The sequence below is a fragment of the Acinetobacter sp. CAU_H_78 genome, assembly GCF_058599365.1.
In genome coordinates, this window is sequence record NZ_CM178652.1 from 1034114 (window position 1) to 1091090 (window position 56977).

At 42.0% G+C, this 56977-nt stretch carries 57 protein-coding genes and 1 pseudogene (2 of these 58 cut by a window edge); 28 read left to right on the plus strand and 30 right to left on the minus strand.

Features of this window, described 5'->3' with window-relative positions; all coding sequences use genetic code 11:
* The 3 genes from AC4MCD_RS05100 to AC4MCD_RS05110 all read left to right on the plus strand — a co-directional run.
* Positions 1–920, plus strand: partial view of a bifunctional prephenate dehydrogenase/3-phosphoshikimate 1-carboxyvinyltransferase gene (locus AC4MCD_RS05100; protein WP_491876692.1) — the final stretch only. It extends 1327 nt beyond the left edge of the window; only the last 920 of its 2247 coding nucleotides appear in the window; the start codon falls outside the window, past its left edge; the stop codon is at positions 918–920.
* Positions 921–1020: 100 nt separating this feature from the next.
* Complete coding sequence (locus AC4MCD_RS05105) at positions 1021–1386, plus strand: hypothetical protein (RefSeq protein ID WP_419374651.1); 366 nt, start codon at positions 1021–1023, stop codon at positions 1384–1386.
* On the plus strand, positions 1374–1919 hold the full coding sequence (locus AC4MCD_RS05110) for a GNAT family N-acetyltransferase (RefSeq protein WP_491876693.1): 546 nt from the start codon (positions 1374–1376) through the stop codon (positions 1917–1919). The genes AC4MCD_RS05105 and AC4MCD_RS05110 overlap by 13 nt, the downstream gene beginning before the upstream one ends.
* Positions 1920–1951: 32 nt before the next feature.
* Here AC4MCD_RS05110 and AC4MCD_RS05115 read toward each other — a convergent pair whose 3' ends face one another.
* Complete coding sequence (locus AC4MCD_RS05115; protein WP_419374649.1) at positions 1952–2584, minus strand: alpha/beta hydrolase; 633 nt, start codon at positions 2582–2584, stop codon at positions 1952–1954.
* A gap of 122 nt (positions 2585–2706) precedes the next feature.
* Here AC4MCD_RS05115 and yaaA point away from each other — a divergent pair, with 122 nt between their 5' ends.
* From yaaA to rnhB, 6 genes are all read left to right on the plus strand, one after another.
* On the plus strand, positions 2707–3489 hold the full coding sequence (gene yaaA / locus AC4MCD_RS05120) for a peroxide stress protein YaaA (protein ID WP_313399559.1): 783 nt from the start codon (positions 2707–2709) through the stop codon (positions 3487–3489).
* Positions 3490–4590: 1101 nt separating this feature from the next.
* On the plus strand, positions 4591–5913 hold the full coding sequence (locus tag AC4MCD_RS05125; RefSeq protein WP_004815389.1) for an NCS2 family permease: 1323 nt from the start codon (positions 4591–4593) through the stop codon (positions 5911–5913).
* Positions 5914–5990: 77 nt separating this feature from the next.
* A complete protein-coding gene (locus AC4MCD_RS05130) occupies positions 5991–6992 on the plus strand; it encodes an adenosine deaminase (protein WP_491876694.1) in 1002 nt (333 codons plus the stop codon).
* A gap of 82 nt (positions 6993–7074) precedes the next feature.
* Positions 7075–7419, plus strand: coding sequence for a hypothetical protein (locus AC4MCD_RS05135; RefSeq protein ID WP_180011669.1), 345 nt, complete (start codon positions 7075–7077; stop codon positions 7417–7419).
* Positions 7420–7603: 184 nt separating this feature from the next.
* Positions 7604–7984, plus strand: coding sequence for a hypothetical protein (locus AC4MCD_RS05140; RefSeq protein ID WP_208462779.1), 381 nt, complete (start codon positions 7604–7606; stop codon positions 7982–7984).
* A gap of 57 nt (positions 7985–8041) precedes the next feature.
* Positions 8042–8632 carry a ribonuclease HII gene (rnhB, locus tag AC4MCD_RS05145; RefSeq protein WP_004784204.1) on the plus strand — a complete coding sequence of 197 codons (591 nt, stop codon included), beginning with the start codon at positions 8042–8044 and terminating at the stop codon, positions 8630–8632.
* A gap of 79 nt (positions 8633–8711) precedes the next feature.
* Here rnhB and csrA read toward each other — a convergent pair whose 3' ends face one another.
* The 3 genes from csrA to alaS form a co-directional block, all read right to left on the minus strand.
* Positions 8712–8969, minus strand: coding sequence for a carbon storage regulator CsrA (gene csrA / locus AC4MCD_RS05150; RefSeq protein ID WP_004784202.1), 258 nt, complete (start codon positions 8967–8969; stop codon positions 8712–8714).
* A 248-nt stretch (positions 8970–9217) separates the two neighbouring features.
* Positions 9218–10498 carry an aspartate kinase gene (locus tag AC4MCD_RS05155; protein ID WP_419365509.1) on the minus strand — a complete coding sequence of 427 codons (1281 nt, stop codon included), beginning with the start codon at positions 10496–10498 and terminating at the stop codon, positions 9218–9220.
* A gap of 64 nt (positions 10499–10562) precedes the next feature.
* Positions 10563–13256 (minus strand): alanine--tRNA ligase, encoded by a 2694-nt coding sequence (gene alaS, locus AC4MCD_RS05160; protein WP_419365510.1) that lies wholly within the window; start codon positions 13254–13256, stop codon positions 10563–10565.
* A gap of 409 nt (positions 13257–13665) precedes the next feature.
* On the opposite strand from alaS, the gene AC4MCD_RS05165 reads away from it, so the two are divergent.
* Together AC4MCD_RS05165 and AC4MCD_RS05170 are read left to right on the plus strand one after the other, a co-directional pair.
* Positions 13666–14694 carry a type I glyceraldehyde-3-phosphate dehydrogenase gene (locus AC4MCD_RS05165; protein WP_491876695.1) on the plus strand — a complete coding sequence of 343 codons (1029 nt, stop codon included), beginning with the start codon at positions 13666–13668 and terminating at the stop codon, positions 14692–14694.
* Positions 14695–14873: 179 nt separating this feature from the next.
* A complete protein-coding gene (locus tag AC4MCD_RS05170; protein WP_005236433.1) occupies positions 14874–15170 on the plus strand; it encodes a hypothetical protein in 297 nt (98 codons plus the stop codon).
* Between the two features lie 36 nt (positions 15171–15206).
* Here AC4MCD_RS05170 and AC4MCD_RS05175 read toward each other — a convergent pair whose 3' ends face one another.
* The 3 genes and pseudogenes from AC4MCD_RS05175 to AC4MCD_RS05185 form a co-directional block, all read right to left on the minus strand.
* Positions 15207–15506 carry an AzlD family protein gene (locus tag AC4MCD_RS05175; RefSeq protein WP_491876696.1) on the minus strand — a complete coding sequence of 100 codons (300 nt, stop codon included), beginning with the start codon at positions 15504–15506 and terminating at the stop codon, positions 15207–15209.
* A pseudogene (locus AC4MCD_RS05180) lies at positions 15503–16247 on the minus strand (AzlC family ABC transporter permease). Before AC4MCD_RS05180 ends, AC4MCD_RS05175 begins: the two are co-directional and overlap by 4 nt.
* Positions 16248–16504: 257 nt before the next feature.
* Complete coding sequence (locus AC4MCD_RS05185; RefSeq protein ID WP_491876697.1) at positions 16505–17173, minus strand: hypothetical protein; 669 nt, start codon at positions 17171–17173, stop codon at positions 16505–16507.
* Positions 17174–17427: 254 nt separating this feature from the next.
* On the opposite strand from AC4MCD_RS05185, the gene AC4MCD_RS05190 reads away from it, so the two are divergent.
* From AC4MCD_RS05190 to AC4MCD_RS05210, 5 genes are all read left to right on the plus strand, one after another.
* Complete coding sequence (locus AC4MCD_RS05190) at positions 17428–18594, plus strand: ATP phosphoribosyltransferase regulatory subunit (RefSeq protein WP_180034206.1); 1167 nt, start codon at positions 17428–17430, stop codon at positions 18592–18594.
* Positions 18595–18673: 79 nt separating this feature from the next.
* A complete protein-coding gene (locus tag AC4MCD_RS05195) occupies positions 18674–19993 on the plus strand; it encodes an adenylosuccinate synthase (protein ID WP_004784184.1) in 1320 nt (439 codons plus the stop codon).
* A gap of 129 nt (positions 19994–20122) precedes the next feature.
* Complete coding sequence (locus tag AC4MCD_RS05200; RefSeq protein WP_419374641.1) at positions 20123–20908, plus strand: M48 family metallopeptidase; 786 nt, start codon at positions 20123–20125, stop codon at positions 20906–20908.
* Between the two features lie 93 nt (positions 20909–21001).
* Positions 21002–21310, plus strand: a complete 309-nt coding sequence (locus AC4MCD_RS05205; protein WP_004784177.1) for a hypothetical protein — start codon at positions 21002–21004, stop codon at positions 21308–21310.
* Positions 21311–21422: 112 nt separating this feature from the next.
* Positions 21423–22196: a M48 family metallopeptidase gene (locus AC4MCD_RS05210; protein ID WP_419365514.1), complete on the plus strand. Its 774-nt coding sequence runs from the start codon at positions 21423–21425 to the stop codon at positions 22194–22196.
* 139 nt (positions 22197–22335) lie between these two features.
* Here AC4MCD_RS05210 and slyD read toward each other — a convergent pair whose 3' ends face one another.
* The 3 genes from slyD to AC4MCD_RS05225 all read right to left on the minus strand — a co-directional run bounded on the left by slyD (position 22336) and on the right by AC4MCD_RS05225 (position 25769).
* A complete protein-coding gene (gene slyD / locus AC4MCD_RS05215; RefSeq protein WP_004784172.1) occupies positions 22336–22818 on the minus strand; it encodes a peptidylprolyl isomerase in 483 nt (160 codons plus the stop codon).
* Between the two features lie 136 nt (positions 22819–22954).
* Positions 22955–24241, minus strand: a complete 1287-nt coding sequence (locus AC4MCD_RS05220; RefSeq protein ID WP_491876698.1) for an NAD(P)/FAD-dependent oxidoreductase — start codon at positions 24239–24241, stop codon at positions 22955–22957.
* 214 nt (positions 24242–24455) lie between these two features.
* Entirely contained in the window at positions 24456–25769 is a 1314-nt protein-coding gene (locus tag AC4MCD_RS05225) for a D-alanyl-D-alanine carboxypeptidase PBP6B (protein ID WP_491876699.1), read from the minus strand.
* A 175-nt stretch (positions 25770–25944) separates the two neighbouring features.
* Between AC4MCD_RS05225 and AC4MCD_RS05230 the strand changes: the two genes are divergently transcribed.
* On the plus strand, positions 25945–27648 hold the full coding sequence (locus AC4MCD_RS05230; protein WP_491876700.1) for a M61 family metallopeptidase: 1704 nt from the start codon (positions 25945–25947) through the stop codon (positions 27646–27648).
* Between the two features lie 69 nt (positions 27649–27717).
* Here the strand turns inward: AC4MCD_RS05230 and paaI are convergent, their stop codons facing one another.
* From paaI to AC4MCD_RS05245, 3 genes are all read right to left on the minus strand, one after another.
* Positions 27718–28110, minus strand: coding sequence for a hydroxyphenylacetyl-CoA thioesterase PaaI (gene paaI / locus AC4MCD_RS05235; protein WP_491876701.1), 393 nt, complete (start codon positions 28108–28110; stop codon positions 27718–27720).
* A 168-nt stretch (positions 28111–28278) separates the two neighbouring features.
* Positions 28279–28677, minus strand: a complete 399-nt coding sequence (uraH, locus tag AC4MCD_RS05240; RefSeq protein ID WP_419374637.1) for a hydroxyisourate hydrolase — start codon at positions 28675–28677, stop codon at positions 28279–28281.
* Positions 28678–28708: 31 nt separating this feature from the next.
* On the minus strand, positions 28709–29152 hold the full coding sequence (locus AC4MCD_RS05245) for a GlcG/HbpS family heme-binding protein (protein WP_491876702.1): 444 nt from the start codon (positions 29150–29152) through the stop codon (positions 28709–28711).
* A gap of 174 nt (positions 29153–29326) precedes the next feature.
* Here AC4MCD_RS05245 and AC4MCD_RS05250 point away from each other — a divergent pair, with 174 nt between their 5' ends.
* Positions 29327–29998, plus strand: a complete 672-nt coding sequence (locus AC4MCD_RS05250; protein ID WP_491876703.1) for a heavy metal response regulator transcription factor — start codon at positions 29327–29329, stop codon at positions 29996–29998.
* On the plus strand, positions 29995–31353 hold the full coding sequence (locus tag AC4MCD_RS05255) for a heavy metal sensor histidine kinase (RefSeq protein ID WP_491876704.1): 1359 nt from the start codon (positions 29995–29997) through the stop codon (positions 31351–31353). The genes AC4MCD_RS05250 and AC4MCD_RS05255 overlap by 4 nt, the downstream gene beginning before the upstream one ends.
* Before the next feature lie 8 nt (positions 31354–31361).
* On the opposite strand, the gene AC4MCD_RS05260 is transcribed toward AC4MCD_RS05255, so the two are convergent.
* Positions 31362–32144, minus strand: a complete 783-nt coding sequence (locus tag AC4MCD_RS05260) for an rRNA large subunit pseudouridine synthase E (protein ID WP_005236402.1) — start codon at positions 32142–32144, stop codon at positions 31362–31364.
* A 469-nt stretch (positions 32145–32613) separates the two neighbouring features.
* On the opposite strand from AC4MCD_RS05260, the gene AC4MCD_RS05265 reads away from it, so the two are divergent.
* Both AC4MCD_RS05265 and AC4MCD_RS05270 read left to right on the plus strand, forming a co-directional pair.
* On the plus strand, positions 32614–32754 hold the full coding sequence (locus tag AC4MCD_RS05265) for a hypothetical protein (RefSeq protein WP_373686382.1): 141 nt from the start codon (positions 32614–32616) through the stop codon (positions 32752–32754).
* Between the two features lie 247 nt (positions 32755–33001).
* The gene (locus tag AC4MCD_RS05270; protein WP_419365520.1) at positions 33002–33187 is read left to right on the plus strand and encodes a hypothetical protein; all 186 of its coding nucleotides are present in this window, start codon (positions 33002–33004) and stop codon (positions 33185–33187) included.
* 682 nt (positions 33188–33869) lie between these two features.
* Here AC4MCD_RS05270 and AC4MCD_RS05275 read toward each other — a convergent pair.
* A complete protein-coding gene (locus AC4MCD_RS05275; protein ID WP_491876705.1) occupies positions 33870–34034 on the minus strand; it encodes a hypothetical protein in 165 nt (54 codons plus the stop codon).
* Positions 34035–34914: 880 nt separating this feature from the next.
* On the opposite strand from AC4MCD_RS05275, the gene AC4MCD_RS05280 reads away from it, so the two are divergent.
* From AC4MCD_RS05280 to AC4MCD_RS05290, 3 genes are all read left to right on the plus strand, one after another.
* Positions 34915–35043: a hypothetical protein gene (locus tag AC4MCD_RS05280; protein WP_004784138.1), complete on the plus strand. Its 129-nt coding sequence runs from the start codon at positions 34915–34917 to the stop codon at positions 35041–35043.
* A gap of 173 nt (positions 35044–35216) precedes the next feature.
* Positions 35217–35768 carry a M23 family metallopeptidase gene (locus AC4MCD_RS05285; protein ID WP_419365523.1) on the plus strand — a complete coding sequence of 184 codons (552 nt, stop codon included), beginning with the start codon at positions 35217–35219 and terminating at the stop codon, positions 35766–35768.
* An 88-nt stretch (positions 35769–35856) separates the two neighbouring features.
* Complete coding sequence (locus tag AC4MCD_RS05290) at positions 35857–37845, plus strand: acyltransferase family protein (protein WP_491876706.1); 1989 nt, start codon at positions 35857–35859, stop codon at positions 37843–37845.
* A 74-nt stretch (positions 37846–37919) separates the two neighbouring features.
* Here the strand turns inward: AC4MCD_RS05290 and AC4MCD_RS05295 are convergent, their stop codons facing one another.
* Both AC4MCD_RS05295 and AC4MCD_RS05300 read right to left on the minus strand, forming a co-directional pair.
* Positions 37920–39128 (minus strand): YbfB/YjiJ family MFS transporter, encoded by a 1209-nt coding sequence (locus AC4MCD_RS05295; RefSeq protein WP_419374631.1) that lies wholly within the window; start codon positions 39126–39128, stop codon positions 37920–37922.
* Positions 39129–39337: 209 nt separating this feature from the next.
* Positions 39338–40573 carry a pyridoxal phosphate-dependent aminotransferase gene (locus tag AC4MCD_RS05300; protein WP_004784132.1) on the minus strand — a complete coding sequence of 412 codons (1236 nt, stop codon included), beginning with the start codon at positions 40571–40573 and terminating at the stop codon, positions 39338–39340.
* 152 nt (positions 40574–40725) lie between these two features.
* Here AC4MCD_RS05300 and msrB point away from each other — a divergent pair, with 152 nt between their 5' ends.
* Both msrB and AC4MCD_RS05310 read left to right on the plus strand, forming a co-directional pair.
* Complete coding sequence (gene msrB, locus AC4MCD_RS05305; protein WP_004784131.1) at positions 40726–41145, plus strand: peptide-methionine (R)-S-oxide reductase MsrB; 420 nt, start codon at positions 40726–40728, stop codon at positions 41143–41145.
* Positions 41142–41618: a glutathione peroxidase gene (locus tag AC4MCD_RS05310; RefSeq protein WP_491876707.1), complete on the plus strand. Its 477-nt coding sequence runs from the start codon at positions 41142–41144 to the stop codon at positions 41616–41618. Before msrB ends, AC4MCD_RS05310 begins: the two co-directional genes overlap by 4 nt.
* 129 nt (positions 41619–41747) lie before the next feature.
* On the opposite strand, the gene dapC is transcribed toward AC4MCD_RS05310, so the two are convergent.
* The 6 genes from dapC to AC4MCD_RS05340 all read right to left on the minus strand — a co-directional run bounded on the left by dapC (position 41748) and on the right by AC4MCD_RS05340 (position 48772).
* Positions 41748–42917, minus strand: a complete 1170-nt coding sequence (dapC, locus tag AC4MCD_RS05315) for a succinyldiaminopimelate transaminase (protein WP_419374629.1) — start codon at positions 42915–42917, stop codon at positions 41748–41750.
* A gap of 22 nt (positions 42918–42939) precedes the next feature.
* Complete coding sequence (gene glnD / locus AC4MCD_RS05320) at positions 42940–45606, minus strand: [protein-PII] uridylyltransferase (RefSeq protein ID WP_491876708.1); 2667 nt, start codon at positions 45604–45606, stop codon at positions 42940–42942.
* Between the two features lie 23 nt (positions 45607–45629).
* On the minus strand, positions 45630–46844 hold the full coding sequence (purT, locus tag AC4MCD_RS05325) for a formate-dependent phosphoribosylglycinamide formyltransferase (RefSeq protein WP_419365561.1): 1215 nt from the start codon (positions 46842–46844) through the stop codon (positions 45630–45632).
* Positions 46845–46971: 127 nt separating this feature from the next.
* A complete protein-coding gene (locus tag AC4MCD_RS05330; RefSeq protein WP_419365529.1) occupies positions 46972–47604 on the minus strand; it encodes a hypothetical protein in 633 nt (210 codons plus the stop codon).
* A gap of 95 nt (positions 47605–47699) precedes the next feature.
* Positions 47700–48047, minus strand: coding sequence for an L-valine transporter subunit YgaH (gene ygaH / locus AC4MCD_RS05335; RefSeq protein WP_419365530.1), 348 nt, complete (start codon positions 48045–48047; stop codon positions 47700–47702).
* The gene (locus AC4MCD_RS05340; protein WP_179993099.1) at positions 48044–48772 is read right to left on the minus strand and encodes an AzlC family ABC transporter permease; all 729 of its coding nucleotides are present in this window, start codon (positions 48770–48772) and stop codon (positions 48044–48046) included. Before AC4MCD_RS05340 ends, ygaH begins: the two co-directional genes overlap by 4 nt.
* A 128-nt stretch (positions 48773–48900) precedes the next feature.
* On the opposite strand from AC4MCD_RS05340, the gene AC4MCD_RS05345 reads away from it, so the two are divergent.
* On the plus strand, positions 48901–49395 hold the full coding sequence (locus AC4MCD_RS05345; protein WP_419365531.1) for a hypothetical protein: 495 nt from the start codon (positions 48901–48903) through the stop codon (positions 49393–49395).
* 184 nt (positions 49396–49579) lie between these two features.
* The gene (locus tag AC4MCD_RS05350; protein ID WP_340810753.1) at positions 49580–49714 is read left to right on the plus strand and encodes a hypothetical protein; all 135 of its coding nucleotides are present in this window, start codon (positions 49580–49582) and stop codon (positions 49712–49714) included.
* Between the two features lie 209 nt (positions 49715–49923).
* On the opposite strand, the gene AC4MCD_RS05355 is transcribed toward AC4MCD_RS05350, so the two are convergent.
* The 7 genes from AC4MCD_RS05355 to AC4MCD_RS05385 all read right to left on the minus strand — a co-directional run.
* A complete protein-coding gene (locus AC4MCD_RS05355) occupies positions 49924–50538 on the minus strand; it encodes a superoxide dismutase (RefSeq protein ID WP_491876709.1) in 615 nt (204 codons plus the stop codon).
* A 216-nt stretch (positions 50539–50754) separates the two neighbouring features.
* Positions 50755–51846 carry a redox-regulated ATPase YchF gene (gene ychF / locus AC4MCD_RS05360; RefSeq protein ID WP_005236355.1) on the minus strand — a complete coding sequence of 364 codons (1092 nt, stop codon included), beginning with the start codon at positions 51844–51846 and terminating at the stop codon, positions 50755–50757.
* A gap of 111 nt (positions 51847–51957) precedes the next feature.
* Positions 51958–52617, minus strand: a complete 660-nt coding sequence (locus AC4MCD_RS05365; RefSeq protein ID WP_419365532.1) for a methionine ABC transporter permease — start codon at positions 52615–52617, stop codon at positions 51958–51960.
* On the minus strand, positions 52598–53668 hold the full coding sequence (locus AC4MCD_RS05370; RefSeq protein ID WP_491876710.1) for a methionine ABC transporter ATP-binding protein: 1071 nt from the start codon (positions 53666–53668) through the stop codon (positions 52598–52600). Before AC4MCD_RS05370 ends, AC4MCD_RS05365 begins: the two co-directional genes overlap by 20 nt.
* 10 nt (positions 53669–53678) lie before the next feature.
* A complete protein-coding gene (locus AC4MCD_RS05375) occupies positions 53679–54509 on the minus strand; it encodes a MetQ/NlpA family ABC transporter substrate-binding protein (RefSeq protein ID WP_491876711.1) in 831 nt (276 codons plus the stop codon).
* 19 nt (positions 54510–54528) lie between these two features.
* Positions 54529–55953, minus strand: a complete 1425-nt coding sequence (locus tag AC4MCD_RS05380; protein WP_491876712.1) for an LLM class flavin-dependent oxidoreductase — start codon at positions 55951–55953, stop codon at positions 54529–54531.
* Positions 55953–56977, minus strand: partial view of an SfnB family sulfur acquisition oxidoreductase gene (locus AC4MCD_RS05385; RefSeq protein ID WP_491876846.1) — the 3' portion only. Its footprint extends 157 nt past the window's final position; only the last 1025 of its 1182 coding nucleotides appear in the window; its start codon lies off the right edge, out of view; its stop codon occupies positions 55953–55955. Before AC4MCD_RS05385 ends, AC4MCD_RS05380 begins: the two co-directional genes overlap by 1 nt.

Here is a 56977-nt window from a genome sequence, read left to right on the forward strand (position 1 = left end):
TTCAAACTACGGGTGAACGTGGTACACCACCAGTATCGATTACCGGTAATCAAAACCTGAAAGGTATTCAATACGACTTGCCAATGGCATCTGCTCAGGTGAAATCAGGCATTCTACTGGCGGGTCTTTGGGCAGAAGGTGAAACTTCAGTGACTGAACCTGAACCAACCCGTGACCATACTGAACGTATGTTGCGTGCTTTTGGTTATGACGTAAAAACTGAAGCTAACCGTATTTCCCTGCAAGGTGGTGGCAAACTGGTAGGTACTAACATTCAGGTGCCTTCTGATATTTCATCTGCAGCCTTCTTTATGGTCGGTGCGGCGATCACTGAAAATTCAGATGTGACTTTGGAAGCTGTGGGGATTAACCCGACTCGTACTGGTGTCATCGAAATCCTGAAACAGATGGGCGCTGACATTACAGTTGAAAATGAACGTATTGCGGGCGGTGAACCGATTGCGGATATCCGGATCCGTGGTACACGTACCTTAAAAGGCATTCATATACCGGAAGACCAAGTGCCACTAGCAATTGATGAATTCCCAGCATTGTTTATAGCGGCAGCTTGTGCTGAAGGTCAAACCATCCTGACAGGTGCTGCTGAACTGCGTGTCAAAGAATCGGATCGTATTCAAGTGATGGCAGATGGTCTGAAAACCATGGGCATTGACTGTACGCCAACTGATGATGGCATCATTATCGAAGGTAAGGGTAAGGCAGGTGACTGGTCACCAATCTTCACAGGTGGTGAAATTGAATCGCATCATGACCATCGTATCGCAATGAGCTTCTCGATTGCAGGTCTGCGTAACTCAAGTGAAATCAAGATTGTTGGGACTGAAACCGTCGCAACCAGCTTCCCAACCTTCACTGAATTGAGTGCTCAAGCGGGTCTGGCGATTGAAGTGACAGAATAATTCTAAAATTTACATGAAACAGCCAAGCTTTTGCTTGGCTGTTTTGTTTATATTGGCTTATGCTAAAACCATACAACAAAAAAGCCATTTGGATGTAGCAATGCGAAAATTAAAATTTATGGCCAACCCTCAGAGCCAGGAACAATTACAGGGCAGTCAGCAGACTCAGGAATATGTGGCGCATCTGCTGACGGAAGAGCTCGGTAAATATGGCTTTAAAACCTTGGCGCAAAGTGGCGCACAAGTGGCCATAAGTGTCGATGAACACGAGTTACCATTATCAGTGAGCTGTGAGACACGAGACCAGGAAGGGCACCTGATTTGTGAAATCGCCTCTTACCCGGATGAAGAACAGGACTGGCTGGATCGGATTACAGAACAAAGTTTATTAAATCAGTTGGCACAAGCCGTTGAAGCATCGCTGAAAGAACAAGAAAGTTTTAGTGAGTTCGAGTGGAAAAACTAATTCAACCGATTCAAAGACTTTCGCCCATACTGCAAAGCGAACGTCTTGTTTTAGATTATTTTAAGCCATCCGATGCTGCGGAAGCTTATGCCTCGATTATCCCGAGTCTGACCCGTTTTATGGCATGGAAGACACCGGAATCTGAGCAGGTATTTGTAACAGTCTGGCAAAACTGGCTAAACAATATGGCTGATCATAAAGAATATATCTTTGTGATCCGTCATATTGAAAGACATGAATTTATCGGATTATGCGGTTTGCATCGACTGCATGATGAAATACCTGAAGTGGGTATCTGGATTCGTGAAACGGCGCATGGTCATCATTATGGACATGAGGCGGTGCGTTGTATTGTGGCCTATGCTTTCAATACATTAGGGATCAAGGTTTTGAGCTATCCGGTAGCAGAAGAAAACTGGTCTAGCCGGAAAATTGCAGAGCGCTTGGGTGGAAAAATTACCAGCCACCTAGATAAGCCTAAATATCGGGCTGTAATTTATGAAATACACGCTAAAGATTTAATGACTGAATAAAAAACCTCATCAAATGATGAGGTTTTTCTTGATCAGCTTAATGCGAGGAAACGGCTCATCGCAATCCGGAGCTGCTTTAAATAACCAGTAAAGAAATGGTTTGCACCGGGCAAGATCGTGACCAGATGACGTTGAGGCTTGGCCCATTCAATCATGTCAGATAAAAGTGTGACATCATCCGCTTCACCATGGATAAATAAAATATCACCTTTGATCGGTGGGGTAACATAGTGACGTAGGCCAGCTACGGTCGCAGTCGGTAAACCACACAAAATCACTTTTGAAGGTTGCAGTTCAACTGGCAGGGCGGCGTAACACTTGGCCATGACATGTGCACCAAAACTGAAACCGCCTGCAAAGAAAGGCAGGCCAATATGCTGGTGACGCGCATATTTAATGACTTCAAGTATATCATCTGTTTCACCAAAGCCTTCATCATGCAGACCGGCACTTTGACCAGAACCACGGAAACTTGGACGATAGACAACACAACCACGCTCTAAAAACATTTGTGCCAGTAACACCGGAACCTTATGTTGTGGTGTGCCACCTTGTAATGGATGGGGATGACAAACAATCGCGAATCCTTTCACTTCACCCTGAGGATAATCCACAAAAACCTCAAGTTGGCCAGCAGGGCCTTGGAGGAAGATTGGTTCGGACATAGAAAACCGATAAATTGCAGGAGAATTTTCTATTTTAACGATTATGATAAATAAAAACATGAATTGGAATTAAAATAAGTCTACTGATATAGTTTGATTAATCATTTTTTAACCAGGTTGCTATGCTTGCTTTAATTTCTCCAGCCAAGACTCTAGATTACGAAACACCTTTACCTACCGATCAATTTACTCAGGCAAGATTGCTTGAACATTCCCAGGAATTGATAGAAGTTGCCCGCAAGTTATCAGCAACTGAAATTGCCAGCTTAATGAGCGTCAGTGAAAAAATTGCCAATCTGAATGCGGAACGCTTTAGAGACTGGCAGCCAGATTTTGATTTTTCCAATGCTCGTCAGGCAATCTTTGCCTTTAAAGGGGACGTTTATACCGGTCTGGATGCTTACCAGTTAAAGCAGGATCAGATTCATTACGCACAGAACCATCTGCGTATGTTATCCGGCCTATATGGCTTATTGCGTCCGCTGGATCTGATGATGCCTTACCGTCTGGAAATGGGAACCAAATTGACTAACCCACGTGGTGCTCATCTCTACGAGTTCTGGGGACATACCATTACTGACCTGATCAATCATGACCTGGCAGCAGCAGAGTCTGAAATTCTGGTCAATATTGCCTCTGATGAATATTACAAGGCAGTGAAAGAAAGCAAAATTCAGGCTGAAATCATCAAGCCGGTATTTTTAGATCAGAAAAATGGCAAATATAAAGTCATCAGCTTCTATGCCAAGAAAGCTCGTGGTTTAATGGCGCGCTTTATCATTGAAAACCAGATCAAACGAACTGAAGACTTAAAAGCCTTTAATACCGATGGGTATTATTTTGATGCTGAAAGTTCATTAAAAGGTGAGTTGGTATTTAAACGTGATGAGCAGCTAGCTGCTTAAGGTAAAAGATTTACCCAAGGCTGAATGAAGAAATTTTCTTAAAAGTCTTGGGTGAATTTAAGTTTAGCAATATTGAATTGAATAAAAATTAAAAAAAAGGGAAGGAACTTCCAAAATATCATTTATTTAGAAGAATTTTTAACAGGAAATGGATAAATTTTTTAGAAGAAAAGCTAAATAAAATAATGAAAGCTATAGGGAGCTTTAAAAGATATTTTTCACTCGATAAATTTATATAGTAAAGACAAATTTCTAAAAAAATAAAAAATAGAATCAATCAATTAATTTCTTTTAATATTCAAAAAATGACTAAAAATAAAAAAATATGGCTCAAAAAATTATGATTAATTGAATAAGAAGTATAAAAAAATGAAGAATATAAAAACTCTAAATAATTGAAAAAACTGCATTTTATCGGGTTATTTGTAGACTATGTCACAATTTTATTGTTAATTTGTTAGCATAACTTTAATGCTGTTACATAACTCAACTACAAAAATGAAAATTTATACAATTCCTATTTTTGTGCTGATGGTGGGTTTACTCGGTTATTGTGTTCACCAACAGGCCGAAACAAAAAAACATGAGGAGCTTCATCAGATTCTGAGAGAAGTACAACATTCAACTAAATTGCTGAATGCAAATCGGCCCCGACCTTAATAGATTTGAACTAAGCGTTTTGATTAAGGAATCAGGTAAAAAAATAAAAATAAAATCATAATAAATAAAAGAAAATTTAATAATAATAAAACTGACTTATATTAATTTTTAATAAAATATAAATTCTAAGAAGCAATCAGAAATCAATGTGTTATAATTTGCAAAAGATAAAGTTAGATCAAATTTACTTAAATTAAGTATTTGATTCTAATGATGAAAAAAGCTGCATAGGGGTTATGCAGCTTTTTTGTTTAGATTGTTTTTTGAGTTTTTCTAGCGCAGTTTTCTTACTGTTCGCTATTGAAACATTTTGACCCGCTAAATGGCGAAGCTGGCATATTCGTTGCTAACAGATCCTTAAAATTCATGAAGTTTTCTATAAAGTTTCATGAATCCGGCGGCATGCTTAAAGCATAAAGTTTACTCAATAGGGGCTAGGTCATGACGACTCCTAATCCATCTTCAGAAAATATGCTGGAACGTCTGTTCAAACTGAGTGAAAACAAAACCAGTTTCCGTACAGAAGTTCTGGCAGGTGTAACCACGTTCCTGACAATGTGTTACATCATTATTGTTAATCCGATGATTTTATCCGAAACCGGGATGGATCATGGGGCTGTCTTTGTAGCCACCTGTCTTGCAGCCGCAATTGGCTGCTTGGTAATGGGGCTTATTGCCAATTATCCAATTGCACTTGCACCGGGTATGGGGCTGAATGCCTTCTTTACTTACTCAGTCTGTCTGGGAATGGGTGTGCCTTGGCAAACTGCATTAGGTGCAGTATTTGTATCTGGTCTGGTCTTCATTGCCATCAGTATGTTCAAAATACGTGAGGCGATTGTCAATGCCATTCCAATGTCACTCAAACTGGCAATTGGTGGTGGTATTGGCCTGTTCCTGGCCCTAGTTGCACTTAAAAATGCTGGCATTATTGTTGATAATCAAGCGACCTTGGTGGGTCTGGGTGATTTGAAACAGCCAACAGTTATGCTTGCGCTACTTGGCTTCCTGTTAGTGGTAGTAATGCATCACTTCAAAGTACGTGGTGCGATTATTATCAGTATTCTGGTAATCACTGCAATTTCTACTGCTTTAGGTTATAACCAGTTCCAGGGTGTAGTGGGTCAAATTCCTTCTCTGGCACCAACCTTCCTGCAAATGGACTTTCAAGGTCTGTTTACAGCCAGCCTGATCGGTGTGATCTTCGTATTCTTCCTGGTCGATCTGTTTGACTCTACTGGTACGTTGGTAGGTGTTTCACATCGTGCAGGTCTGTTAAAAGATGGTAAATTGCCGCGTCTGAAAAAAGCATTATTTGCCGATTCTTCTGCGATTGTTGCAGGTGCTGCTTTGGGTACTTCTTCAACTACACCTTATATTGAATCATCAGCGGGTGTTGCAGCAGGTGGTCGTACTGGTCTGACTGCAGTTGTGGTGGGCTTACTATTCATTGCCTGCTTATTCCTGGCTCCATTGGCTCAATCTGTACCGGGTTTTGCTACTGCACCTGCATTGCTATTTGTCGGTGTATTGATGATTCAGGGTATTGTCCATATTGAATGGGATGATATTACTGAAGCGGTTCCAGCATTCCTGACCATTGTATTCATGCCATTTACGTACTCAATTGCAGATGGTATCGCAATGGGTTTTATCAGCTATGCGCTGATTAAACTGCTGACAGGTAAAGCGAAAACTGTGCCATACATGGTGTGGATCATCGCAGTACTGTGGGCATTGAAGTTCTGGATGTTTGGCGGCTAATTTTTGTCGAATATCAAAAGGGTGTAAACTCAGTTTGCACCCTTTTTTATTTTTCTCAGGTTTAATCAGGAGTAGCGATGAACCGTCTTGAATTGATTCAGGCCTTGCCAAAGGCTGAGCTGCATGTGCATATCGAAGGTACCTTTGAACCTGAGTTAATGTTTGCGATTGCACAGCGTAATGAAATTAGCATTCCTTATAAATCGGTTGAGGAAGTGAAGCAGGCTTATAATTTCCATAATCTGCAATCTTTCCTGGATATCTACTACGCGGGTGCCAATGTTCTGATTCATGAACAGGACTTTTATGATCTGGCTTGGGCGTATTTTGAAAAATGCGCAGATGATAATGTCGTGCATACTGAAATGTTCTTTGATCCGCAAACGCATACCGATCGCGGCATTGCCTTTGAAACCGTGATTAATGGCTTGCGGAAAGCCTGTGATGATGCGAAAGCTAAATTAGGCATTACTTCACATCTGATCATGTGTTTCTTACGTCATTTAAGTGAAGAAGCAGCATTTGAGACATTAGAGCAAGCACTGCCTTATAAAGAACAAATCATTGGAGTAGGGCTGGATTCAAGTGAAGTCGGGCATCCACCGTCTAAGTTTGAACGTGTTTTCGCCAAAGCACGTGAAGCCGGTTTTCTGGTGGTTGCACATGCGGGTGAAGAAGGTCCGGCAGAATATGTCTGGGAAGCTTTGGATTTATTAAAAGTCAACCGTATTGATCATGGCGTACGTTCTGAGGAAGATCCAGAATTGATGCAGCGTTTGATTGCAGAGAAGATGCCACTTACTGTTTGTCCTTTATCAAACCTGAAACTGTGTGTTGTGGATGATATGCAGCAGCATAATATCCGTCGCCTGTTGCAGCAGGGTGTGCATGTCACAGTGAATTCGGATGATCCATCCTATTTCGGTGGTTATATGAATGACAATTTCATTGCCATTGCTGAAGCTTTGGATCTAAGCAATGAAGAACTTAAACAGCTGGCAATCAATTCTTTTGAGGCTTCATTTATTTCTAATGCTGAAAAACAGAAATGGATCAGCCTGATTCAGGCACTTGTTTAAAATATCATTCCAGTAAATTTGTTAGCCCAAAGAGGGTAGAGTTCGCTCTGCCTTTTTATTTAATCTGATATATGAACCGAAGATGAAATTAAAATTCCTGTGGCCTGTTCTGGCTGTTAGCTTAATCAATCCTGCTTGTGCAGATACCTCAATGACTCAGAAAGCCCTGAAACCTGTGATTGAATATCAGTGTGGCCAAGAGCTGAAAGATTCCAAAGTCTGGAAAATGGGGACTTATTTCATGGCTGAAGCCAATAAACAGCATTTACAGCAAAAAGTATGTGGCTGTGTGGGTGAACATGCCTTGGAAGGTGTGCCGGCCAAAACTCTGTTAAAAGCAACTGTTGATGAAGAAACCAAAAAGGAGCTAACCCGCAAAGCAATTGCCAATAGCTTAAAAGGCTGTATGGGTGAGTTTATCAATTAAGGATTTTTGGGTGCTGGCTTATCCAGACTTTACCTTTAGATTAGTAGTGAGTCTTCTTTCCTGTGATGGCTATGAGTCTGGCTGCGTGCAGATTAGACATCATGACTCATTTTTAGATTTCTTATTGCGATAAAATTCGGCACAATAGCCGCATATTTTAAAAGCTGAAAAAAGGATAAAATCCGTGAAAAAATTATTGGCTGTTGTTGCTCCATTAGCACTTGTTCTTTCTGCCTGCGTAGCACCACAAGGTACGGGTACAACCACTCAAGCAAGTACAGGTCAGCAGCTCGGTTCTGCAGCCATTAAAATTGCCATCAATGCAAAATGTGTCACTGAACTGAATAATATTCCGGCTTGGCAAACTGCAACACGTTTAATGACAGAAACACAAAAACAGAATATCCAGTCTGAAATCTGTGGTTGTGTGAGTGAAAAAGCACCACAGAATGTGACTGCGGTGGATTTGGCAACTGCAGCAATTGATCCGACAGCACGTGCGACTATTGTAGGCAATGTTGTTGCAAATACTATTAACGCTTGTGTGGCTGAAGCTGTAAACTAAGTCAAAATCAAATTTGAATAGGCTGACTGGTTCAGCCTATTTTTTATGGGAAATAAAATGAACATTGCTGGTGTAGATGAAGCAGGGCGTGGGCCATTAGTAGGATCGGTGGTCGCTGCGGCTGTGATATTGGATCCGAATAACCCGATTGAGGGCTTAAATGATTCCAAGAAGCTAAGCGAGAAGAAGCGCGAAAAACTTTTTATTGAGATTCAGGAAAAAGCACTGGCTTGGGCCATTGCTGAAGCTTCTGCGGCAGAAATCGACGAGCATAATATTTTGCAGGCCTCTTTGCTGGCAATGCGCCGCGCTGTAGAAGCATTAAGCATTCAGCCGGAACATGTGCTGGTCGATGGCAACAAGATTCCTCAGGGCCTTGCGATGAGCTGTGATGCAGTCGTAGGCGGGGATGCCTTGCATCCTGAGATTTCGGCAGCCAGTATTCTGGCAAAAGTGACCCGTGATCGCCAGATGGTAGAGATGGATCAGAAGTATCCACAATTTGGCTTTGCCAAGCATAAGGGGTATCCGACCAAAGCACATTTTGAAGCGATTGCCTTACACGGGGTGATTGATGAGCACCGTCGCAGTTTTGGACCGGTGAAAAAAGTGCTGGCAGCGTTGCTTGATCAGCAGCAGGCGGGATAAAGTCTGATTATTTTGCTATGCAGTTGAAAATTAGACAAATTAAAAGCGGCTTAAAAGCCGCTTTTATAGCCATACAAAATTAACGGTTAAAGTTATTTTGTGTCTGGTTGTCATCTTCATAAGAAGAAGGCTGATAATCCTGGTCAATATGCTGAAGATGTTCATGCATTGCACGTTCATGCTGGATACGCTGGTAAATCTCTTCACGGTGTACAGAGACTTCTTTCGGAGCATTTACCCCAATACGAACCTGGTTGCCTTTTACGCCAAGTACAGTCACGCTGACTTGGTCTCCGATCATTAAAGTTTCCCCGACGCGTCGAGTCAAAATCAGCATGTTTCTCTCCTTGCAAAATGCAAAACCTGCAATCTATTGAATGTAATAAAAAAACACAACCTAAAATTATATAATTAATGTCTGAATAGAAAGTCCTGTCCATGAAATGAAGAGGTTAACTATCCAGACTGTTGAAAATCCTTAGGCTTAATATAACAGAGCCACTATAAAAAAAACTATAGTGGCCCTGCATTTTTGTAGAGATTTAATGAAATACTGTCAGACAATGACGGTATTTTGTAGTTCTCTTAAGCGCGTGTGCTAGATTCACCATATTCACGGTCTAAACCGAACGCAGTGTGAAGTGAGCGAACTGCAAGCTCAAGATAATTCTCTTCGATAATTACTGAAATCTTGATTTCAGAAGTAGAGATCATCAGGATATTGATGCCTTCATCAGCAAGGGCAGTGAACATTTTGCTCGCTACACCAGCGTGAGAACGCATACCTACACCTACGATCGACACTTTTACGATGTCATCACGAGTTGCAACTTCACGTGCGCCAATCGCTTGAGCGGTTTCTTCAAGGATTTTTTTAGCTTTAGCGAGTTCACCGCGGTTTACAGTAAACGTGAAATCAGTTGTACCATCTTCTTCAACGTTCTGGATAATCATATCCACTTCGATATTGGCATTACCAATTGGTTTAAGAATTTTAGATGCAATACCTGGCTCATCTGGAACACCCAGAATAGTCAGTTTAGCTTCGTCGCGGTTGAACGCGATACCAGAGATAATTGGCTGTTCCATGTTGTCTTCCAGTTCAGTAGTAATAAGAGTTCCGACGTTGTTTTTAAAGTCTTCGTCAAATGCGCCATCATTGTCATTATCGAAGCTTGAGAGTACGCGTAGAGGTACTTGGTACTTACCAGCAAATTCTACTGAACGAATTTGCAGGACTTTAGAACCTAAAGATGCCATTTCCAGCATTTCTTCGAAAGAGATACGGTCTACTTTTTTCGCTTTTGGTGCAACACGAGGGTCAGTCGTATATACGCCATCTACGTCTGTGTAAATCTGGCATTCATCGGCTTTCAGGGCGGCAGCAAGTGCAACACCTGAAGTATCAGAACCACCACGGCCAAGCGTTGTTGTATTGCCATCAGCATCAAAGCCTTGGAAACCAGCAACCACAATTACACGACCTGCATCCAGATTTTCAGTTAATACATCAGTATCAATTGATTCAATACGGGCTTTGGTAAATGAGCTGTCGGTTTTAATACCAACCTGGCGACCAGTCAAAGATTTAGCTTCAACACCGATCGAATTCAACGCCATTGCGAGCATGGAAATCGTTACCTGTTCACCCGTAGAAACCATTTGGTCAAGTTCACGTGGGTCAGGGGTTTCGGTAATGGCCTTCGCGAGAGCAAGCAGACGATTGGTTTCGCCACTCATTGCTGATACAACAACCACTACCTTGTGGCCGTGGTCATGCCAGCGCTTCACACGACGAGCAACATTGAGAATGCGCTCGGGAGTACCCATTGAGGTACCGCCATATTTTTGAACGATTAATGCCATAGTTGTTCCATATAAACCATGACCCTGATTTTCCGATCAGGGTCAGTTACACAAAATGAAGTTTTTATTTTGCTTCAAGCCAAGCTGCTAAATCAGCCATCACTGGAGCAAACTTCTCGTTAAGTGGCGCGCCACCTTGTGCCAAGTCAGGTTTACCACCACCTTTACCACCTAGCTCAGTTGCCAAGTGTTTGATGATGTCGCCCGCTTTAATAGAAGCAGTAAAGTCTTTCGCTACAGATGCAATCAAGCTCACCTTGTCACCCTCTACACCTGCAAGCACAATGACTGCATTTTCTAATTTTGATTTCACACCGTCGTGTAGGTTACGTAATGCTTTCGCATCCATACCCTGAACAGTAGTGATCAGTGTTTTACGACCAGCAAGCTCTTGAACCTGACTTAAAAGTTCACCGGCTTGTAGGCTTGCCAATTTTTGATTCAATTGTTCAATCTGTTTTTGCAATTGATGCGCAGTGTCCACCACAGCTTCAACTTTTTCGACTGTTTGATGGTTCTGTGCTTTTAATAAACCATTGATATATTGAACATCACGGTCGACTTTCTGTACGGCTTCAACAGCTTTAGTACCGGTTACTGCTTCAATACGACGTACACCCGCTGCGACACCACCTTCAGACGTGATTTTGAACAGACCGATGTCACCCGTACGTTTTACGTGAATACCGCCACACAGCTCGATCGAGAAGTTTTTCTCGTCAATTACTGAACCCATAGATAATACGCGAACTTCTTCACCGTATTTCTCACCGAACAGCATCATCGCACCTTTGGCTTTCGCAGATTCGATGTCGAGCAGTTCAGTGGTTACAGCTGTGTTGGCAATCACTTCGGCATTGACAAGACGTTCAATTTCTTGCAGCTGTTCAAAAGTTACAGGTTGGTCGTTTGCAAAGTCGAAACGTAGAACGTCAGACGCAACCAATGAACCTTTTTGCTGTACGTGTGAACCCAGGATTTGACGTAGGGCAGCGTGTAACAAGTGAGTTGCAGAGTGGTTACGTGCAGTTGCAGCACGAATCTCGGCTTTAACCGTTGCTTCAACGTTTTGAGTAACTTTCAGGTTACCCATAGTCACGATACCTTGGTGTACGAACGCACCACCAGATTTTTTGGTATCTTGAACTTCGAAAATACCCGTATCGTTTTTGAAGATACCTGTATCACCGATTTGACCACCGCTTTCTGCATAGAAAGGAGTTTGGTTCAATACGATCAGTGCTTCGTCGCCTTCAACCACTTCGTCAACTTGCTCGCCATCTTTATAGATCGCGATGATTTGACCTTGACCTGCAGTTGCGTCATAACCTTCAAACTGAGTTTCGCCTTCAACTTTAACAACGCTGTTATAGTCGATTGCGAATTTACCTGCATCACGTGCGCGTTGACGTTGTGCAGCCATCTCTTTCTCAAAGCCAGCTTCGTCAATCGTTAAATCACGTTCACGTGCGATGTCGGCAGTTAAGTCAGTTGGGAAGCCGTAAGTGTCATAAAGTTTGAATACCACTTCGCCTGGAATCACAGAACCTTTCAGGTTCGCCAATTCACCTTCAAGCAATTTCAGGCCTTGCTCAAGTGTTTTAGCAAACTGTTCTTCTTCTTTCAGCAATGCAGCTTCGATACGTGCTTTGTTTGCTTCAAGTTCAGGATAAGCTGCGCCCATCACATCAATTAAAGGCTGAAGCATTTTGTGGAAGAATGAACCAGTTGCACCCAGTTTGTTACCATGACGAACTGCACGACGGATAATACGACGCAGTACATAACCACGACCTTCATTCGATGGGTTTACACCATCCGCAATCAGGAAGCAGCATGAACGTGCATGGTCAGCAACCACTTTAAGTGAAGCAGGGTATTCAACCGGTTTGTTTTCAGCTTGTGCTTTCGCTTCAATATCTGAAGTATCTAAACCAATAATTTCAGCAGCAGCTTTTAACAGGTTTTGGAACAGGTCGATTTCATAGTTTGAGTTAACATGCTGAAGAACAGCTGAAATACGCTCAAGGCCCATACCTGTATCAACAGAAGGTGCTGGAAGAGGGTGTAATACACCATCAGCAGTACGGTTAAACTGCATGAATACGTTGTTCCAGATTTCAATGAAACGGTCGCCATCTTCTTCAGGCGTGCCAGGTAGGCCACCCCAGATGTGCTCACCGTGATCATAGAAGATTTCAGAACATGGACCACAAGGACCAGTATCGCCCATTGCCCAGAAATTGTCTGATGCGTATTTTTCGCCTTTGTTATCACCAATGCGGATAATACGGCTGGCATCTAGACCAACTTCTTTATTCCAGATATCAAACGCTTCGTCATCAGTGTGATACACAGTTACGTACAATTTGTCTTTAGGTAGCGCCAGCCATTTATCGCCGGTCAAGAATTCCCAGGCAAATTTAATCGCATCACGTTTGAAATAATCACCAAACGAGAAGTTACCCAGCATTTCAAAGAATGTGTGGTGACGAGCTGTGTAGCCAACGTTATCTAAGTCGTTGTGTTTACCGCCTGCACGTACACATTTTTGTGAAGATGTTGCACGAACATAATCACGTTTTTCCAGACCCAGGAAGCAGTCTTTAAACTGGTTCATACCAGCATTGGTAAACAATAATGTTGGGTCGTTGGCAGGAACCAGAGAACTCGACGCGACACGTGTATGCCCTTGCGATTCAAAGTAGCTTAAAAAAGCTTCGCGAATTTCAGCTGATGTCATAAAACGAGTACTCACAACCAAGTCACTCCATAATTTCCGATTTGGCTAAAAACATCACAGTCTGACAAGAAGGTTGGTTCTTTGCTGCAATGCGGGGCTTAAATATTTAAAAACGCCAAATTATAACGGAAAATGCCTGTTCAACCAATGATTTTCATATTTATAGATCATAAAACTATAAGGAATGAATATTGGAAAAATCAGAAAAATGCCCTGCAAAATCAAAAGCTATTGTCATTACAGCAATTTATTTCAAATCTCGGTAACAGAAACTTCGCATTGCCTTTATTAAAGCATGAATTTTTCGATGAAATATTGGACATTCTGTGTAATTTTTAGTGGATTTAGCTGAATAGTTATCAGTCAGCTGGATAATTCCATTAATATAGGCGCACAAAGTTTTATGCCGCAGTAGGGAATGTCGATGCAACGTATCGCAATTAATGGTTTTGGACGAATCGGACGCAATGTGTTGCGTGCATGGTTTGAAAATCCGAAAGATTTTAATTTTGACATCGTTGCCATTAATGACGTTGCCGACGTTGAAACCTTATTGCATCTATTTAAATATGATTCTACTCATGGCCGTTTCCCGGGGCAGGTCGATCTGACTTATGAAGATGAGTATGCCTACCTGCATGTCACTTACCGCGATGCTTATCAGAAAGTTCAGGTGTTAAGACAGGCGAATCCGGTGGAAATGCCATGGCATGAACTGAATATTGATGTGGTATTGGAATGTACCGGCCTATTCCGTTCGCGTGAGGCTGCGACTCAGCATATTACTGCCGGGGCAAAACGGGTGATTATCGGTGCTGCACCGTTTGATACGGTGGATGCCGCAATTGTCTATGGCGTCAACCATCGAGATGTCAAAGAAAGTGACCAGATTATTTCCAGTGTTTCCTGTACTACGCAGGCATTGGTACCGCTAGTCAAAATCATTGATGATGCTTTCGGGATTGAGACTGCACTGATGACTGAAATTCATGCGGTGACAGCGGATCAGTCAGTACTGGATCATGCCCATCGTGATTTAAGACGTGCCCGTGCTTCCGGGCAAAATATTATTCCAACCACATCTTCAGCTTTGGGTGCGCTCAAACGCGTAATGCCGAAGATGGAGAACCGGATTGATGGTTATTCGATTCGCGTGCCAACCATTAATGTAGCGGCCATTGATTTAACCTTTATCTCCCAGTCACCCATTACTGATCATCAGTTGAATGAAGTATTAATGAACGCTGCACGTCAGGATTTTGCTGAAATCATGTCTGTGACAGATGAGCCTCTGGTCTCTAGCGATTTTAATCATTCGCCTTATTCATTGATTGTGGATTTGACCCAGACCATGGTGGTGGGGCATCAAGCCAAAGTATTTGCCTGGTATGACAATGAATGGGGTTATGCCAACCGGTTACTGGATCTCTGTGATTCCTTTTATATACATTAAGCTATTTTGAAAGCATCCTAAATCGGGTGCTTTTTTATACAAGATTAAAAAATTAGAGGAAAATGAATAAGAACTTGGACGTAATTGATCGAAAAGCTCTGGATTTATGCCGAATATTTCTATGATCTGGATATTTTTTCGTTAAGATAAAGATAATTAAATGGAATAAGAGCAAGCACATGATGTTGATCTGGGGATTTATTATATTACTAACCTTGGCTGTAATCTTTTTGATCTGGCTGCAATTTAATAATAATGAGAGTTCACAAAGTGTGGAAGGCGTGCCAGTTGAGGAAAAAGTGGCGCATCTGGAAGAAAATTTAAAAAAGACCTTGGAAATTATGCAGGATCTGGCGAAAAAGATGCATGTGCAGCAGGAAGTACTGGATCAGACTACAGCCAAACTGCAAAAAGTTGAGCTGCAAAATGCAGAACTGGTAAATCTGCTCGCTAAAGTAGTAGAACCAAAGTCATAAGACTCTTTCATGCTGGCTTAGCCTTATATAAAGGATTTAAAGCAGTAACGTTCTTAAAATAGCTGCCGAGGCCATGCTAATTAAAATGGTCGGCAGCATGCCAAAGCATGATGCAACGAATAATGTCACCATTATAGCGATCAGATCAGCCGGATCATCTCGTAAAAAATATGGGGTGATCATCGAAATCAGTACGCAGCCTGGAATCACTTCCAGAATTTTACGTTGACGATTATTTAATGTTTTATTTTTCAGCAAGACATAGCCGAGTAGGCGAGTGCAGTAAGTTGTTAACGCAACCAATATAATGGCGATAAGAGTACTCATATGGATCATGCTTCATCCTCCTGAATCAGCGATAAGGCAGAAGCAATTCCAGCAAGTGCCCCAATCAGCACATACCAGTTACTCGGCAGATAGAGATAAGCCAGCGCAGCGCAAATAAAGCTGACCAGCCAAGGACGGGCCTCACTGAAACCTTTCCACATGCCTCTCAGTAAGACCAGTACAATGGCTGGGAAAGCCATATCAAAGCCAAAACGGTTAATGTCGCCTAATACGGGTCCAACCAAGGCACCTAGCGTGGTAAAGCCGACCCAAGCCAGATACAGCACAAAACATAGGCCCGCATAATAGGCCATACTAAATGCATGACGTAAACCAAACTGTGCCAGTCGACGCTGTGCATCTGTCAGACTGAAAGCCCAGCTTTCATCCACCATAAAAATAAGGCCGTAAAGACTTTCCGATTGGGAAGATGTCTTAAATAAGGTACCAGCGTTGCACCGAGCAGGATATAACGGCTGTTAATCAGAAAAGTAATAAAGATCAGGGTCAGTAGGTGCGGTGGGTCAGTCCATGCTTCCAATACGGCAAACTCGGAACCGCCCGCAAAGTTGAGTCCAGTGAGTAGTGGCACTTCTAACAAACTAAAATCTTTCTGTGCCGCGGTTGCCCCCAAGACTAGTGCTAGAGGAATGACCCCTAATAATAAGGCATGCAGTCTTTCACACCACGCTGGAATTCACTCAGAGGAGTGGCAACAACAGACGTGATACGTGACTGAAAGGGGAGCATGAAGTCGCCTGATTTTATCCATAGAACGGAAGAATAGTTTATAGGAATTTCAGGAGGCTTTGTAATGGGAGTGACTTGTACACTCTGTTAGCATTCATGCTTTAAGGCAATTTGTCTAATATAAGGATGTTCAACAACCCAATAAGTGATACACAGGAAAATCATATCAATATTGCACACACAGCAAAGAGATAAAAAAATCGAGATAGACTGCTATCTCGAATGTGGAAAAATCAAATTAAACTTAGATTAAATAGTTAGAACTGAGCTGATTCGGTATTAACTTTCTCAGTTTTTTGCTGCTGTTGCATCGCGTTATATTTTTTTATAAAAGCATCAGTCTGATAGTAAATATTTAAATCAAAACTCATATGAGGTGCACTAATCTCAATAATGTCACCTGTTGGTGTAACATATTCCGCATATTGATTCCCGACAAAAGGTTCCTGGTTACTGATCCGTTTATACCCGCGTTTTTCAATATAACCTTTAAACTTCTTAAAGCCTTCGTTCCCCATTTTGTCTTTATTCTCGATTTGCATAAGGACGGCTTGTAGGGAATCTTCAGGTGAAAAAATATAAGTCACTTTTGTAAGGTTATCCACGCCATAGCCATTGCCATTCGTGGAGATCATTTTTCCTTCGCTATATGAATTTATTCCCAGCTCATCCCAGCCTGATAATTGACGGGTCACAGATTGATACGTGGAATCACCTAATTTAAAGCCTAATACAGGTGTACCTGTTTTACTCTCATCTTGCTCAGGCCAAATTTTAGGCTCCTCAAGCGGAGCTTGTGTTACTTGTGAAGTGGACTGAGCATTATTTGGAGTTTCTTCGCTTGATGCGGCATTGTTTTGAGTACAAGCCCCAAGAGGAAGAAGAGTGGCGAATAAGAATAAGTATGAAATGGTTTTAATTGGCATACATGAACCTTATTATTTATAAATAATTAGAAGAATTAAGATTATAATTTAAACATGGTTGATTTTAAATTGACTATTTATTTCAGATAAATCATAGGTTGAAGACCTAAAGTAGCATTAGTTGATCAGTCAGAGAAAATTATCAAAATTGCGATGCACAGCCTAAACGATCGTGCTAGACTAGGAGAAATCGGGTGTGCTCCCGATTTTTTTATGCGGTTTATTCCGCGCTGACAAGAATTTAGGTTTACAACATGCCCATTTCAGAGACATGGTTATTACCTGATGGTGTAGCTGATGTATTACCAGAACAAGCGCAAGTCATCGAAAGCCTGCGCCGTCAATCACTGGATTTCCTCGCATCTCGAGGTTATCAGCTGGTGTACACGCCATTTATTGAATACATTGAATCTCTATCTTCTCTCTCAGAATCGAATCAGGATTTAGACTTAGCCACTTTTAAAGTGATCGACCAGCTGTCTGGCCGTTTGCTTGGTGTGCGTGCCGATATGACACCACAAGTGGCTCGTATCGATGCGCATGTACATCCAGTGGAAGGTGTGGCTCGTTATTGTTATGCGGGTACGGTTTTACATACGAAACCTCAAGGATTTAATACCACACGTGCACCATTGCAGTTAGGTGCAGAATTATTTGGTTCAGACAGCATTGATGCTGACGTGGAAATGGTTGACCTGATGATCAGCCTGATTCAGGAAGCAGGTCTGGCCGACGGTATCCACCTTGACTTAGGTCATGTGGGTCTGTTCCGTAGTCTGATTGCACAAGCGGGTTTAAGCAAAGCAACTGAACGCCAATTGTCTGATCTTTATCAACGTAAAGCATTGCCAGAACTGGCTGAATTTACTGCAAATCTTAAGTTTGGTTCAGACTTTTATACGCTTGGCCGCTTTGCAAGTGACCTGGATGCTTTAAAAACGAATTTAAGTGCTGAAGTATTAGAAAATCCAGCCTTCAAACAGGCATTTGATGCACTGCAAACCACCAAAAATGAAGTTCAGGCACGCTGGCCGAATCTGCATATTGGGATTGATGTCGTCGAGTTACGTTCATACCATTATCACACCGGCCTGATGTATGCCGTTTATGCACCGAACCGTGCTGCTGCACTGGCACAAGGTGGCCGTTATGATGGTATTGGTGAGCATTTTGGTCGTGCACGTCCGGCAACCGGTTTCTCTTGTGACTTATATGCTTTAAGTGCAGGCAAGTTTGCTACAGCTAAAGTTGTGGTAGCACCAAAGGGTACAGATGCTGCGCTATTAAATGCGATTCAGGCAACCCGTGCACAAGGCTTAAGTGTAATTCAGTTATTAGGTAATGATGATTTAAACTCAGTACCGTATGCAACTCACCAGCTGGTGAATGTGGACGGTGAGTGGACCATCAAAACGATTTAATCGCTTTAATTGTTTTACTCAGTGTTCATGTCGCTGAGTGGGACTTTCAACTTTAACAGCATGATGTAATGAGGCTATTATGGGCAAGAATGTTGTGGTACTTGGTACCCAATGGGGCGACGAAGGTAAGGGTAAGATCGTCGACCTGCTCACAGATCAAGCGGCTGCAGTAGTTCGTTATCAAGGCGGACATAACGCAGGTCATACTCTCGTGGTTGGTGGTAAGAAAACTGTATTACACCTCATTCCATCAGGTATTTTACGTGAAAACGTATTGTGCTTAATTGGTAATGGTGTGGTTCTTTCACCTGAAGCGCTCATCAAAGAGATGGATATTCTTGAAAAAGAAGGCGTGCCAGTACGTGAACGTCTACGCATTTCTCCAAACTGTCCATTGATTCTTCCGCACCACATCGCACTTGACCAAGCTCGTGAGAAAAAACGTGGTAATGCGAAAATCGGTACAACTGGTCGTGGGATCGGGCCTGCTTATGAAGATAAAGTGGCGCGTCGTGCAATCCGTGTTGCTGACCTGGTACGTGGTGGCGAACATCTGAAAGCTCAGCTTGAAGAATTGCTTGAATACCACAACTTCCAATTGACTCAATTCTTCGGTGTTGAAGCAGTTAAAGTTGAAGACGTACTTGCGCTTTGCGACGAATGGCGCAAAGTGATCGAGCCTATGGTTATGGACGTGACTGGTGAACTTCACGCTTACCGTAAAGCTGGCAAGAAAATCATGTTCGAAGGTGCGCAAGGTTCATTGCTTGACGTTGACCACGGTACATATCCGTACGTAACATCTTCAAACACGACTGCTGGTGGCGTAAGTTCAGGTTCAGGTCTTGGTCCATTACACCTTGACTATGTTCTTGGTATTACTAAAGCATACACCACTCGTGTAGGTTCAGGCCCATTCCCAACTGAGTTGGTGTATGACGCTGCAACAGATACAGGTGATGCAATTGGTAAACACCTGGGTACTGTAGGTTCAGAATTTGGTGCGTCTACTGGTCGTCAACGTCGTTGTGGCTGGTTCGATGCTGAAATCCTGCGTCGTTCAGTAGAAGTGAACTCACTGTCTGGTATTTGCTTGACTAAACTTGACGTTCTTGACGGTTTAGAAGAAGTGAAAATCTGTGTAGGTTACGAAGCTGCTGATTCTGGCTGTGTTGGTTCTTCTGATGCGCTTGCATTTGAAACTTTAAAACCAATCTACGAAACTATGCCAGGCTGGAAAGAATCTACTTTCGGTGCGAAATCACTAGATCAATTGCCACAAGCGGCAATTAACTATGTGAAACGTCTTGAACAATTGATTGAATGTCCAATCGACATCATTTCAACTGGTCCAGACCGTGAAGAAACCATTATTCTTCGCCATCCGTTTGATGCTTAATCCTTTAAGTTGAAAATGATAAAAACCCTGTGATTTCACAGGGTTTTTTATTTGGAAAAGCTTATAAAAATGATTGAAAACCTGTTTGGATTCTTTATGATGTTTTGACCTTATATATTTGAGAAGGTCATGAAATATAAAAATTTATTGGCGGGGATGGTCATTGCGACTACATTAACGGGGTGTACTACGGTTGCAGATTTGATGGGAGCTGATTCAGCTACATTAAATCTGAGTGCAGCACAAAGCTATAATCAGATGCTGACAGAGGCCAAGCAGAAACAGATTCTGGATACGACTTCTGCCACCTATAAAAAAGTAAACCGGGTTTTCCTGAAAATGAAGCCTTATGCAGATCAACTTAACCAGACTGGTCAGAAGTTTGACTGGCAAGTGGCGGTGATTAAATCCAACGAGATTAATGCCTATGTCGCACCAGGTGGCAAGGTGGTGTTCTATACGGGCATTGTCGACACACTAAAACTTACAGACGATGAAGTTGCTGCCATCATGGGGCATGAAATGGTGCATGCGCTTGAGGAACATTCTAAGAATAAGGTAGGAGCGCAAGCACTTACTGATCTGGCAGTAAGTATCGGTAGCAAGTATGTCGGGCAGTCCGCGGGTGGTTATGGTGGGCTACTGCTGGATATGGGTGCTCAATTTGGTGTGGGTTTGCCATTCTCACGTAATCTGGAAAGCCGTGCCGATAAAGGCGGTCTCATGCTGATGGCACGTGCGGGCTATAACCCGAATGCAGCGATTACTTTGTGGCAAAAAATGAATGCACAAGACAGCCGTGGCAATAGCGTCCTGAATAAATTTACTTCTACGCATCCAACGAATGATGACCGAATTGCAGCCTTGCAACAGCTGATGCCTGAAGCGATGACGGTATACAAGACTAAGAAATAATTTCGAAACTCAGGACTAAAGTCTTAACGGCAAGTGCTGTGCAGTGGCATGGCGCTTGTTAGAATAAAACAAAATAAAATATGAGTATGCAGGATGCATAAAAATATCTCGGGAACGATGTTCTATTCCTTGTTATTCGCGATGGGTGGCGCACCGACCATTGCGATGCTGATCATCCGTGCCCAAACCCAAGATCCTGACATTATTTATGGGGCATTTATTGGCTTGAGCGTGATCATTGCCTGTGTATTGGTACCGGTCATCTTGCTGCAGAATGCTTTTCTATTTTTTAAGCGTAAAAGTGAAATTTTAGAAGAAAAAATTAAACCTTTGTGTCATTTATATTTAGGTTTAAATATTGTCTGTCTGATTTATTGGCTTGCGATACAGTATTGGGGTTAAAATTACATAAAATATAACAAGATGAAGTAATTGTACATTTAGTTGCTCCAGCCTTTAACTTATAATTTTTTACAATGTAAATTAACCTTTTGCTTATGGTGGAGTCACTATAATGAAAAATAAATTCTTGTTAGGTATGGGCGCAGCCGCAGCCATTACTTTGTCTGGTTGTACAACTATTGCCGATATTGCAGGTGCAGATACTGCGACTTTAAATGCTTCAGCCAGCCAAAGCTACAATGCTATGGTGGCAGACGCTAAAGCGAAAGGTCAGCTCGATACCAGTTCAGCGACATATAGTCGTATTAATGCTGTTTTTAACCGTTTAAAACCTTATGCCAACCAACTGAACCAGACAGGTACTGCATTTCAATGGCAGTTGGCCGTACTGAAATCTGATCAGGTCAACGCTTTTGTGGCACCTGGTGGTAAAGTGGTTTTCTATACCGGTATCGTGAACAAGCTGAATCTGACCGATGCTGAAATTGCAGCCATTATGGGTCATGAAATGGTCCATGCCCTGGAAGAGCACGCGAAACAGAAACTTGGTGCACAAGCCCTGACTGATCTGGCATTGGGCATAGGTTTAAATGCAGCGGGCGTAGGACAGGGTGGTGCTGCAGTGGCACAATTGGGTAGCCAGATTGGTATCGGCTTACCTTACTCACGCAATCTGGAAAGTCGTGCGGACCAAGGTGGTTTAACCCTTATGGCGCGCGCTGGCTATAATCCAAATGCAGCGATTACCCTTTGGGAAAAAATGAACAAGCTTGAAGGCGGCAGCACTGGCGTGACTTTCCTGTCTACTCACCCATCGAACAGTCAACGTATCGCAGCAATGCGTCAAAATCTGCCAACAGCAATGCAGATCTATAACAAACGTTAATGATTGCGTAATTTGAGTGATTCGCGATTTTAATGATGAAAAGCAGGGCAGTAGTCCTGCTTTTTTTATATTTAAAATTTTAAGGCAATAAAAAAGGCAAAGTTTTCACTTTGCCTTTTTGTACTAAAGACGGAAAGTCTTAGTGGTGGTGACCACCTGCACCGTGTACGTGACCGTGATCAAGTTCTTCTTGAGAAGGTTCACGGATAGACACGATTTCAACTTCAAAAGTTAAATCTTGACCAGCAAGCGGGAAGTTAGCATCAACAACTACGTTGTCACCTTCAACTGCTTTAACAGTTACGATTTGAACGCCGTCATCAGTTTGTGCTTGGAACTGCATGCCTGCCTGGATGTTGTCTACGCCTTGGAACATTTGTTTAGGCACTTCTTGCACAAGCTCTGGGTTATATTCGCCATAGCCTTCAGCAGCAGGAACATTTACAGTGAATTTTTCACCAACAGTTTTGCCTTCTAAAGCTTTTTCTAAACCAGGGATGATGTTACCTGCACCGTGCAAATAGGCAAGTGGTTCACCTTGAGATTTGTCGAGAGTTTCACCCTCTGCGTTAGTCAATGTGTAGTGGAAAGAAACCACGAGGTTATTTGCAATAGCAGTCATATTAATTGATCCATTCAATTTTTTAAGGGTACATCATAAAGTGAAATTGTATTTTTGTAGACTAAAAATAGCAAAAAAATGCAATTTGACATGTTTAATGACGATTTTTTCATATATGAGGACAATATTTACAATTTCAATGCAATTTCAGCTTGGGTGCAATTTTTCGTGTAACAAAGTCTTTGGCAGTTAACAGGCCAGCATGGGTATAGCCATGAATGGTGGCCTGATGAATCCGGTACAGGGATACATACATGGATTTCGCAACAAAGCCTTGAACATTGACCTGACCCAATAATTCACCGACAGCACTGTTTTGACTTAAAGACACTAATGAGCCTTTGTCAGAAAACTTGAACATCGGTAAATAGCTTTCACCATTAATGCGTGCTTTTAAGGCTCGGACCAGAAAAGTGGCCTGCTGGCTGGCGACCTGTGCACGGGGGCCTAAAACCGGTTGATCTGCTTCAGGCTGACAGTGAGCACAATCACCAAAAACGAAAATATCCGGGTCTGACAGAGTTTGCAGAGTTGCATAAACTTTTAGGCGATTAATGTTATCTTTTTCCAGCTCCTTAAGTTTGGCCAGAACTTCAGGTGCTTTAATTCCAGCAGCCCAGACTTTAATTTCTGCTTCGAGGCTTGAACCATCAGCAAAGTAAATCTGGTCTTCATCGACTTTAGCGACCCGGTGACTGGTTAATACCTCAATACCTAGACGATTAAGCTGCTCCATGGTGTGTTCAGCCATTTTCTCAGACAGTGCAGGTAAGATCCGGTCAGCGGCTTCAATCAAAGTGATTTTGACTTTATTTGGATCGATCTTGTTCAGACCATATTTAAAAAAGTTTTGTTTGGCGATCACCAGCTCGGCAGCCAGTTCTACACCAGTTGCACCGGCTCCAATAATGGCAATTTTAAGCTCACGCGAAGAGGTTTGATTTTGAGCATTGAGATAAAGATGTAGCAGATCCTGCTGGAAGACATCGGCCTGCTGGCGGCTGTCGAGAAAATGACAGTATTGGGCAACACCTTCCGTATTAAAATCATTGGAAGTAGAACCTAATGCCAGCACTAGCGTGTCATAGCTGATGTGTTTCTTCTGTTTAGGCTGGGCTTTTTTAGAAAAGTAATCTGTTTCCAGAATAATTTCTTTAGCCTCACGGTCAAGATCAACAAATGTTCCCAGCACAAAGTGATAATGATGAGCCGCAGCATGACTAAAATAATTGGTTTCTTCTGCATGCGGATTAAGCGTACCTGCAGCAATTTCATGCAATAAGGGTTTCCAGATATGCGTCAGTTTCTGATCTACTAGGGTAATATGCGCTTTGCCACTTTTGCCTAAGGTTTCGCCCAGTTGAGTAGCCAGCTCCATCCCACCTGCGCCACCACCTACAATTACGATTCGATGTGCTGTCATATATTATTAACCTATTTATTTTTCTAATAAAAATAAGAGAAATTTAGACCAAATATACTATGGCATGGGCAGCAGGCCGTCTTGATTAGAATTGTTATACAAATTACAAAACGTAGCAATTATGTCAGGGGAGGTAAAATTGACGAGAGAAAAGGGAGAAATTTAAGGGGGGAGTTAGAAGGCAAATGAGAGGCCTTCTAACTGTATTCAGTGTTTATTTCTGGATTGGATAGAGTTTGGCACTTGGTGCACTTTCTGCAAAGATGCCAAAGAAGCTGGATAACCAGCTCAGAAATTTCTGGAAGAAACTGGCTTCTTCAAGTTCCACCATATCTTCAATCTGGATGGTACGAATAAGCTGATTATTCTGATAGACATGAATCGTCGCTAATGGCATCACTTTGGCCATAGGTGCAATTAACTCAGAAGCAGTCATTTCTACATTGATATGAGTTTGGGTTTCATGGAGCGGTTCAATGCTTTGCATTACACCATCACCTGTATTCAACATTACCCGTTGATGGTTTTGATCGAACTGGTTCAGGTCAATGGCATAATTCTGATCATATAAAGATGTCGTAATAATCTGCGGCTGTTTGGTCTGAACCTTAAACATTTTCAAAGTCGATTTGATCACCGGTAATTCAGCGAGTAGCTGTTTGTCTTTAATGGCGACTTCATTACGGGTATAGGTATACGCCAGATTCATCAACTTATGCGACACTTCAGCGCGTTTGGCAGCACTTTTGGTACCTAAAACCACCACGATCAAACGACGGTGGGGCAGTTCCATATCATAAGTTGGACGATTGGCGGTGAGCGCCAGGTTATAGCCGGCTGCACGAGTAAAGCCAGTTTTTAAACCATCGACGCTTGAGTCCACTTGCAACACACGGTTAGTGGCACGGTGGAAATGGTTGTTATAGGTAAAACTTGGCTGTTTGGAATAATATAGATAGTCCGGAGTTTGATTGACTACAGCTGCCGACAAACGCGCCAGATCCGTTGCAGTAGAATAGTGCTCAGGCATGGTAATACCGGCCGGATTCTGGAAATGGGTATGAACCATACCTAAAGCTTTTGCTTCCCGATTCATTCGCTCGACAAAGCTTGGAATATCACCTGAAATTTTTTCTGCCAATGTCACAGCAGCATCATTCGCCGACATGATAATCAGGCCAGCTAGAAGCTGATCAATCGAAATCTGCTCACCTTCTTTCAGATACATTTGTGACTCATCCCACATCACTGTTTTCACAATCGGTGTTGCAGTTAATACTTCACTTTTATCTAATTTACCCGCCTGAATTTCCTTTAGTGCAATATAAGCCACCATCATTTTGGTGAGGGAAGCTGGTGCACGTTGAACGTCGGCATTGTGTTCGGCAATGACTTGGCCTGACTGTGAGTCAAGAATGGTCCAGGCTTCTGCTTCAACGCTTTCAGGCACAATATTTAGAAGGGCAGCATATGAAATTGCAGGCACAAACAGGCTGAGAACTGCAAGCAGTGAGATGATGTATTTCAAAGGTGTTCCTTAATAACCAACCGGTCGATGAACGATTTAATTTTCACGCATGCTATGCCTTTTTTTTAAGGATAGCTAGTCAGAAATGTAGACAAATGCGACAGCTAAGCAATACTGGCCTAAAAAATGCTAAGCTAAGCTATAACTCATTTATTTGTATTTTATATCGCCCATTATGTTGCATTATCAAATCGAATTTGACGATTATCGTCAGCATCTTATTCACGTAACTCTTCGCTTTTTAGCAGACCCAACACAAGTCCTTTCTTTACCGACCTGGATTCCGGGCAGTTACCTGATTCGCGAGTTCTCAAAGCATATTGAAGCAGTCAAGGCTTATGATGAGGATGGACGCCAGCTACAAATCCAGAAGTTTGAAAAGAATAAATGGCGTTTATTCAATACGGATCATGAACTGATTACTGTGGAATACGATGTCTACGCGTATGACCTGTCTGTTCGTGGTGCATATGTGGATCAAAACCGTCTCTATGTGAACCCGGCTTGTGCATGTTTGGGGTTGGAAGGTCAGGAACATAAAGAAATTGAAGTTGAAGTATTCCTGCCGGATGAGCTGAAACATTTCCAGCTTGCGACGGGTATGCAGGCCAAAAGTCTGGTCAAAGGTCGTTATACCTTAAAAGCTAAAAACTATGCTGAACTGATTGATGCGCCGTTTGAACTGGCAGAGCAGACCCGATTCAGTTTTGAAGCCAATGGCATTCCGCATGAGTTTGTGGTGTCAGGCAAACATGCGATGAATGAACAGCGTATGAAGCAGGACATTGAGAAAATCTGTGCGACAGAAATTTCCATGTTCGGTTCTGCGCCGTTTAATGATTATACCTTTATGACCATGGCAACCGGTAACAGCTATGGCGGTCTGGAGCATCCGAACTCAACCAGTCTGATTACACCGCGTGATGACTTTCCTAAAGCAGATGAGCCTGAAGAACCATCGAAAGATTATCAGCGTTTCCTTGGCCTATGTAGTCATGAATATTTCCATTCATGGTTAGTGAAATTCATTCGTCCTGAAAACTTCGTGAATTATGACTTGAACAAAGAAGGCTATACTTCTTTGCTTTGGATCTTTGAAGGGTTTACGTCGTATTATGATGACCTGATTCTGCTACGTAGTGGCGTGATTAATCAGGAATCTTATATTGCATTGCTCAAAGCGCAGATTGATCGCTATTTGCAAAATCCGGGACGTTTTATTCAATCGGTATCTGAGTCTAGCTTTGATGCCTGGGTAAAATTCTATCGTCAAGATGAAAACTCAAACAATGCCGGTACCAGTTACTATAATAAAGGCTGTTTAGTTGCACTTTGTTTGGATCTAGGTCTACGTCTGCGTGGCTCAAGTCTGGACGCTTTGATGCGTAAACTATATGAAAATACGCAAAATGGCATTCAGGTCAATGAACGGACTATCTTTGAGTTATGTCAGGAATTGACTGGTGATAGCTGGTTAGAACAGATCAATCACCTGATCAATACTACTGATGAATTGCCATTAGATCAGTTACTACCTGAATTTGGCGTGAGCTATACGCTGAAAAATGACAAGTCATTGCCATTCGGTCTGAAACTTGCAGATAAGCCTGAAGGTGTGCTGGTTCAGTCTGCACGTCGTGATGGAGCAGGGGTAAAAGCGGGTCTTTCAGCGAATGATGTGATTGTGGCGATTGATGGACTTAAAGCAACGACGAAACTTGTCGAGAAATATGCGAAACAGGAAGGTACTTATACTGTCCATGCATTCCGTCGTGATGAGCTGATGACTTTTGACGTTCAAAATGGTGGTTCTGAACTGACTGAAGTTGAGTTGAAAGTTGAAGATCAAGCCAAAGCCGAGAAGTGGTTAAAAGCTTAATCAGAATGTTGCTATTAAAAAAAACCGCTGTTAAGACAGCGGTTTTTTTTATTGGGTTTTCTAGATGATTTATTTAATGATCAGTCGTGAAGATCCACGGAATTCAGCCACGATTTGCTCTTTCTGATTCAGGATCTGAATATCGTAAATCCCACTGCGACCGCTACTGGCTTTATGTTCAGCTATGGCGGTAAGGGTATCACCGAGCAGTGCCGGTTTCAGATAATGAATACCACAATGTTGGCCGACTGCTGGATGTTCGCCGGTATTGCAGGCAATGGCAAATGCAGCATCAGCTAATGCAAAAATCACAGCGCCGTTACAGGTTTGATGTCCCTGTAGATGTTGTTCAGTCACTTTCAGTTCAATCTTCGCATGATTGTGATTATAGGAAATTAGATGTGCACCAAGATACTGAATTAATCGATCTTGATTAAACATCTGGTTCACTTGCTGATCCATTGCAAAACTCCTTTTTAGATACACTTATTTTAAAAATATTAATTATATGAATCATAAATAGCATTCCAGGAGATAAATAACAAGCGAAAGCCAGATGAATGATGAAATGCAGCTGTTTTACACATCAAAATAAAGCGCCATAGAAATGACGCTTATAGAAACTAAGAATTAGTTACCACGATAGGTTGAATAGCCATAAGAGCTCAGTAATAACGGAATATGATAGTGCTCTAGAGTACCGTCAATCGTAAATACCACAGGTACTTCAGGGAAGAAGGTACGTTGATTATTGGCTTTAAACCAGTCACCGGTTTTGAAGGTCACTTTATAGATGCCTTTCTGTAAAGCTGTATCTTTAGGATAAAACTCTTTGATACGGCCATTGGCATCTGTTTTTAACTCATTCAGTTTTACCCACTTGTCACCTTGTTGAGCTTCCAGAATCACCGTGACATTGGCGGAAGGCAGACCAGTTTCCTGATTCAGCACATGCACACTTAAAGGATTCTGTGCAAAAGAAAAGCTTGCTGTCGTTGCTAGAAGAGTACCAAAAATAATTTTTTTCATAGGTCTGTTCCTATTCAATAGATAGATAAAATTAAAGTTGTTTTAAAGTATGTTGAATGCCTTGTGCGGCACATTGATGATCCTGTTCAGAGCCACCAGAGCCTGCAACGCCAACAGCGCCAATGAGCTGGTTTTTATAAACCACAGGCACCCCGCCGCCGAGCAATAACAATTCATCCAAGGTATTTAAATTCTGTGCATCTGGGTTCTTTTGTGCATGACGCATAAAATCCAATGTACTTGTCTTAGTCGAGTATGCAGTAAAGGCTTTACGCTGTGATGCAGTTAAATTGTGAATTCCGACAGATTCATGCCGTTGACTGGCCAAGACATTGCCGCCTTGATCCAGTACTGTGACTGCAGCGGGTTTGCTGGCTTTCTGACAAGCTTGCATGACGTTCTCAGTAAGCTGATTTGCTGTACTCAAGTCCATAATATAGGCCGTTCTTAATTCAGCATGGCTTAAGCTAACCATTGCTAAACTCGCTAGATATAAAAATATTTTTCTCTGATTTAATCTACTTCTCATGATAATGTTCAGTCATATAGAAATTGAGAAGATCATAATCAAAGAATGGAAGCTCATGGATGACAATCAGATTACCAATTTGTAATCTTTGCGCCGTATGAAATTGATTAAACTCAGCCCATGCATATTTTAATTGTAGAAGATGAAACCAAAATTGCCGGCTTCTTGGCCACAGGCTTAAATGAATCCGGCTACCAAACTACACAGGTGGGTAATGGCCTGCATGCCTTATCGGTGCTGGAACAGCAACCGATTGATCTGGTATTGCTGGATGTGATGCTGCCCGACCTGGACGGCTGGCAAGTCCTCAAAACCTTGCGTACTTTCTCTAAAGTCCCCGTACTCATGCTGACTGCCAAAGATCATGTGCTTGACCGGGTTAAAGGATTAGAACTGGGTGCAGATGACTATTTAACTAAGCCTTTCTCTTATATCGAACTCTTGGCTCGAATCAAAAGCCTGCTACGCCGTGTACCGAAAGTTGAACATGAAATGTATCGGGTGGCCAATTTAGAATTGAATCGTTTAACCCGGGAAGTATTTCGAGACCAGCAAAAAATAGAGCTTACCCAAAAAGAGTTTGCGCTTTTACAGTTGCTGATGGAACACCAGTCTGAAGTTTTAACCCGTACCCAAATTGCTTCACTGGTCTGGAATATTAATTTTAATACTGACACCAATGTCGTTGATGTTGCTGTACGCCGATTACGTTCTAAAATTGATGACCATTTCAGTCCAAAACTTATTCATACGGTACGTGGTATGGGCTATAAACTGGATGTGCAAGCATGAAAATGCATTTGGGCACACGTCTCGGCATCGCCTTTGGTCTCATTTCCTGTATCGTTTTTCTAAGCATCGGCGGGTTGTCCTATCATAATATGCAGCAGATGGTGCAACAACAGCAGGATGAAGCCTTGGCCTTGCGGATTTCCAGGATTGAAATATTTCTGGCTGATCAGCAAAGCTTTCAGGTGCTGATCGAACATCCAGAGCTTTATGAGAATATGCTTGGACAGGAAGATAATTTACTGATCCTTAAAAACGCGCAGAATACATTAATTGATATTAATCCTCTAAATATCGCGATTCCTCTATTGGATTATCATACCAAGCTGAATTATCAAAATAATAAGCTTGAACAACCCACGACCCGTTTGGCATTTAAGCAAGTGAAGTTTAATGGACAGACTTATCAACTGATTGCCGGTAAGCAACTCATAGCAGGGCAACAGGTTTTAAAGCATTACTTGATAAAATTAGTGATATACACTCTGCTTGGTATTATTTTATCCACCTTGTTAGCCTGGCTGATGGGACACTATCTATTGCGATCCATGCGTCAGTTAATTTACGCGACTCAGCAGATCAGTGTGCAGCAGTTGGATCAGCGTATCAAGTTGCCAGCCCGGACTATTGAGGTGCAGCAATTAACAGAGGCCGTGAATGCCATGCTGAACCGAATCCAGCAAGGCTATGAACAGCTGGCCCGATTTTCTGAAGATATTTCTCATGAATTACGAACGCCCCTAAATAACTTGATGGGGCAAACCCAGATTGCCTTGTCGAAGTCACGCAGTCGCGATGAATTAGAAAATCTGCTGTATTCTCATTTGGAAGAATATGAACGTCTGACCCAGATGATTGAAAACATGCTGTTTATTGCTCGGGTGGAACATGGTCAATATCAGATAGAAAAACAGACACTAGAACTGAGCCAGATCATAGGGGATTTGCTGGCATATTTTGAGTTCTTGGCAGAAGAAAAAAATATATCTATTTATACGGATATTCCGGCTCAACTGAATATATCTGCGCATCCGGAACATCTGCAACGTGCGCTTGCCAATTTACTCAGCAATGCTGTGCAATATGGCAAGGAAAATGGCGAGATCAGAATCACGGCGATGACTACAGAAAATAGCTGCCGGATTGATGTACTGACAGCAGGTGTACATATTGGCGAACAGCATTTAGTCCATCTGTTTGAACGATTTTATCAAGTTGATAGCAGCCGGCATCAAAAAGCCCAAACGGGTGGTTTGGGCTTGGCGATTGTGCAGTCGATTATGCAGTTGCATCAGGGGGAGGTTCAGGTGAATAACCATCCTCAAGGTGTGGTTTTTAGTTTGATCTTCCCGATCTAAGCAGTGGCTTAACGTGTACGACGGCCACGACTCTTGGTATTTGGACGGGTGGTACCATTGGTCTTGCGACGTGGTTTCTCACCTTCTTCCATTTGCCAGATACGCGGTGTACCGGTTTTTTTCTTGGTGCCGTCTTTCGTTACTTTCTTGTTAATCGGTTTACCACCGGTGCCACCCGGTTTTTTCACATAAGAGCGCGAGCGGTAAGGTTCTTGAGCAGGCACATCTTTAAAGTCTGGATAAAGTAGGGGTTCAATTTCTTTAGTTTCACCGGGCTGTAAACCTAATTGAACCAGATCAATCGAACCGATTTTGGTGCGGATCAAACGTAAGGTAGGAAAGCCGACTGCTGCAGTCATACGACGTACCTGACGGTTACGGCCTTCACAGATTGAAATTTCGACCCATGAAGTTGGAACAGAAGCACGGAAACGTACCGGGGGATTACGTTCCCATAACCATTCCGGTTCAGTGACTTTAATTGCTTTGGCTGGCAGCGTAATCCCGTCATTCAGTTCAACGCCTTTACGAAGCTGTTCTAAAGCTTCTTCGGTTATATCACCATCGACCTGAACCAGATAAGTTTTGAATTTTTTGCTGGCTGGATTGGTAATATATTGGTTTAAACCGCCATGATCGGTCAGGAACATCAAACCTTCAGAATCCATGTCCAGACGACCGGCAATACGCAAATCTGGATCGTCTACGAAATCAGCCATAGTCTGATGTTTTTCATCTGGACGAAATTGGGAGAGGACGTCATAAGGCTTGTTAAGAATGACAATTTTCACTTTAACCTACTAAAATATATAAAATAATTCTGGTGTGGCAGTCATGTTGCCCATTGTGATACTCCTTTACTTATAAGTAGGAGATAAGGGAAAACATAAAAGAGTCCACTAAGTGGAAGCTATCATAGCAGATTCTGATTTATCTTCCTCGAATTTATGTTTTGCATCTCATTTGATTGCGGCCATGCCGCTTTAAAATGATGTACTTTTTGTATTCAAATATGATCTTCCGTTTAAGAATGTTAATCATCGATAATCTACATTTTCTACTGCACTCGTCGAGCCGGTTAAGGGAAAATAAGACAATTCAAGGCAAAGCAAAAAATTGATAATGATTTTTATAGACCCAAAATGGTTCTGACGGATTTACATACCATACAAAAAGCTTTCCAAACTGGCTTAGACCACTACAAAGCAAGCTGATATTTTAATTTCACAGTTTCTAATATTTTTAATTTTGAGGTGAACAATGAAATTGTTGACTTTAATTAGTATGGGTATTGCAGCGAGTTATTGTTATAAAACCGTCAAACATAACAAGCAAAATCTTTCAAATCTAAGTTTTGATGAAGTAATAAATCAACACATTTTACGAGATTTTATAGCCTGAGTATTATTCATATTTACCGTTAGCTTAAGCTAATTATAAATAGAGAATCTCAACATATCCTGTTGGGATTTTTTATTTTTATCATTTAAATATTTTTAGATAAGATGAGTAAGAAAATTTATATCAAAATGAAAGTTACATGATTAATCTATTAAATAGTCAATTAATACAACTCTATAAAGCAATGTAAACGAAAAATTCAAATCTTCTGCTAAATTAAAAATAAACCAAATGTGTGGAGGTTTGTATGAGAAATATACCAGAAGGAACCCAGGTTATTCATCATATATCAGCTCAGGACTGTGCATTCTATAAGGAAGAAAATGGAATTCTGAAAGTCTGGAGTAGTGGCACTTGGGTGAATGCAATTGTACCAAATCTGGAAAAGATGATGGAGCTTGATTTCGAGTTAGAAGTACTCAAATCTATGTAGTAATTCAAAACTTAAAGATTCTTTTATAAGAATCTTTAAGTTTATAAATTGATATTTTTAAAAATAATAAAAAATGATCTTTATAGAGAAAAATAATTTCATTGAGAGTAAATTAGCAGTTATTGATTATTTAAAAATATAGTTCTGATGTCTAGTATTAATTTGATAGAAAATAAGGAAAATACATTATGAAATAGTAAAATTAAAACCTATGAAATAACTTAAAAAGACATGAAGTTCAAAAGTTTAAATTTTGGAATGGCAATATATTACATAGAAAAATTTTTTATAAACAAAGATTATTTTATGGTTTTAAAGAAATAATCTATTAATTTTTTCAAATGAAATTCTATAAATTTATGAAAATTAAATAGATATTGGTTGACAATAAATGTTTAATTTATAGTCTTGATCTCTTATGTTTTGTTTTACTTTAGTTTAATTATTCAAGATTATGTAATATTTTGTTATTTAGTTTTATGCTTAGATGGTGTATAAATAATATACAGCTCTCCATGAGGGTAAAACACATGACTAAAGCAGAATTAGCTGTCTCCGCATTGGTCGTATTCCTTATTACCTTGATGGTTTATGGAGTAGGACAATCATTAAGTTATTAAAATAACTTTTCCTAATGGTTCCCCGTATGTAAATAAAGCCCTTCGTGGGCTTTATTTTGTTTTTAGTCTGAGTCTGAATCACTCTTCTGATTTTCAGAATATTCTAGTGCAGCTTTTTGTGCTTCTGCGGCGGCTTTAGCTTCCAAAGGAATAGCATCTGCTGCAATAGTAGAAGTACCATAAAAACCCATCATGATGAGTATTAGAACTTTCGAAAACTGTTTCATATAAAATCCTCTAATTTTCTAAAACTTGATTTCAGTGTAGGGGATAAAACTCTGTGGGCATGTATGAGCGGTATCTGCTTATGTAAGATATTCGGGCTTAGCGTGAAAACCCTTTCACCTTATGTAAGAACAATTATCTTATGAATTATTTTGTAGAATTAATTAAAGAAATGTTTTAGAAATTGAAAATATTAAATTTTCTTAAATTTATAACTAGAATGATATAAATTTAATAAACTTAAAATTTAATTCCTTTAAAGAAAATATAATCATTTATTGAATAAAATAATATGGATTAAAAAATAATTAAAATAAGAACAATAGAAAATATTATAGAGCTAAGAATATTTGAACCTTAGCAGATTCTATGGAAGTAGCACCACAATCGGAAATTAATAAATTGTTAAACCTGAAGATAGTGACAAGATGACTTTGAATACAGATTTAATATTCAATTTACCTTATCATGCAGTTATTCCTTTATAGCGAAAACTGTGGTCTACATTTTTGTAGCCTCTCATGCTAAATATACTATTACTGTGTTGGTCTGAGTCTGAACTGGAAACTTTGTGAACGTTGATAAATCAATGCTGAATTTGGCTCATCACATTGGACCCGCATTTATTGTTAGATTTTTTGAAAGGTTTCATTCAGAAAACCAGATCTATACTCAGAGTTAAAACAGGTATCAACATGCAACGCTATGTAAGCGATGTAAATACCTTGAATAAAGATCTAATCAGAATTGAATCACTTAATAAAGATGCTTTTACATTGACGTATTTAGATACAGCTCAGTGATTGGCTTATTTTATATAAAGGTTAGAGTGATTAATGCAACTTCCAGTGATAGAGACAGTTCTTCAAAGGAGTTTATGCTATGGCTAAATCAAGAGCAAAACACAAGCAAGTCCAGCAAAAGGATAAAAAGGACAGTGCTCAAAATGAAGAGCAACAACAGCAACAGCAGCAACCCTCTAAACCATCCCGTGCGAAAAAGCGTAAATAAAATTTAGACTTGATTTAACAAAACCCTCAGCTGAGGGTTTTGTTATTTTTAAGACTGTTTCTGAAAAATAATCTGGAAAAAACATCACTAAAAATAACAGGATTTTGACTTTAAATTTCTGTGTATTCCTTAAGATAAAACGAACCCCTCATTAAACGGCTATGTGAGCTATTGTGAAAATTCCCAGAATCCTGCTTTTAATATTTTCCTTAAATATATTACTCACTGCCTGTCAGCCACCGCCCTCAGGTGAGCCAGCGGGCTGGAAAAGTCCGTACCTCTATTGGCAATTAAAAAAAGCTGAGCTGATTAGACCAGTAGAAATTCCTGTACAAGGAGTAACAGCTCGCCAGATTCAGGATACCTGGGGTGGAGCAAGGAGTGAAGGTCGCAAACATGAGGGGACTGATATTTTTGCTAAACGGGGAACACCGGTAGTCAGTGCGACCCAAGGGATCGTCCGCAAGATTGGAACCAATAATTTGGGCGGTAAAGTTATCTGGATTACTGGCCCGAATTTAAGCCAACATTATTATGCTCATCTAGATGATTATGCTGAACATATTCAGGAAGGAGACTGGGTAGAAGCAGGTGAAATCATTGCCTATGTCGGCAATACCGGTAATGCAAAAAATACACCACCACATTTGCATTATGGGATTTATCTCAGTGGGGAAGGTGCAACCAATCCTTATCCTTATTTAAAGGTAGAAGAATTGGAATAAGCGCAAGTGAATGTAAAAAAAATGTAAAAGATCGCCATCTAAAGAGTGAAAAGCATAAAATAGCGTATCTCCCGCTTTTCCTGTTTTTATGAGTTTTGCTTATCGATCAGATATCGATGGCCTGAGAGCTGTTGCAGTATCATTGGTCATTTTCAATCATCTCGGCTGGTCTTTATTTTCTGGCGGCTATATTGGTGTTGATATTTTCTTTGTCATTTCCGGTTATCTCATCACGACCATTCTGACGCGCGATATTGAGTTGCAGCAATTTTCAATTGCCCGGTTTTATAAGAAACGGGTGATCCGTCTGGCACCTGCATATTTTACTGTACTGGCAATTGTCAGTCTAATTACCTGGCAGGTGATGTTGCCGGGTGAACTGATAGAATATTTCAAAAGTGTCATGTATGCGACTGTGCTTATTGCCAATCTGTATATGCGGAATGAGGTAGGAGATTATTTCAGTCCGAATGTAGAAAATGTGCCTTTATTACATTTATGGTCATTGGGCGTAGAAGAGCAGTTTTATATTTTCTGGCCACTCTTACTATGGTTATTCTTGAGTAAAACCTCGCGTAAATATCTTTGGTTTGTCATTAGTGTATTCATTGTCACTTTAGTTATATACGCCCAACAACAACTGACTCATAATCCGGCCAAAGCTTATTATAGTATGCCGGTACGGGCGTTTGAGTTGTTGATTGGCGCATTGATTAGCTGCTTGCCAAAACCAAATGTGCCAAAAAAACTATTACAGGGATTGGTCTGGGCGGGAGTGGGTGTTCTATTTGCAACTGCAATTTATTTTGATCAGCAAACCCCATTTCCGGGACTGATGGCATTGATCCCATGTCTTGCAACGGCACTCATTATTTATCTGGGGCAATCCATATCTTCAAGTAATTTATTGCTGAGTAATCGTCTTAGTACATGGATTGGCAAAATTTCATATCCTCTGTATCTATGGCACTGGCCGATAATCGTATTCTTTGGCATTTATATGCTGCCCTTGAATCTGGAAAATCAGATTATTATTGTTTTTCTGTCACTTATATGTGCATTTCTGACTTATAAACTGGCTGAAACACCACTGAAACGCTTTGTGATGGCTGCAAATTATAAAGTGATTATTCTTGGGTTTCTGTTGCCTGCAGCCAGTTTTATTGCGATCGCCCAAACCATCAAAACACATGAAGGTTTCCCGGAGCGTTTTCCAAAATCGGTGCATGACAAACAGGAAGCATTACATACGTATGCACATGTGATTCGTAGTAACTGCATGGATACTGCGGATCCAAATGTTTTGCCCAGTGCTCAAGATTGTATCTTAGGACAATCTAAAGAAGATATTGATTTCCTGTTGATTGGCGATTCCCATGCCAATGCCTATACAGCAATGCTGGATGAATGGGCAAAGGACGCCAATTTACGCGGTTATGACGTTACACAAAGTTCTACCTTTTATCTGCCAAGTGTGCAGCGATTTGAATTAAAGCTGAATCAATGGAAAGAATTGACCAAATTCCAAAAACGTAATGATGCTATTACTGCGCATCTGGCAGAAACCCGTTATCCAATGATTATTCTGGCGGGCTCTTATGCGCAGTACTTTGACGATGATGTGAAACTTAAAGATAGTGTCCATCATACTGAGGAAGAGATATTTAAAGCAGGTTTGATGAAAGCCTTAGAAATTGCCCATCAATCTAGTGATCAGGTTATTCTAATTAATGATGTCCCACATCTAGACTGGGAAGGGATTCCATCTGATTGTAATATTCGTAAAGAGATTCTTCATCGAGACGCTTCATGTACAGTTTCTCGAAAAAGTTATGAAGCACATTTAAAGCAATTCAATCAGATTTTGGCAGAAGCAAAACTGAAATATCCGCAATTGAAAATTATTGATCCAACCAAAGTCATCTGTGATCAGCAGGCATGTAAAACGATGCTGAATGATGTGCCTTTGTATCGTTTTAAGGATGATAATCATCTTAATGATCAGGGTTCACGGCAATTGGGTGTTGAATATCTAAAACAGTTTGGTAACCCGCTTAAAGATTTGAAGAAAGATTAAATGGAATAAAACCACGTTTAATGATGTGGTTTTATCAATTGGGACTTGGGTCATTGTCTGACTTTAATTTTTATTTAATTCTTTTCTTCTTGAACAGAAACCGGTTGCGGTTGCTCATCTGTCTTATATTTGGAAGAACGTGTATTCCAGACCAATTGCAAAGTTCCGGCTAATAAAACTAAAGCGGCCAGCATAAACTGTTGATGGTAGTTTAATCCAAGATATTGCAGGGCACTAAAACTCAATCCTCCAATCAGCTGAACAGAGGCAAAACATAGAGTCGCAATGCTCCAAAGCTTTTTATAGGCCAGTCCATACAGTTGTAAAATGGTATAAGAGGTAAGGAAAACCACAGCGGGATTCAACATTCCAGTAAAAAAAGAAGAACTAAAAGTCAGGAATGGATTAGCATTTAGAGTCGCGATAAAAATTGCCAGAATATATACACTATAAAGAATTTTCAAGGCAGTAAAATTGCCAAATTTTCTTGCCAGAATATAGGCAGAGAAAGCTCCTAAGGCACTGCCTAAGCCATATAGAATCCAGTTAAAGTTAATCCAAAATAAGCTTAATCCTAGTTCATGGCTGAGATAGTCAATCCAGAACAGGGAATGCGGAATATAGGCAAATGCACTACAAGCATAAACCACCAGTAAACTATAAAAAACTGTATTTAAAGGGACTTGAGCAGCATGAGAAACAGATTGTTTAGCTAGATAGGGTTTAAATTGTTGTATCAGTAGGCTTAAGCAGATACAAATCATAAGGGCAAACCCACATAAGATCAGCCAGGCCGTACGTATGGAAATCTGGTCAAGATAAGGCAGAAACAGGGTAGCCAGTAAAACCCCTAATCCAATCCCGCTAAAACCAACAAAATTGATTTTAAAACGGTCTTTTAAATCACAGCACTGAGCCACGACACTTGGTGACAAAATCATGAGCAGGCCACCACTAATACCGGAAATCACGCGCCAGCTGATATACCAGATTTCAGAAAATCCTGCAAAGGCACAACAGAATAGGCTAAGCATTCCAGCTATTGCAGCAAGCTGAATATAAGTGCTCATGCTTCGGTCTTGGGGCAAGCGCATCGCTGCAAAAGCACCGATTAAATAACCCAGTAGATTGGCACTACCCAAAAGACTGGCAAAGCTCGTGCTCCAGGCAAAGGCTTCCCGTGTACCAGGTAACAATGCGGTATAGGAAAAACGCAGAATGCCGATGCCTAAGCACATGCTCAGGCAGAGAAAAAGACTAAGCTTGACCGTATTTGAGGACATCCATGTACTCTTGGAGTTTTATATTTGTTCAAAAAATAGCATGAATCATCAAGCTAAAGGAGAAAAGGCTGAATAGATTTTATTGAGAAAAGAAACGCTGGATTAACAGCATGCCTCTTTTTAAATATCTATAAAGCTTGTCGCGGAAATTTTTTAAACAATAAAAAACCGCATTCATGAATGCGGTTTTTTGAGTTAACTTTTATAAATTAACGCATTTTTGCCAGGAAACGGCCTAAACGGGTAATGGCTTCACGCAGTTCATTTTCTGCTGGCAGGAACACCACACGGAAATGATCCGGTGTTGGCCAGTTAAAACCAGTACCTTGAACCAATAGAACTTTCTCGGCACGTAACAGATCAAGCATCAGTTTCTCGTCATCCTCAACCGGATAGATTTCAGGATCAAGACGAGGGAAGCAGTACATTGCACCTTCAGGTTTTACACAAGATACACCTGGAATCTCGTTTAGCATTTCCCAGGCAATATTGCGTTGTTCATATAGACGGCCACCTGGGCGGATCAAGTCATTAATAGATTGATAGCCACCGAGTGCAGTCTGAATTGCATATTGTGCTTGATGATTCGCGCAAAGACGCATTGAAGCTAGCATATCCAGGCCTTCAATATAGTCCATTGCACGTGATTTATCACCAGTAATCGCCATCCAGCCTGAACGGTAGCCGGCAATACGATAGGCCTTAGATAAACCATTGAACGATACACATAATTGCTTGCCTGCAAGCGAAGCTACTGATACATGTTCAATGCCATCGTAGACAATCTTGTCATAGATTTCGTCAGCAAACAGGATCAGGTCATATTTCTTCGCCAGATCCACGATTTGCTGTAATACATGACGCGGATAAACCGAACCGGTCGGATTATTCGGGTTGATAATCACGATCCCGCGGGTATTTGGCGTGATTTTGCTTTCCATATCCGCAATATCTGGATACCAGTGATCTTCTTCATCACATTTATAGTGAATCGCAGTACCGCCAGACAGGTTCACTGCCGCAGTCCATAATGGATAATCCGGCATTGGAATCAGCATTTCATCACCGTCATCCAGCAGGCCTTGCATCGCCATTACAATCAGTTCAGATACGCCATTGCCGACATACACGTCGTTCACGTGCATATCCAGAATGCCTTTTTGCTGGTAATACTGGCAGATCGCTTTACGTGCCGGGAAAATCCCTTTGGAATCCGTATAACCAATCGCATTTGGCAGGTTCAGTGCAACATCATTAATGATTTCTTGCGGGGCTTCAAAGCCGAATGGGGCGGGATTTCCGATATTCAGTTTGATAATTTTATGTCCGGCTTCTTCCATCTCGTTGGCCGCTCGTAACACTGGTCCGCGAATGTCGTAGCAAACATGCTCAAGCTTAGACGATTTCTTGATCTCGCGAGGGGGGGTGTTACCAATACCGGACATAATTCCATCCAATTAATTTTTAAGTTAAACCTATAGATTACGCAAATATCACAATCTATGCTGAAATTTCGCTAGAAATTTTTTCATCTCTAGCGTAAATATGGAAGTACTGAAGCATGACATTGAATGTCAAAGATTTAAAGGAGTTAGTGATGGGAAAACTCAATAAAACAGACCGGGAATGGCAAAGAGAGTTATCACCAGAAGAGTTTCGCATTACGCGTGAAAAAGGAACTGAACCGGCATTCACAGGTAAGTACTGGAATACAAAACAGGAAGGGACTTATGTCTGCCGTTGCTGTGGTACACCACTGTTTTCTTCAACCACCAAATATGACAGCGGTTGCGGCTGGCCAAGCTTCTATCGTCCTGTGAGCAGCTCAGTTGTAGAGGAATTACCTGATACTTCACATGGTATGGTGAGAACAGAAATTGTTTGTCATCATTGTGATGCACATTTGGGACACGTTTTCCCGGATGGTCCGGAACCGACTGGCTTACGTTATTGTGTAAACTCGGCCTCTTTAGAATTACAAACACAAGAAAAAACTGACGAGGAAACTTATCCATGACCAGCATTTATCAGTTTGAAGCTGAATTGTTAGATGGGAAAAACAAACGACTTGCAGATTATGAAGGGAAAGTACTTTTAATCGTAAATACCGCGAGCAAATGTGGTTTCACTCCACAATTTGCAGGTCTGGAAAAGCTTTACCAGAAATATAAAGAGCAGGGACTGGAAATTTTAGGTTTTCCATGCAACCAGTTTGGCGGACAGGATCCGGGTTCAAATGAACAGATCGGTGAATTTTGTCAGAAAAATTATGGGGTTTCTTTCCCGATGTTTTCCAAGGTGGATGTAAAAGGTCCGGAAGCGCATGCGATCTTCCGTTACTTGACCAATAATTCTAAAGGAATTCTAGGAAATGGTATTAAGTGGAATTTCACCAAATTCCTGATTGGTCGTGATGGCAAGGTATTAAACCGTTTTGCACCTACCACCAAACCTGAAGATCTTGAAACAGAAATTGAAAAGGTTTTATAAGTTTATTTGAAATGTCTAATTTCTATTGAATAGAAAATAAGTTAAATAGAAGAATAATTTGTAGTCAATATCCATAAAAAACCCACTTCTGGAAAGTGGGTTTTTTATTTGTGTTTAGATCTAAAAAGATTAAAGAATCGCTTTTAAACGCTGAATTACCTGTTCACATTGTGCTAGATCAGCGACTAATGCCAGACGCACATGATTTTCACCCGGGTTACCTTGCGTAGTTTCACGAGACAGGTAACGGCCTGGTAGCACTTTGATATGCGCTTTTTCCATTAGCATCTTGGCAAAAGTTTCATCATTGTCCACTTTAAGCCAATAGTAGAATCCGGCATCCGGTTTTTTCAGCGGAAGCAAGTGACCCAATTCCTTCTGGAACAAATCAAACTTGGCACGATACTGTACCCGGTTTTCTTCTACATGCGCTTCATCATTCCAGGCTGCAATTGATGCTAATTGGTGTTGCACCGGCATCGCTGCACCATGATAAGTACGGTATTGCAGATAAGGTTTGAGTAAAGTGGCATCGCCTGCAACAAAACCTGAACGCATACCTGGCAGGTTAGAACGTTTAGACAGGGAGTGGAAAACGACACAGTTTTTATAGTCATCTCGGCCAATCTCGGCACACATTTCCAGTAAACCTGTCGGTGCTTCATCAAACCAGAGTTCTGAATAACATTCATCAGAAGCAATGACAAAATCATATTTGTCTGAAAGTGCAATCAGCTTTTTAAACTGCTCTTTAGAAAGAACGGCACCTGTTGGGTTGCCCGGTGTACACACAAATAACAGGGCAGTTTTTTCCCAGACTTCAGCCGGAACTGTATCAAAGTCGCCTAAGTAATCATTTTCTTCAGTACAGTTGATGAAATGAGGTTTTGCACCTGCAAGCAGGGTAGCACCTTCATAAATCTGATAGAAAGGGTTTGGCATCACCACATAAGGCGCATCTTCACGATTGATCAAAGCTTGGACAAAAGAAAAGATCGCTTCACGGGTACCAGAGACCGGTAATACATTGCTGTCTGCACTGATGCTATTGAGTTTAAAACGGCGAGTCAGCCAGTTGGCAATGCTTTCACGTAATTCAGGTAAACCTTTGCTGTTCGGATAAGTTGATAGATGCTGAAAATTATCAATAATCGCCTGTTTCACAAACTCGGGTGCTGGATGCTTCGGTTCACCAATTGAAAGGGGAATCAAAGGCATATTCGCAGGCTGGATATCCGCGAAAAGTTTATTCAACTTTTCAAACGGATATGGATGCAATAAAGACAAGCTAGAGTTCATGAATGTGTTACCGAGCAGTGTGTTAGTGTTGAGCATTGACCTGATGTGAGGCCTCATCCAGAGCAGCTTTTAATGCCGCTGCAAAATTGTCAGACTCTGTTTGGGTCATTGGGCTGCCATCTTTTTTGGTGACAAAGAAAATATCTTCAGCACGTTCGCCAAGTGTGGCAATTTTAGCAGAGTGAATATCCAGACCCTGCATCATAAATAAACCGCCAATTTTCGCAAGTAAACCAGGATGGTCAAGTGTCGCAATTTCAACCATATTCTGGTTTAAAGCTTCATTAAGGGTGATATCGACGGTATTTTCAATATCAAAATGACGTAACTGACGCGGGATGCGGCGCTGCATCAGACCTGGATATTCATCAGAATGACTTAAAGCATCCTGTAAGGCTTCAATGACAGTTGCCTCACGTTCCGGATCGGTCAGGAGCGTGCCAAAACGGTCAAGGACGACATAGGTATCCAGACTAAAGGCTTTGGTTGCGGTAATAATCCGGGCATCCTGAACGTCCAGGTTCATGCGATCCAGAACAGCAACCGTGGTGGCGAACAGATTTGGTTTGTCTTGGGTATAGATGAAGATCTGTACGGCATCCTGCGCATACTTACGATGCGCACGCATTAATACCAATGGTGCAGGATTATCCCCATGTTCCAGAATGGCACGGGTATGCCAGGCGATTTCATCGGCAGATTCTTTCAGGAAGTAGTCATCGCCCAGTTCCTGCCAGACTTTTTCGACATCATAAAGTGAGAAATGTTCTACCAGACGCTCACTGGCTTCAAATTTGGTATCTTCAATCAGCATCTGGTAATCAACCGGACGGCCCAAGCCAGAACGGATGACATCACGCGCATGAGTATAAAGCTGACGCATCAAAGATGAACGCCAGGTATTCCAGAGTTTTGGATTGGTCGCGTTGATATCTGCTACAGTCAAGGTGTACAGATAATCCAGATGCTCCATATCTCCCATTTTTTCAGCAAATTCTTTGACCACATCCGGATCGGAAATGTCTTTTTTCTGTGAAGTCACTGACATGGACAAATGGTTTTCAATCAGCCAGGCAACCAGATTGCATTCCCGTTCGGTAAAGCCATGCGTCCGGCAGAACTGAATCGCATCGGCTGCACCAAGCTCACTATGATCACCGCCACGACCTTTGGCAATATCATGGAAAATAGCCGCTAGATAAACAATGTCACGACGTGCTAAGCGCTGGAACACGGAGCTGACCACAGGGAATTCTTTGGCAAATTCGGGTTCCTTGAAGCGGTTCAGATTGCGGATCAAGAGCAGGGTATGTGCATCCACGGTATAGATGTGGAATAAGTCATATTGCATTAGGCCGGTAATCTGTCCGAAAGCCGGAATATATTTGCCCAGAACACCATAACGTTTCATTGCGACCAAGGTTTCATACAGGCGATGCGGTGAACGAATGATGGCCATAAACAGGGCCTGGTGTACCGGATTATCCCGGAAATCCCGATCAATACGTTTAGCTGCCAGAGTAAGCAGACGTAAAGTACGAGCACGAATACCCTCAATTTCAGGACGATTGGCCAGCAAATAGAAGATTTCCAGAATGGCACTTGGTTTTTCCGAGAAAATCTTGTGATGTTGAACTGCTAACTTGCCATCGACCAGTTTGAAATTTTCATTGATTTCCTCAATCTGGCGTTCATATTGGGGTAAACGTGGGGTAATGACTGATTCATTAAAATAAGCCAGTAGCATTTCATTCAGGGTCGAAACCTGTTGTGCGCTACGGTAATAGCGCTTCATGAACTGTTCGATTGGATAGTTCGGTGACTGACCTTCTTCACGGGTATAGCCAAACATCGCCGCAATATCGCGTTGATAATCGAACAGCAGGCGGTTTTCATCGCGCTTGGTCAGGCGGTGTAAATGATGACGAATTTCCCAAAGGAAGCTTTCAGCTTCTTCGAGTACGGCAAGTTCAAACTCTGAGATAAAGCCCAGATGCACCAAGTCATAAATACGGTTGACACGGAAATGACGTTTGGCAATCCAGCCAATCTGGTTAATATCACGGATACCGCCCGGTGCATTTTTAATATCCGGTTCCAGATTGCTTTCAGTATTATTGTGCTGAGCATAGCGTTTGTGCTGCTCATCCATTTTCGCATCAAAAAAGGTTTTATCAGTCCAAGTTTGTGACACGATCCGGCGTGGCCATTTGGTCAAATTTTCATTGCCAATAATCAGACGTGCTTCGATTAAGGAAGTCGCTACCGTAAGGTCGCTGCTGGCCTGATTGACACATTCATTGATGGTACGAACACTGATGCCCGGTTGGAAATTACCGACATCCCAAAGAGAGGAAATAAAGCTGGAGATCAGCTTTTCCTGCTCTGGAGTGAAATCATCTTCAGAGAGGATCATGATATCGACATCTGAATATGGCAGCATTTCGCGGCGGCCATAACCGCCGACTGCGAAAAGCGCCAAATCAGTCTGATCCAGTCCAGCATGATTCCACAAGAATTGCAGAGCCTCATCAATCAGGTTAGAGCGTGCCTGAATGATGTCACGGATGGATTGTCCATTTTCAAAACATTCCTGAAGCTGATTTTCTACATCGCTACGCCATTGATTGATCGCTTTGATGTCATTGTGACTTTTAATGTAATTCAGCAGCGGGGAGGTATTGATCATGAACAGTGGTCCGTTGTATTTACTTAATTTTGATTCACATTAACTTGGTCTGCAACCTGTTGAGCCAGCTCGCGAGCCTGTTCAATGTTTTCTGCACGCGCAGTCGCGACACCCATACGGCGGCGTTTAAAGCCTTCAGGTTTACCAAATAGACGTAAATCGGTATCGGCATGGGCTAAAGCAAGATTCAGGCCAGAAAATGAAAGATTGCGATCATCGACACCTGCGTAAATCACGGCACTAGCAGCCACACTATGGCGAGCTGTATTGACTGGTAAGCCTAAAATAGCACGGGCATGCAGTTCAAATTCACTCTGGAACTGGGAAGCCAAAGTGACCAGACCAGTGTCATGCGGGCGAGGTGAAACCTCACTAAACCATACTTTGTCGCCTTTGACAAAGAGTTCTACACCAAAAATACCGCAACCGCCGAGTGCTGTGGTGACTTTATTGGCGATACGTTTTGATTCTTCCAGAGCAGCGGGACTCATTGGCTGAGGCTGCCAGCTTTCTACATAGTCGCCTGAGTCCTGACGGTGTCCGATTGGATCACAGTAAGAGGTTTCGATTTCGCCAGTTTTAGGATTCTTAGCCCGTACAGTAAGCAGGGTAATTTCAAAATCAAAATCAATCTGTGATTCGACAATCACTTTGCCCTGATTAACTCGACCACCTGTTTGCGCATATTCCCAGGCAGCATCGACTTCTTCAAAACTTTTCACGCGAGATTGGCCTTTACCTGAAGAAGACATCACTGGTTTCACAAAGTTTGGATAACCAATGTCATCACAGGCTGCGCGGAAAGATTCCAGAGAATCGGCAAAGCGATAAGCAGAGGTCGGTAAACCTAACTCTTCAGCCGCCAGACGACGAATTCCTTCACGATTCATAGTTAGGTTAACTGCTTTAGCAGAAGGAATCACGGTGGCAATATTCTGTTCTTCAATTTCAACCAGTACTTCTGTTGCAATGGCTTCAATTTCAGGAACAATGAGATGCGGCTGAATTTTTTGAATGAGCTGTTTGAGTTCCGCTGCATCTGCCATATTTAAGACATAAGAAAAATGTGCCACCTGCATGGCCGGAGCATCTGCATAACGATCTGCAGCATGAACTTCTACACCTAAACGTTGCAAGGAAATCACCACTTCCTTACCTAGTTCTCCTGAACCTAGCAATAGAACTTTAAAAGCTGAAGATTGAAGAGGAGTACCAATAGTCACGTTCATGTGTATTATCCATGCTTGATTTTATGGACTTTTAGCATAACAGAACTCAATGCCGAGATAAGCCGAGTTTCATACAAAATTGTGATATTGGCCAGCAGTTTTATTTATAAAAGTTTATAGAGAATCGCATCTGAAATCAGGCAGTTTGCTTTACTGTATTTTTCACAGGGTTTAAATGATAAATCCGGTTTTGCGGATTGAGTTTTTCCATATGCAGAATTTGCTTGTCATTGAGCTGAAGTTGATGGAGAAGTTTCAGACTTTGTATTCTCTTAAAGGCGTAAAAGGGAATGAAAAAAGGACAGATAAAACCAAATATCCAGAGCAGTAAACCAAATCCTGAAAATTGCAGTGCATCGAGGAATACAGTGAAAAAATGGAATTGATGATTTAACATTGCGACAAGTGCAAAGAATAAAAACAGTAAAATTGTACTAAAGCAAAATACATAAATAAGATTTGGAATGCCTTTATGTAGCAGGCTCCATCGGCTAAAAATGATTTGTTTGGGATGCAGATGGATTACCTGTTGAGTCTGATTATATAGGGCAATGATTTTATTTTTGCCATGCTTCTGAATATAAATGACACGGACATGATCTGCGGGTTCAGCAACCACTTCTACAAAATGACCAGTAAAATTCTGTGCATTAATAAAGCATTCAAAATAGCAGCCGGGTAATTCATACTGGTTAAAAATAGCCAACATTTCATCACGTCGATGATGAATAAATATTTTCCCTTCAATCATTTGCTTTGGCTCGAACATGCCAATACTTTCCTTATTTTTCTTCTTATATAAAAAAGACTTATGTATTTAATTTAGCATAAGTCTTGAATGAGATTTCTAATTTTCTAAAAGGCTTAAAAAGGCACGGGGATATAGGTATAAATCAGGCCATAGGTTAAGGCTGCAGTTAAGGTCGCCATGACGATTTTCTTGAACTTAAAATATAGTCCAGCCAGCACAATAAAACCGATCAGCATGGCAAAGCTTTTGTCTGGCGTTTCCAATAAGGGCGGTAAGGTCGCCACAACCAGCATGGAACTGATGGCAGCAATTCCAATCGAACCCAAGGCAATTTTCAGCCATAGTGCACCACGTTTTTGCGAACCCTGCTGAAATTTTTGAATCACATAGAAAGGACCAAAACGTGAGGCAAAATTGGCAATCCCGACAATAATCCCGACCAAAATAATTTCAAGATTCATGATTGATCTCCTGCGTATTCAGGATCTGGTTTTTTCAGCACATAGTGCTTGAACAGGCCGGCCAAAATGCCGGAACTGATGCCAATAAAGATCGCAGCGGAGAGATCGATAAAATAACAGGCAACTGCTGAGACAATAATCGTGATGGTTACCACAAAGGTATGTTTCTTTTCAAAGGCTGCTAACAAGAAACTCAAGAACAGGGCAGGTAGCAGAAAATCTAGAGCCGCCTGCAAGAATTGTGGCAGATGACTGACCTGATCAGCAAATAAGCCGCCTAGAAATGAACCTGTCGCCCAAGATAACCAGCTAAAAAGACTCAGACCGAGCATCCACGACTCTGACCATTCTTGGCGCCGTTGCGACAGCTTGATCATACCTGAAGCAAAGACTTCATCGGTAAGGCCCCAAGCCCAGACTGCGGTTTTTTTCAGGTTTAAACGATCTTGAATCAGGTTTTGTAATGCCGGCCCGTATAAAAGATGGCGAATGTCCAAGGCAATTACGGTCAACGCAGTCATCCAGATCGAAGTACCGCTACCAAGTAGTGCTACGACTAAAAACTGACTGGCACCGGCATACATGGAGCAGGACAGAAATAAGGCTTCCCAGGCAGTAAAGCCGAACTGGGTGGCGGAAACGCCAAAGGCAAAGGAGACCGGAAGGTAAGTAAATATAATGGCCTGGCTATCTTTGGCACCTTGCCAAAAACCGGCAGGTTGCATCGCTACTGGATTGTGGTCAGACACAAAACACCTTGAGGGAGAGAGTTAAAACAGGGATTAAATCAAGATTGTGTATTGTACGCGAATTTACTAGCATAGTGCCGAAATGTTTAACTGGCGATTCTGATATGTTGATGTTCAAGACACGTGCAATGCTGGTCGGTGTTTTAATCGGCAGCACCTTATTTCTTCAAGCTTGTGGAAATGACAGTCAAGCGCCAAAGGCCGAAATTAAAGCGGCACCTAAACTCTCTAATGATGCAACGACTTATGCTAATACTGCATGGCAATTCATGAATGAAGTCGATCCGCTGGTCTATAACAAGGAAATGGAGCAGATCGATGCTCAGGTACGTCAACCGGCCCGTAAATTGAGTACTGACTGGCGCATTAATGTGAAAATGACTGACTCAGTGACGGAAGGAAAATATGCCTTATGTCGCAAAGCTTTAACCAGTCTGGAAATCTGGGCACGTAGCACCGTTGAAAATAGCAGTAGCGTGGCACAGAAACAGGCCGACTATGAGCGTGATAAACAGCAATGTCAGGGAGCAATTGCTCATCCTGAACTGGGAAATACTGATCCAAAGCAGAAAGGTAATGCAGTAGCTGAACAGTCTTAATCGGGTTTTATAATCTTCAGGCGGGACTTCGGTTCCGCTTTTTTGTTATAAAAAACGATTCTATTTATATAAATAAACAATAATTAAAATTAAGAAAGATTGCCCTGAATCATTAAAGAAGTTCTATAATTGACTCATAATCAAGCGATTTAGAGATAAAAGTTAATTTTTGGAGTCATTTTAAATGTTTAATAAATTGTTTTTAGCGATAAGTCTGAGTGCAGTTTTAGTAAGTGCAGTACAAGCGTCTCATGCGTGTGAAGTGGCACCATGTACCAATGGCTTCGATAGCGTCAATGTCTGTGAATTGCGTTCTTAAATTTTAAATCCATCTCCCTATAGAAAAAATTAAACAGCAAAAAATAAAAGAAGCCTCAGAATAAGGCTTCCCATACATTAGACGATCATGTCTTAAAGCAACATGAACAGACGTTCTAGATACAACACTGCTCCGCCCAAAAGAATACTGAGGCCGCAGATCAAACGTAAAGAGTGCCAAGACATGATGTTTCGTCCTACTATATTCATTTATGTTGAAAGTGCTTCCAGATAACGGCGATTCACTTCCTTCCAGTTCACTACATTAAAGAAAGCGGCAATATATTCAGGACGACGGTTCTGGTATTTCAAGTAGTAGGCATGTTCCCAGACATCCAGACCTAGAATCGGGGTATTGCCATGCATGAGGGGTGAGTCCTGATTGGCGCTGCTTTCTATGATAATGGTTTGATCAGGTGCCACGCTGAGCCAAGCCCAGCCACTGCCAAAACGGGTCAGGGCTGCCTTGGTAAAAGCTTCTTTAAAGGCTTCAAAGCCGCCAAGCTCCTTGCCGATCGCTTGTGCAATTTCACCTTCAGGATTGCCACCGCCATCTGGACTCATTACTGTCCAGAACAGGGAATGGTTGGCATGACCGCCACCATTATTAATCACATTATTTTTCAAATCTTCAGGTACCTGATTGGCTTTGCTCACCAGTTCTTCCACAGAAAGATCTTCCCATTCTGTGCCTTCAATACCTGCATTGATGTTGTTGATATAAGTTTGATGATGTCTGGTGTGGTGGATTTCCATGGTTTTAGCATCAATATGTGGTTCCAATGCATCATAAGCATAAGGGAGTTCGGGAAGGGTATAGCTCATTTTTAATTGTCCTTAAGCGTGATTGAGTGAGTGGAATTTTCGACTAATTTTTAAAATACGCTTGAGCTGTATTAAATACAATGAGAATTATTATCATTTATGTTATGGGATGAGATTTTTATAAATAGGATGTAAATATGCGTATGAAAATGGCAAGAAGCCAAATTTGGTAACAAAAAAGCCCCGAATGATCGGGGCTTTTTTTTGGTTTCAAACTTATACGTTGAAACGGAAGTGCAGAACGTCACCGTCCTGAACAATATAAGTTTTACCTTCTAGACGCCATTTACCAGCTTCTTTAGCGCCAGCTTCGCCGTTGTACTGTACGAAGTCATCATAAGCAATACATTCTGCGCGGATAAAGCCTTTTTCGAAGTCAGTATGAATGACACCCGCTGCTTGAGGGGCAGTAGCACCGACTTTAACCGTCCAGGCACGAACTTCCTGAACACCGGCAGTGAAGTAAGTTTGCAAGCCTAGCAGTGAATAGCCTGCGCGGATTACCACGTTCAGACCCGGCTCTTCCATATCCATTGCTTCCAGGAATTCGGCACGGTCTTCATCTTCAAGCAATGAAATTTCAGCTTCGATCTGGTTGCAAAGTGGAACCACGATTGCATTTTCAGCAGCTGCCAGTTCACGTACCGCATCGAGGTGCGGGTTGTTTTCAAAACCGTCTTCTGCCACATTAGCGATGTACATAGTTGGTTTAAGTGTTAATAGACCAAAGCCACGAACCAGTTTACGTTCGTCATCATCTAGATTTGCTGCACGGGCAGGTTTGCCTTCATCTAAAAGAGGTAGGATTTTTTCTAGAACGGCTTTAGTGGCTACAGCTTCTTTATCGCCACCTTTTGCAGACTTCGCCAAACGAGTCACTGCTTTAGTCACAGTTTCAAGGTCAGCCAGTGCAAGTTCAGTGTTAATGGTTGCGATGTCATCAAGCGGATCAATTTTTCCGTTGACATGAATCACGTTTTCATCTTCGAAACAACGAACAACGTGAGCAATTGCATCCGTTTCACGGATATTCGCCAGGAACTGGTTACCCAGACCTTCGCCTTTAGATGCACCAGCAACCAGACCCGCGATGTCCACGAATTCCATGGTAGTTGGTACCACACGTTGTGGTTTTACGATTTCAGCAAGTTTGTCCAAGCGTGGATCTGGTACAGGCACGATACCGGTGTTTGGTTCAATCGTACAGAATGGGAAGTTTTCCGCAGCAATTGCAGCTTTAGTTAATGCATTGAAAAGCGTAGATTTACCAACGTTAGGCAGGCCTACAATACCACAATTAAAACCCATGAAATAACTCACAAAGCGTTATATAAAAATTGCCAGTGATTTTACATGAAAGCCATGACAAAGTCAGGTCATGGCTGGGTGCTTTGTTGAAAACTTATGAAATAGATGTTTTTAAATTTTACGTTTGTCGAGCTGATTCGATAGGGTGTCACCAGTGGCCTGAACCAGCATCACCAGTATCACCAGCACCACAATCACCGCCAGCATGATCTGCATGTCAAAACGCTGATAGCCATAACGGTAGGCGATATCACCCAGACCACCAGCACCAATAGCACCGGCAATCGCCGAGGAGTTAATCATGGTCACCAAAGTGACAGTAAAACCGGCCACAATACCCGGTAAAGCTTCAGGCAATAGTACATGCCAGATGATCTGCTTACGATTACAGCCAATCGCTTGAGCCGCTTCAATCAGCCCTTGATCGACTTCACGTAAGCTCACTTCAGCAATACGCGCAAAGAAAGGAGTCGCAGCTAACGTTAAAGGTACAACTGCTGCCCAGACACCATAACTGGTACCGACAATCCAGCGGGTAATTGGAATTAAAGCCACCATCAAAATCAGGAAAGGCACCGAACGGGTAATATTCACAACCCAACCCAAAGCCTGGTTAATTGGCTTGGATGGATAAATGCCATGTTCAGAGGTGCTGACCAAAATAACGGCCATCGGTAAACCAATCAGAAAGGCAACGATCGCTGATACACCAACCATGATGAGGGTATCGGTGGTTCCCGTTAGTAATAAATCAATGAGTTGGTCGTGCATAGCCAATCGCCTCAATCTGTGCAATGTGTTGTTTTAGTTTTTGCTGAAGTAAGTTCGTGTCCAGATTCAGATCAGCAACCGCGACAATGAGGTTGCCGACCAGATGGTTCTGGATACTGTCGATATGACTCTGGTAAAGATGTACCGGATGCTCGAACTGATCGAAAATCACTTTCAAATCTGGGGAATATTGAACACTAGAGGCATAGCGCAGTTTGATAATGCTATGCGTGGTATCTGTTGTCACTTCAGGACTGATCGAAAATGGCAGTTCCAGCTGTTCCAGATTCAGCAGTTCCTGGGTAATCTGTTGCTGTGGATTAGAAAAGACAGACCAAACTTCACCGGATTCAACAATTTCACCTTTTTCAATTACGACGACCTGATCGCAAATTTCACGAATGACTTGCATTTCATGGGTAATCAGTACAATAGTGATGCCAAGTTTCTGGTTAATTTCTTTGAGCAAAGACAGCACCACTGAAGTACTTTCCGGATCCAGTGCAGAAGTGGCTTCATCACAGAGTAGAATCTCCGGGTGATGCACCAGCGCACGGGCAATGCCAACACGCTGCTTTTGTCCGCCGGATAGCTGGGAAGGATAGTTCTGTGCCTTATCGCTTAAGCCAACCAGTTGCAGTACTTCATTCACGCGTGTATCAATGTCTGATTTTTTATAATTCGCGACTTTTAAAGGCAATGCCACATTTTCCCAGACAGTTTTGGCAGACATCAGGTTGAAGTGCTGGAAGATCATGCCAATGCGCTGACGTAACTGGATCAGTTCAGCATGGGTGAGTCCTGCCAGATCCTGCTGGTGGATATGGATATGACCCTCACTGATCTGTTCCAGACCATTTAGAGTGCGTAGCAGTGAAGATTTACCAGCGCCACTTTTACCGATAATCCCGAAAATTTTACCTTCAGGAATATCTAGGTTGATGTTCTTTAAGGCATGTACCGATTTGCCTTGTACTTCATAATATTTGTTCAGATTGCGGATTTTAATATGCGGGACGGAAAACGCCACCTGAGAACCAAAACTCACCATAGTATTCTCCTTATTTCCAGCCCGGGAACCAGAGCTTCGCACCAAAGTCAGCATCTAATGCTTCCTTCACGCGAGGTGAGTTCTGATAGATTTCAACAAATTTTTTCAGCTTGTCATTTTTGTCCTGATAGTCCTCACGTACGGCAAACAGGATTGCATAACGGTTGTCTTTGTTAGAGTCAAATAACAATGCTTGTTCTGGATCAGCTGTTTTAGCCAGACGTAGGTAATGCGGGTAACCGAATGCCAGATCAACATCATCAATGGCACGAGCGGTTTGTGGACCTTCAACTTCAACAAACTGAAGATTTTTCGGATTCACTGCAATATCTTTCAGGCTTGACAGGTGGTTGTTTGGATCTTTCAATGTCACTAGATTCGCCTGTTGTAATAACAGTAGCGCACGTCCCTGGTTGACTGGATCATTTGGCACCACAACTTTCGCGCCATCTTTTAGTTCATCCAGACTAGTAATTCTCTTGGAATATAGACCCACATGAGTCGCTGCACCTTTAGCGAAGGCTTTGATTTTAAAATCAGTTTCTTTTTTGGCATTGTCTAAAAATGGCTGATGCTGGAAAAAGTTGGCATCAATATCGCCATGATTCAGAGTGATATTTGGTGTATTCCAGTCCGAGAACTCGACTAGTTTGACATTTAGACCTTGCTGTTTGGCTTCTTCAGCTGCGACCTGTAAAGGTTTGGCAAAAGATGGACTGATCCCAATCACCAGTTCATCCGAACCGGATTTCTGTTGCTGGTTCCACACCACCAGTCCGATAATGACGGCGGCAATAATCACCCCAATAATGGTGAATTTTGTTTTAGCGGTTTGTGCCATGTTGCACCTCAAAATGAATTTATGCTGATTGTTTTTGCTTTAAGTTTGTGTTCGCTGTTGAGGCGGATTTTTGACATCGGAATTGCTGTACTGGATGCGCACTAGGTAAGCGGTCTCCTTGCTGAAACAGTTTGTGTCTGAAACTGCCTTGTTCATATTCAGTTTTATAGCGTCCGCGCTGCTGTAATTCAGGAATCACAAATTGGATAAAATCCTGATGTGATTCAGGTGCCACCGTACGGGTCAGGTTGAAGCCATCAATACCGGTATCATCAATCAGCTGAATCAGTTTTTCTGCCACGGTGGCACCACTGCCAACGATCAGTGGATAACGTCCACCCAGCACATGTTGAGCCTTTAGGTCATTGGGTGTGATCTGCTGCTCTTTAAATTTGTCATTAACCGTCGCAATACTGTTGGTCTTCTTGTACGGGATCGGCTCATCATCGGCAAATTTGGCCAAGTCAATGCCAACCGAACTGGAGTAATGTGCAAGACCAGCTTCAGGGCTGGCGTAAGCACGGTATTCATCCAGTTTTTGCTGTGCCAGTTCATCTGTTTCTGCGGTTACCACGGTAATGCCGACAAAAATCTTGATTGCTTCAGGATCACGGCCTTGTTCAACCGCTTGACGGCGGATCTGATCGACCTGTTTCTTGATCTTGTGTGGATGTTCACCACCAATAAACATGCCTTCAGCATGCTGGGTAGCGAAAGCCATACCACGTGGTGAAGCCCCGGCCTGGAACAATACAGGGGTACGCTGAACAGAAGGGGAAACCTGGAATACACCCTGACTGCGATAAAACTGGCCTTGGTGATTGATCTGATGGACCTTGGCTGGTTCAGTAAAAATTCGATTTTGCTTATCTTTTAAAACCGCATCATCTTCCCAGGAGCCTTCCCAGAACTTGTAGCACAGTTGTAAAAATTCCTCGGCCTGTTCATAGCGCAGATCATGGTCTTTCAGGCCATTTTCACCAATCAGACGTTGTGCACTGTCCAGATAACCGGTGACAATATTCCAGCCGATACGGCCATTGGTCAGGTGATCCAGACTGGCAAAACGACGGGCGAACTGATAAGGCGACTCATAGCTGAGATTGACTGTTATACCAAAACCGAGATTTTCAGTTACTGTTGCCATAGCAGATACCAGCGTACTTGGGTCATGGCTTGGTAACTGAATCGATTCTCTTAGCGTCAGATCAATACCATTCTGATAGACGTCATAGACCCCAGTAATGTCGGCAATAAACAGACCATCAAATAGGCCTTTTTCTAAAGTTTTCGCCAGATCAGTCCAGTAGCTGAGCTCATTAAAGCGATGCGATTCATCACGAGGATGAGTCCACAAGCCGTGATTGATATGCCCCACGCAATTCATATCAAAGGCATTCAGCAAGATTTTTTTTGCTTTTGGATTAGTCGTTGTAATTGTCATTACAATGTCCCCCGGCGTGGAGGCAGAACACCATTCAGTAAATAATTGGCAATAAAATAATATTTCCAGCGTGAAGCATCATGCAGGGTATGCACGCGGGCATTGCGCCAGAAACGATCCAAGCCATCTTCGCGTTGGCTACCACGACTGCCAGCCAGTTCAATCAGTTTTGATGATGCTTTTAAGGCAGTTTCACTACTGTGCGCACGCGCTTTAGCCACATCTAGAGAGGCTTTGGCAACACTAGATTCAGTTGGATCAGCTTTAGCTGCATCTACAGAGCGGGCGGCCTGTTTCAGTAACACTTCAGAAGCACGCACATCAGCCACGACGCGACCGAGTTCAAATTTAGTCAGCGGATCATCGGTGGCTTTATCCACACCCGAATCAATCCACGGACGCGCCTGACGTACACGGTTTAAGGTTTCTTCGAATGCAGCACGGGCAATGCCGGTTTCAATAGAGGCATGCAGTAATTGTGCGAAAGGGCCCGAAATGGTTGGGTGCGAATAGGTCGTATCAAAACGTACCACATCTTCCTCAAGCACATGCACGTTGTCGAATTTCACCGTGCCGCTGCCAGTGGTACGTTGACCAAAACCGCTCCAGTCATCAATCAAGGTAAGACCTTCGCTGTTACGTGGCACAAAGACCAGAAACTGCTGTTCATGTTCATCCACCACTAGGGTTGGAATACGGTGCGCAAACAGGCTGCCGGTGCAATAGAATTTTTCGCCGTTAATGACATAACCTTGCTCTGCTTTGCGGATGGCAGTTTGACGTTGAGCGGCAGTCTTGGTTTTAAACTCAGCCAAGGCATTACCAAAACGGGCACCTTTCAGAACTTCGGCATACAGCTTGCGTTTTTGTTCCTCCGTGCCGTTATTACGCAGGATTTCCAGACCATAGAAATGGTTTTGCGGAATCTGACCGATTGAACCATCCACACCGCTCATCAGGGCAATCACTTGTGCCACGGTATAGTTAGACACTTCTGCACCACCATATTGTTTCGGGACAGTAA

What these genes read in the sequence shown, in the direction of transcription:
- AC4MCD_RS05380 (WP_491876712.1), bottom strand. Translation starts at nt 55,953, where the DNA reads ATGACAATTACAACGACTAATCCAAAAGCAAAAAAAATCTTGCTGAAT.
- AC4MCD_RS05200 (WP_419374641.1), top strand. Translation starts at nt 20,123, where the DNA reads ATGAAATATAAAAATTTATTGGCGGGGATGGTCATTGCGACTACATTA.
- AC4MCD_RS05205 (WP_004784177.1), top strand. Translation starts at nt 21,002, where the DNA reads ATGCATAAAAATATCTCGGGAACGATGTTCTATTCCTTGTTATTCGCG.
- msrB (WP_004784131.1), top strand. Translation starts at nt 40,726, where the DNA reads ATGGGAAAACTCAATAAAACAGACCGGGAATGGCAAAGAGAGTTATCA.
- AC4MCD_RS05105 (WP_419374651.1), top strand. Translation starts at nt 1,021, where the DNA reads ATGCGAAAATTAAAATTTATGGCCAACCCTCAGAGCCAGGAACAATTA.
- AC4MCD_RS05230 (WP_491876700.1), top strand. Translation starts at nt 25,945, where the DNA reads ATGTTGCATTATCAAATCGAATTTGACGATTATCGTCAGCATCTTATT.
- AC4MCD_RS05275 (WP_491876705.1), bottom strand. Translation starts at nt 34,034, where the DNA reads ATGAAACAGTTTTCGAAAGTTCTAATACTCATCATGATGGGTTTTTAT.
- AC4MCD_RS05250 (WP_491876703.1), top strand. Translation starts at nt 29,327, where the DNA reads ATGCATATTTTAATTGTAGAAGATGAAACCAAAATTGCCGGCTTCTTG.
- AC4MCD_RS05195 (WP_004784184.1), top strand. Translation starts at nt 18,674, where the DNA reads ATGGGCAAGAATGTTGTGGTACTTGGTACCCAATGGGGCGACGAAGGT.
- AC4MCD_RS05365 (WP_419365532.1), bottom strand. Translation starts at nt 52,617, where the DNA reads ATGCACGACCAACTCATTGATTTATTACTAACGGGAACCACCGATACC.
- dapC (WP_419374629.1), bottom strand. Translation starts at nt 42,917, where the DNA reads ATGAACTCTAGCTTGTCTTTATTGCATCCATATCCGTTTGAAAAGTTG.
- glnD (WP_491876708.1), bottom strand. Translation starts at nt 45,606, where the DNA reads ATGATCAATACCTCCCCGCTGCTGAATTACATTAAAAGTCACAATGAC.
- AC4MCD_RS05165 (WP_491876695.1), top strand. Translation starts at nt 13,666, where the DNA reads ATGCAACGTATCGCAATTAATGGTTTTGGACGAATCGGACGCAATGTG.
- slyD (WP_004784172.1), bottom strand. Translation starts at nt 22,818, where the DNA reads ATGACTGCTATTGCAAATAACCTCGTGGTTTCTTTCCACTACACATTG.
- AC4MCD_RS05170 (WP_005236433.1), top strand. Translation starts at nt 14,874, where the DNA reads ATGATGTTGATCTGGGGATTTATTATATTACTAACCTTGGCTGTAATC.
- AC4MCD_RS05280 (WP_004784138.1), top strand. Translation starts at nt 34,915, where the DNA reads ATGGCTAAATCAAGAGCAAAACACAAGCAAGTCCAGCAAAAGGATAAA.
- AC4MCD_RS05175 (WP_491876696.1), bottom strand. Translation starts at nt 15,506, where the DNA reads ATGATCCATATGAGTACTCTTATCGCCATTATATTGGTTGCGTTAACA.
- AC4MCD_RS05255 (WP_491876704.1), top strand. Translation starts at nt 29,995, where the DNA reads ATGAAAATGCATTTGGGCACACGTCTCGGCATCGCCTTTGGTCTCATT.
- AC4MCD_RS05185 (WP_491876697.1), bottom strand. Translation starts at nt 17,173, where the DNA reads ATGCCAATTAAAACCATTTCATACTTATTCTTATTCGCCACTCTTCTT.
- AC4MCD_RS05245 (WP_491876702.1), bottom strand. Translation starts at nt 29,152, where the DNA reads ATGGTTAGCTTAAGCCATGCTGAATTAAGAACGGCCTATATTATGGAC.
- AC4MCD_RS05345 (WP_419365531.1), top strand. Translation starts at nt 48,901, where the DNA reads ATGTTGATGTTCAAGACACGTGCAATGCTGGTCGGTGTTTTAATCGGC.
- uraH (WP_419374637.1), bottom strand. Translation starts at nt 28,677, where the DNA reads ATGAAAAAAATTATTTTTGGTACTCTTCTAGCAACGACAGCAAGCTTT.
- AC4MCD_RS05295 (WP_419374631.1), bottom strand. Translation starts at nt 39,128, where the DNA reads ATGTCCTCAAATACGGTCAAGCTTAGTCTTTTTCTCTGCCTGAGCATG.
- AC4MCD_RS05190 (WP_180034206.1), top strand. Translation starts at nt 17,428, where the DNA reads ATGCCCATTTCAGAGACATGGTTATTACCTGATGGTGTAGCTGATGTA.
- AC4MCD_RS05330 (WP_419365529.1), bottom strand. Translation starts at nt 47,604, where the DNA reads ATGTTCGAGCCAAAGCAAATGATTGAAGGGAAAATATTTATTCATCAT.
- AC4MCD_RS05300 (WP_004784132.1), bottom strand. Translation starts at nt 40,573, where the DNA reads ATGTCCGGTATTGGTAACACCCCCCCTCGCGAGATCAAGAAATCGTCT.
- ychF (WP_005236355.1), bottom strand. Translation starts at nt 51,846, where the DNA reads ATGGGTTTTAATTGTGGTATTGTAGGCCTGCCTAACGTTGGTAAATCT.
- AC4MCD_RS05355 (WP_491876709.1), bottom strand. Translation starts at nt 50,538, where the DNA reads ATGAGCTATACCCTTCCCGAACTCCCTTATGCTTATGATGCATTGGAA.
- paaI (WP_491876701.1), bottom strand. Translation starts at nt 28,110, where the DNA reads ATGGATCAGCAAGTGAACCAGATGTTTAATCAAGATCGATTAATTCAG.
- AC4MCD_RS05210 (WP_419365514.1), top strand. Translation starts at nt 21,423, where the DNA reads ATGAAAAATAAATTCTTGTTAGGTATGGGCGCAGCCGCAGCCATTACT.
- AC4MCD_RS05125 (WP_004815389.1), top strand. Translation starts at nt 4,591, where the DNA reads ATGACGACTCCTAATCCATCTTCAGAAAATATGCTGGAACGTCTGTTC.
- AC4MCD_RS05370 (WP_491876710.1), bottom strand. Translation starts at nt 53,668, where the DNA reads ATGGTGAGTTTTGGTTCTCAGGTGGCGTTTTCCGTCCCGCATATTAAA.
- AC4MCD_RS05220 (WP_491876698.1), bottom strand. Translation starts at nt 24,241, where the DNA reads ATGACAGCACATCGAATCGTAATTGTAGGTGGTGGCGCAGGTGGGATG.
- AC4MCD_RS05350 (WP_340810753.1), top strand. Translation starts at nt 49,580, where the DNA reads ATGTTTAATAAATTGTTTTTAGCGATAAGTCTGAGTGCAGTTTTAGTA.
- AC4MCD_RS05270 (WP_419365520.1), top strand. Translation starts at nt 33,002, where the DNA reads ATGAGAAATATACCAGAAGGAACCCAGGTTATTCATCATATATCAGCT.
- AC4MCD_RS05130 (WP_491876694.1), top strand. Translation starts at nt 5,991, where the DNA reads ATGAACCGTCTTGAATTGATTCAGGCCTTGCCAAAGGCTGAGCTGCAT.
- AC4MCD_RS05310 (WP_491876707.1), top strand. Translation starts at nt 41,142, where the DNA reads ATGACCAGCATTTATCAGTTTGAAGCTGAATTGTTAGATGGGAAAAAC.
- AC4MCD_RS05265 (WP_373686382.1), top strand. Translation starts at nt 32,614, where the DNA reads ATGAAATTGTTGACTTTAATTAGTATGGGTATTGCAGCGAGTTATTGT.
- AC4MCD_RS05155 (WP_419365509.1), bottom strand. Translation starts at nt 10,498, where the DNA reads ATGGCATTAATCGTTCAAAAATATGGCGGTACCTCAATGGGTACTCCC.
- AC4MCD_RS05375 (WP_491876711.1), bottom strand. Translation starts at nt 54,509, where the DNA reads ATGGCACAAACCGCTAAAACAAAATTCACCATTATTGGGGTGATTATT.
- ygaH (WP_419365530.1), bottom strand. Translation starts at nt 48,047, where the DNA reads ATGAATCTTGAAATTATTTTGGTCGGGATTATTGTCGGGATTGCCAAT.
- csrA (WP_004784202.1), bottom strand. Translation starts at nt 8,969, where the DNA reads ATGCTGATTTTGACTCGACGCGTCGGGGAAACTTTAATGATCGGAGAC.
- rnhB (WP_004784204.1), top strand. Translation starts at nt 8,042, where the DNA reads ATGAACATTGCTGGTGTAGATGAAGCAGGGCGTGGGCCATTAGTAGGA.
- AC4MCD_RS05290 (WP_491876706.1), top strand. Translation starts at nt 35,857, where the DNA reads ATGAGTTTTGCTTATCGATCAGATATCGATGGCCTGAGAGCTGTTGCA.
- yaaA (WP_313399559.1), top strand. Translation starts at nt 2,707, where the DNA reads ATGCTTGCTTTAATTTCTCCAGCCAAGACTCTAGATTACGAAACACCT.
- AC4MCD_RS05115 (WP_419374649.1), bottom strand. Translation starts at nt 2,584, where the DNA reads ATGTCCGAACCAATCTTCCTCCAAGGCCCTGCTGGCCAACTTGAGGTT.
- AC4MCD_RS05135 (WP_180011669.1), top strand. Translation starts at nt 7,075, where the DNA reads ATGAAATTAAAATTCCTGTGGCCTGTTCTGGCTGTTAGCTTAATCAAT.
- AC4MCD_RS05340 (WP_179993099.1), bottom strand. Translation starts at nt 48,772, where the DNA reads ATGCAACCTGCCGGTTTTTGGCAAGGTGCCAAAGATAGCCAGGCCATT.